Annotated in this window: 56 protein-coding genes and 5 tRNA genes (2 of these 61 cut by a window edge); 17 read left to right on the top strand and 44 right to left on the bottom strand. The window is 36.3% G+C overall.

Annotated features, from left to right (window positions below; translation table 11 throughout):
• The 27 genes from rpoB to AC3RVF_RS10330 all read right to left on the bottom strand — a co-directional run.
• A protein-coding gene (gene rpoB, locus AC3RVF_RS10460; protein ID WP_489691586.1) for a DNA-directed RNA polymerase subunit beta crosses the window boundary here: on the bottom strand, positions 1-124 show its start. 3689 nt of this gene lie to the left of the window's left edge; 124 of the gene's 3813 nt are visible here — the first part of the coding sequence; the start codon lies at positions 122-124; its stop codon lies off the left edge, out of view.
• Positions 125-261: 137 nt separating this feature from the next.
• Positions 262-636: a 50S ribosomal protein L7/L12 gene (gene rplL / locus AC3RVF_RS10455; protein ID WP_489691585.1), complete on the bottom strand. Its 375-nt coding sequence runs from the start codon at positions 634-636 to the stop codon at positions 262-264.
• Between the two features lie 58 nt (positions 637-694).
• Entirely contained in the window at positions 695-1216 is a 522-nt protein-coding gene (gene rplJ, locus AC3RVF_RS10450; protein ID WP_489691584.1) for a 50S ribosomal protein L10, read from the bottom strand.
• Between the two features lie 12 nt (positions 1217-1228).
• Positions 1229-1924: a 50S ribosomal protein L1 gene (rplA, locus tag AC3RVF_RS10445; RefSeq protein WP_489691583.1), complete on the bottom strand. Its 696-nt coding sequence runs from the start codon at positions 1922-1924 to the stop codon at positions 1229-1231.
• Positions 1925-1944: 20 nt separating this feature from the next.
• A complete protein-coding gene (gene rplK, locus AC3RVF_RS10440; protein ID WP_489693335.1) occupies positions 1945-2382 on the bottom strand; it encodes a 50S ribosomal protein L11 in 438 nt (145 codons plus the stop codon).
• Between the two features lie 64 nt (positions 2383-2446).
• The gene (nusG, locus tag AC3RVF_RS10435) at positions 2447-3001 is read right to left on the bottom strand and encodes a transcription termination/antitermination protein NusG (RefSeq protein WP_489693334.1); all 555 of its coding nucleotides are present in this window, start codon (positions 2999-3001) and stop codon (positions 2447-2449) included.
• Between the two features lie 3 nt (positions 3002-3004).
• Positions 3005-3193 carry a preprotein translocase subunit SecE gene (gene secE / locus AC3RVF_RS10430; protein WP_489691580.1) on the bottom strand — a complete coding sequence of 63 codons (189 nt, stop codon included), beginning with the start codon at positions 3191-3193 and terminating at the stop codon, positions 3005-3007.
• Positions 3194-3270: 77 nt separating this feature from the next.
• Positions 3271-3343: transfer RNA gene (locus AC3RVF_RS10425), tRNA-Trp, on the bottom strand.
• 104 nt (positions 3344-3447) lie between these two features.
• Positions 3448-4635 carry an elongation factor Tu gene (gene tuf / locus AC3RVF_RS10420; protein ID WP_489691579.1) on the bottom strand — a complete coding sequence of 396 codons (1188 nt, stop codon included), beginning with the start codon at positions 4633-4635 and terminating at the stop codon, positions 3448-3450.
• A gap of 56 nt (positions 4636-4691) precedes the next feature.
• Positions 4692-4763: transfer RNA gene (locus AC3RVF_RS10415), tRNA-Thr, on the bottom strand.
• 62 nt (positions 4764-4825) lie between these two features.
• Positions 4826-4898: transfer RNA gene (locus AC3RVF_RS10410), tRNA-Gly, on the bottom strand.
• A gap of 77 nt (positions 4899-4975) precedes the next feature.
• Positions 4976-5057 (bottom strand) — tRNA-Tyr (locus AC3RVF_RS10405).
• 69 nt (positions 5058-5126) lie between these two features.
• A tRNA-Thr gene (locus tag AC3RVF_RS10400) sits at positions 5127-5200 on the bottom strand.
• Between the two features lie 113 nt (positions 5201-5313).
• A complete protein-coding gene (gene hpf, locus AC3RVF_RS10395; RefSeq protein WP_489691578.1) occupies positions 5314-5616 on the bottom strand; it encodes a ribosome hibernation-promoting factor, HPF/YfiA family in 303 nt (100 codons plus the stop codon).
• 64 nt (positions 5617-5680) lie between these two features.
• Positions 5681-6565 carry a tyrosine-type recombinase/integrase gene (locus tag AC3RVF_RS10390; RefSeq protein ID WP_489691577.1) on the bottom strand — a complete coding sequence of 295 codons (885 nt, stop codon included), beginning with the start codon at positions 6563-6565 and terminating at the stop codon, positions 5681-5683.
• A gap of 141 nt (positions 6566-6706) precedes the next feature.
• Entirely contained in the window at positions 6707-6901 is a 195-nt protein-coding gene (rpsU, locus tag AC3RVF_RS10385) for a 30S ribosomal protein S21 (protein WP_489691576.1), read from the bottom strand.
• A gap of 88 nt (positions 6902-6989) precedes the next feature.
• On the bottom strand, positions 6990-8408 hold the full coding sequence (locus AC3RVF_RS10380; RefSeq protein ID WP_489691575.1) for a carboxypeptidase-like regulatory domain-containing protein: 1419 nt from the start codon (positions 8406-8408) through the stop codon (positions 6990-6992).
• A gap of 39 nt (positions 8409-8447) precedes the next feature.
• Positions 8448-9614 (bottom strand): acyl-CoA dehydrogenase family protein, encoded by a 1167-nt coding sequence (locus AC3RVF_RS10375; RefSeq protein ID WP_489693333.1) that lies wholly within the window; start codon positions 9612-9614, stop codon positions 8448-8450.
• Positions 9615-9661: 47 nt separating this feature from the next.
• Entirely contained in the window at positions 9662-10546 is an 885-nt protein-coding gene (locus AC3RVF_RS10370) for a ComEA family DNA-binding protein (RefSeq protein WP_489691573.1), read from the bottom strand.
• A 12-nt stretch (positions 10547-10558) separates the two neighbouring features.
• Entirely contained in the window at positions 10559-12184 is a 1626-nt protein-coding gene (locus AC3RVF_RS10365; RefSeq protein WP_489691572.1) for an alanine/glycine:cation symporter family protein, read from the bottom strand.
• A gap of 292 nt (positions 12185-12476) precedes the next feature.
• Positions 12477-14138 (bottom strand): alanine/glycine:cation symporter family protein, encoded by a 1662-nt coding sequence (locus AC3RVF_RS10360; protein ID WP_489691571.1) that lies wholly within the window; start codon positions 14136-14138, stop codon positions 12477-12479.
• Positions 14139-14237: 99 nt separating this feature from the next.
• The gene (locus AC3RVF_RS10355) at positions 14238-15245 is read right to left on the bottom strand and encodes a potassium channel family protein (RefSeq protein ID WP_489691570.1); all 1008 of its coding nucleotides are present in this window, start codon (positions 15243-15245) and stop codon (positions 14238-14240) included.
• Entirely contained in the window at positions 15242-15472 is a 231-nt protein-coding gene (locus AC3RVF_RS10350; protein WP_489691569.1) for a PspC domain-containing protein, read from the bottom strand. Before AC3RVF_RS10350 ends, AC3RVF_RS10355 begins: the two co-directional genes overlap by 4 nt.
• Before the next feature lie 56 nt (positions 15473-15528).
• Complete coding sequence (locus tag AC3RVF_RS10345) at positions 15529-16836, bottom strand: DUF2851 family protein (protein WP_489691568.1); 1308 nt, start codon at positions 16834-16836, stop codon at positions 15529-15531.
• A 51-nt stretch (positions 16837-16887) separates the two neighbouring features.
• Positions 16888-17268 carry a DUF202 domain-containing protein gene (locus AC3RVF_RS10340; protein WP_489691567.1) on the bottom strand — a complete coding sequence of 127 codons (381 nt, stop codon included), beginning with the start codon at positions 17266-17268 and terminating at the stop codon, positions 16888-16890.
• A gap of 94 nt (positions 17269-17362) precedes the next feature.
• Positions 17363-18721 carry a pyridoxal-phosphate dependent enzyme gene (locus AC3RVF_RS10335; protein ID WP_489691566.1) on the bottom strand — a complete coding sequence of 453 codons (1359 nt, stop codon included), beginning with the start codon at positions 18719-18721 and terminating at the stop codon, positions 17363-17365.
• A gap of 65 nt (positions 18722-18786) precedes the next feature.
• A complete protein-coding gene (locus AC3RVF_RS10330) occupies positions 18787-20022 on the bottom strand; it encodes an ABC transporter permease (RefSeq protein WP_489691565.1) in 1236 nt (411 codons plus the stop codon).
• 9 nt (positions 20023-20031) lie between these two features.
• On the opposite strand from AC3RVF_RS10330, the gene AC3RVF_RS10325 reads away from it, so the two are divergent.
• Entirely contained in the window at positions 20032-21366 is a 1335-nt protein-coding gene (locus tag AC3RVF_RS10325) for an exo-beta-N-acetylmuramidase NamZ family protein (RefSeq protein WP_489691564.1), read from the top strand.
• A 75-nt stretch (positions 21367-21441) separates the two neighbouring features.
• On the opposite strand, the gene AC3RVF_RS10320 is transcribed toward AC3RVF_RS10325, so the two are convergent.
• The 4 genes from AC3RVF_RS10320 to AC3RVF_RS10305 all read right to left on the bottom strand — a co-directional run bounded on the left by AC3RVF_RS10320 (position 21442) and on the right by AC3RVF_RS10305 (position 28584).
• Entirely contained in the window at positions 21442-21942 is a 501-nt protein-coding gene (locus AC3RVF_RS10320) for a YkgJ family cysteine cluster protein (RefSeq protein ID WP_489691563.1), read from the bottom strand.
• 74 nt (positions 21943-22016) lie between these two features.
• Entirely contained in the window at positions 22017-23654 is a 1638-nt protein-coding gene (locus tag AC3RVF_RS10315; RefSeq protein ID WP_489691562.1) for an amidohydrolase, read from the bottom strand.
• An 81-nt stretch (positions 23655-23735) separates the two neighbouring features.
• Positions 23736-25472: a porin family protein gene (locus AC3RVF_RS10310; RefSeq protein WP_489691561.1), complete on the bottom strand. Its 1737-nt coding sequence runs from the start codon at positions 25470-25472 to the stop codon at positions 23736-23738.
• A gap of 97 nt (positions 25473-25569) precedes the next feature.
• Entirely contained in the window at positions 25570-28584 is a 3015-nt protein-coding gene (locus AC3RVF_RS10305) for a tetratricopeptide repeat protein (protein ID WP_489693332.1), read from the bottom strand.
• A gap of 216 nt (positions 28585-28800) precedes the next feature.
• On the opposite strand from AC3RVF_RS10305, the gene AC3RVF_RS10300 reads away from it, so the two are divergent.
• From AC3RVF_RS10300 to AC3RVF_RS10285, 4 genes are all read left to right on the top strand, one after another.
• On the top strand, positions 28801-29352 hold the full coding sequence (locus AC3RVF_RS10300) for a transposase (protein ID WP_489693331.1): 552 nt from the start codon (positions 28801-28803) through the stop codon (positions 29350-29352).
• A 70-nt stretch (positions 29353-29422) separates the two neighbouring features.
• Positions 29423-29899: a hypothetical protein gene (locus AC3RVF_RS10295; RefSeq protein ID WP_489691558.1), complete on the top strand. Its 477-nt coding sequence runs from the start codon at positions 29423-29425 to the stop codon at positions 29897-29899.
• The gene (locus AC3RVF_RS10290; protein ID WP_489693330.1) at positions 29896-31263 is read left to right on the top strand and encodes a hypothetical protein; all 1368 of its coding nucleotides are present in this window, start codon (positions 29896-29898) and stop codon (positions 31261-31263) included. Before AC3RVF_RS10295 ends, AC3RVF_RS10290 begins: the two co-directional genes overlap by 4 nt.
• Positions 31214-31897 carry a cell division ATP-binding protein FtsE gene (locus tag AC3RVF_RS10285; protein ID WP_489691556.1) on the top strand — a complete coding sequence of 228 codons (684 nt, stop codon included), beginning with the start codon at positions 31214-31216 and terminating at the stop codon, positions 31895-31897. The genes AC3RVF_RS10290 and AC3RVF_RS10285 overlap by 50 nt, the downstream gene beginning before the upstream one ends.
• Before the next feature lie 46 nt (positions 31898-31943).
• Here the strand turns inward: AC3RVF_RS10285 and AC3RVF_RS10280 are convergent, their stop codons facing one another.
• Complete coding sequence (locus AC3RVF_RS10280; protein WP_489693329.1) at positions 31944-33578, bottom strand: S8 family peptidase; 1635 nt, start codon at positions 33576-33578, stop codon at positions 31944-31946.
• A 121-nt stretch (positions 33579-33699) separates the two neighbouring features.
• On the opposite strand from AC3RVF_RS10280, the gene AC3RVF_RS10275 reads away from it, so the two are divergent.
• Genes AC3RVF_RS10275 through AC3RVF_RS10265 form a run of 3 tightly spaced genes read left to right on the top strand, consistent with a single transcriptional unit; the run spans position 33700 to position 36239 of the window.
• The gene (locus tag AC3RVF_RS10275) at positions 33700-34425 is read left to right on the top strand and encodes a class I SAM-dependent methyltransferase (RefSeq protein ID WP_489693328.1); all 726 of its coding nucleotides are present in this window, start codon (positions 33700-33702) and stop codon (positions 34423-34425) included.
• Positions 34422-35300 carry a glycosyltransferase gene (locus AC3RVF_RS10270; protein ID WP_489693327.1) on the top strand — a complete coding sequence of 293 codons (879 nt, stop codon included), beginning with the start codon at positions 34422-34424 and terminating at the stop codon, positions 35298-35300. Before AC3RVF_RS10275 ends, AC3RVF_RS10270 begins: the two co-directional genes overlap by 4 nt.
• Positions 35301-35312: 12 nt before the next feature.
• Positions 35313-36239, top strand: coding sequence for a glycosyltransferase family 2 protein (locus AC3RVF_RS10265; RefSeq protein ID WP_489693326.1), 927 nt, complete (start codon positions 35313-35315; stop codon positions 36237-36239).
• Here AC3RVF_RS10265 and AC3RVF_RS10260 read toward each other — a convergent pair.
• Positions 36222-36641 (bottom strand): sugar 3,4-ketoisomerase, encoded by a 420-nt coding sequence (locus tag AC3RVF_RS10260; RefSeq protein WP_489693325.1) that lies wholly within the window; start codon positions 36639-36641, stop codon positions 36222-36224. The two genes, AC3RVF_RS10265 and AC3RVF_RS10260, sit on opposite strands and share 18 nt — an antisense overlap.
• A complete protein-coding gene (locus tag AC3RVF_RS10255; RefSeq protein ID WP_489693324.1) occupies positions 36628-37737 on the bottom strand; it encodes a glycosyltransferase in 1110 nt (369 codons plus the stop codon). The genes AC3RVF_RS10260 and AC3RVF_RS10255 overlap by 14 nt, the downstream gene beginning before the upstream one ends.
• Before the next feature lie 181 nt (positions 37738-37918).
• Between AC3RVF_RS10255 and AC3RVF_RS10250 the strand changes: the two genes are divergently transcribed.
• On the top strand, positions 37919-39058 hold the full coding sequence (locus tag AC3RVF_RS10250) for a glycosyltransferase (RefSeq protein WP_489693323.1): 1140 nt from the start codon (positions 37919-37921) through the stop codon (positions 39056-39058).
• Between the two features lie 8 nt (positions 39059-39066).
• On the opposite strand, the gene AC3RVF_RS10245 is transcribed toward AC3RVF_RS10250, so the two are convergent.
• The 9 genes from AC3RVF_RS10245 to typA all read right to left on the bottom strand — a co-directional run bounded on the left by AC3RVF_RS10245 (position 39067) and on the right by typA (position 50077).
• Positions 39067-40050, bottom strand: a complete 984-nt coding sequence (locus tag AC3RVF_RS10245) for a hypothetical protein (RefSeq protein WP_489691548.1) — start codon at positions 40048-40050, stop codon at positions 39067-39069.
• Between the two features lie 129 nt (positions 40051-40179).
• Positions 40180-41469, bottom strand: coding sequence for an O-antigen translocase (locus tag AC3RVF_RS10240; RefSeq protein WP_489691547.1), 1290 nt, complete (start codon positions 41467-41469; stop codon positions 40180-40182).
• Entirely contained in the window at positions 41470-42570 is a 1101-nt protein-coding gene (locus AC3RVF_RS10235) for a DegT/DnrJ/EryC1/StrS family aminotransferase (protein WP_489691546.1), read from the bottom strand.
• Positions 42567-43571 carry a GNAT family N-acetyltransferase gene (locus tag AC3RVF_RS10230; protein ID WP_489693322.1) on the bottom strand — a complete coding sequence of 335 codons (1005 nt, stop codon included), beginning with the start codon at positions 43569-43571 and terminating at the stop codon, positions 42567-42569. Before AC3RVF_RS10230 ends, AC3RVF_RS10235 begins: the two co-directional genes overlap by 4 nt.
• A complete protein-coding gene (locus AC3RVF_RS10225) occupies positions 43561-45012 on the bottom strand; it encodes a sulfatase-like hydrolase/transferase (protein ID WP_489693321.1) in 1452 nt (483 codons plus the stop codon). Before AC3RVF_RS10225 ends, AC3RVF_RS10230 begins: the two co-directional genes overlap by 11 nt.
• Before the next feature lie 15 nt (positions 45013-45027).
• The gene (locus AC3RVF_RS10220; RefSeq protein ID WP_489691543.1) at positions 45028-46509 is read right to left on the bottom strand and encodes a sulfatase-like hydrolase/transferase; all 1482 of its coding nucleotides are present in this window, start codon (positions 46507-46509) and stop codon (positions 45028-45030) included.
• A complete protein-coding gene (locus tag AC3RVF_RS10215; RefSeq protein ID WP_489693320.1) occupies positions 46499-47893 on the bottom strand; it encodes a class I SAM-dependent methyltransferase in 1395 nt (464 codons plus the stop codon). Before AC3RVF_RS10215 ends, AC3RVF_RS10220 begins: the two co-directional genes overlap by 11 nt.
• Entirely contained in the window at positions 47877-48044 is a 168-nt protein-coding gene (locus tag AC3RVF_RS10210; RefSeq protein WP_489693319.1) for a hypothetical protein, read from the bottom strand. Before AC3RVF_RS10210 ends, AC3RVF_RS10215 begins: the two co-directional genes overlap by 17 nt.
• A gap of 239 nt (positions 48045-48283) precedes the next feature.
• The gene (typA, locus tag AC3RVF_RS10205) at positions 48284-50077 is read right to left on the bottom strand and encodes a translational GTPase TypA (protein WP_489691540.1); all 1794 of its coding nucleotides are present in this window, start codon (positions 50075-50077) and stop codon (positions 48284-48286) included.
• A gap of 116 nt (positions 50078-50193) precedes the next feature.
• On the opposite strand from typA, the gene AC3RVF_RS10200 reads away from it, so the two are divergent.
• Together AC3RVF_RS10200 and kdsA are read left to right on the top strand one after the other, a co-directional pair.
• A complete protein-coding gene (locus tag AC3RVF_RS10200; protein WP_489693318.1) occupies positions 50194-51585 on the top strand; it encodes a T9SS type A sorting domain-containing protein in 1392 nt (463 codons plus the stop codon).
• An 82-nt stretch (positions 51586-51667) separates the two neighbouring features.
• Positions 51668-52486 carry a 3-deoxy-8-phosphooctulonate synthase gene (kdsA, locus tag AC3RVF_RS10195; protein ID WP_489693317.1) on the top strand — a complete coding sequence of 273 codons (819 nt, stop codon included), beginning with the start codon at positions 51668-51670 and terminating at the stop codon, positions 52484-52486.
• On the opposite strand, the gene AC3RVF_RS10190 is transcribed toward kdsA, so the two are convergent.
• Complete coding sequence (locus tag AC3RVF_RS10190) at positions 52477-52836, bottom strand: DUF1801 domain-containing protein (RefSeq protein ID WP_489693316.1); 360 nt, start codon at positions 52834-52836, stop codon at positions 52477-52479. The two genes, kdsA and AC3RVF_RS10190, sit on opposite strands and share 10 nt — an antisense overlap.
• Positions 52837-53373: 537 nt before the next feature.
• Between AC3RVF_RS10190 and AC3RVF_RS10185 the strand changes: the two genes are divergently transcribed.
• From AC3RVF_RS10185 to AC3RVF_RS10160, 6 genes are all read left to right on the top strand, one after another.
• Positions 53374-53982: a hypothetical protein gene (locus tag AC3RVF_RS10185; protein WP_489691536.1), complete on the top strand. Its 609-nt coding sequence runs from the start codon at positions 53374-53376 to the stop codon at positions 53980-53982.
• On the top strand, positions 53983-54282 hold the full coding sequence (locus tag AC3RVF_RS10180; RefSeq protein WP_489691535.1) for a winged helix-turn-helix domain-containing protein: 300 nt from the start codon (positions 53983-53985) through the stop codon (positions 54280-54282). It begins immediately after the preceding gene.
• Between the two features lie 94 nt (positions 54283-54376).
• Positions 54377-55726, top strand: a complete 1350-nt coding sequence (creD, locus tag AC3RVF_RS10175; protein WP_489691534.1) for a cell envelope integrity protein CreD — start codon at positions 54377-54379, stop codon at positions 55724-55726.
• Positions 55727-55793: 67 nt separating this feature from the next.
• Entirely contained in the window at positions 55794-56186 is a 393-nt protein-coding gene (locus tag AC3RVF_RS10170) for a ribosomal maturation YjgA family protein (RefSeq protein ID WP_489691533.1), read from the top strand.
• Positions 56158-56817 (top strand): DUF1361 domain-containing protein, encoded by a 660-nt coding sequence (locus AC3RVF_RS10165; protein WP_489693315.1) that lies wholly within the window; start codon positions 56158-56160, stop codon positions 56815-56817. The genes AC3RVF_RS10170 and AC3RVF_RS10165 overlap by 29 nt, the downstream gene beginning before the upstream one ends.
• Before the next feature lie 67 nt (positions 56818-56884).
• On the top strand, positions 56885-57671 hold the 5' end (the start) of the coding sequence (locus AC3RVF_RS10160; RefSeq protein ID WP_489691531.1) for a DUF3858 domain-containing protein. The gene runs 1187 nt beyond the window's last position; 787 of the gene's 1974 nt are visible here — the first part of the coding sequence; the start codon lies at positions 56885-56887; the stop codon falls past the right edge of the window.

Raw genomic sequence — 57671 nt, 5'->3', positions numbered from 1 at the left:
CTGATTTGGTTTCCAACTGGAAAAAATCCTGAAAGGATTTAATCTGAATGTCCAAAAAGTCGGGATAATCCGGCTTATTTTTTACAGAGGAAAAATTCAATCTTTCAGTTTGCGTTGCTGACATCTATGGACGGAATTTTAATTAAAATAATAATGAAAATCGTATAAAAAAGGTGTTAACCATTATATACGCAAAATGGTTTAGGTCTTTCCGAAGTAAATTCGGAAGACCTAAACCTAAGGGTTTGGAACGTAGTGAGCTTACTTAAGCTCAACCTCAGCTCCAGCTTCTTCTAATTGTGCTTTTAAAGCCTCAGCTTCATCTTTAGATACACCTTCTTTTATTGGAGAAGGAGCACTATCAACCAATTCTTTTGCTTCTTTAAGACCAGCACCAGTTAATTCCTTAACTAGTTTTACAACTGCAAGTTTAGATGCACCAGCAGCTTTCAACATTACTGTGAATTCTGATTGCTCTTCAACTGCTTCTGCACCAGCACCACCACCAGCAGCAACAGCTACAGCTGCAGCAGCAGGCTCAATACCGTACTCGTCTTTTAATATTGTAGCTAACTCATTAACTTCTTTTACTGTTAGGTTAACCAATTTTTCTGCGAAATCTTTCAAATCTGCCATTTCTATCGTTTTTAAAAATAATTGTGTTTATATAAAATAATTAGTGCTAAATGAAATTTTATCCTTCTCTTTCGGATAAGGTTTTAACAAGTCCTGCGATTGTGTTACCACCACTCTTAAGAGCAGAAATAACGTTTTTAGCAGGTGATTGTAACAACCCGATAATTTCTCCAACAAGTTCGTCTTTAGATTTAAGTTCAACCAAGTTATCCAATTGATCGTCGCCAACGTAAATTGACTCTTGGATATAGGCTCCTTTTAAAAGCGGCTTATCAGATTTTTTTCTGAATTCTTTAATTACTTTGGCAGGTCCATTACCTGTTTCAGAGAACATTAAAGAAGTGTTTCCTTTAAGTATATCTGCTAATTCACCAAAGTCTTTATCAGAACTCTCCATTGCTTTTTTAAGCAATGTGTTCTTAACAACTGCTAACTGAATTCCTGCTTTGAAACAAGCACGACGAAGGTTAGTAGTACTCCCTGCATTAAGGCCTGAAATGTCTGCCAAATAAATGTTGGCATTATCAGACAACTGCGCAGTTAACGTTTCAATTACTTGTGATTTTTCTTCTCTTGTCATAATTTCCAGTTTTTACTGCTCAGAAAACCTTTTTGTGTCAATTTCAACACCTGGGCTCATGGTACTAGACATATAGATACTCTTTATGTATATTCCTTTTGCGGCCTGTGGCTTAAGTTTAACGAGGGTTGTTAATAATTCTCTTGCGTTTCCTGCAATTTTATCTGCATCAAAAGATGCTTTACCGATTGCTGCGTGTACAATACCAGTTTTATCCACTTTAAAGTCGATTTTACCAGCTTTTACATCAGAAACTGCTTTAGCAACGTCCATAGTTACTGTACCTGTTTTTGGGTTTGGCATAAGGCCACGTGGACCTAATATGCGTCCTAAAGGACCTAATTTACCCATTACACTTGGCATAGTTACAATTACGTCAACATCTGTCCATCCTCCTTTAATTTTGTCGAGGTACTCATCAAGACCTACGTAGTCTGCTCCTGCTTCTTTAGCTTCGGCCTCCTTATCTGGAGTAACCAATGCTAATACTTTAACGTCTTTACCTGTTCCGTGTGGAAGGGTTACAACGCCTCTAACCATTTGGTTCGCTTTACGTGGATCCACGTTAAGACGAATTGCAAGGTCAACTGAAGCATCAAACTTTACGCTGGTGATTTCTTTTATTAAAGCAGAAGCTTCAGCTACGGTATAGGTTCTATCCTCTACCTTAAGTTTAGCTTCCTTTTGCTTTTTAGTTAATTGTGCCATTTTATAGATTCTTTTTTAGATTAAAAAGGTGCATCACCTTTTAATTTAACTCCCATAGAACGTGCAGTACCAGCTACCATTTTCATAGCAGACTCAATAGTAAATGCATTAAGATCGGGCATTTTATCTTCCGCGATTGTCTTAATTTGATCCCAAGAGATTGTGGCTATTTTTTTTGCGTGTGGTTCACCGGAGCCTTTTTTTACTTTAGCAGCTTCTAGTATTTGTACCGCAGCGGGTGGAGTTTTAATAACAAAATCAAAAGATTTGTCTTTAAAAACTGTGATCGCTACTGGCAATACTTTTCCTTGCTTATCTTGAGTTCTAGCATTAAACTGCTTACAGAACTCCATGATGTTAACACCGGCAGCACCAAGAGCAGGTCCAACTGGTGGTGATGGATTAGCAGCACCTCCACGAACTTGCAACTTAACTACTTTACTGATTTCTTTTGCCATTTCTAATTTTTAATGTGGTCTATCAAAAGTGGAAGCCTCTGAAAAAACCTATTAAGCGTAACAATTAAACTTTTTCTACTTGCATATAACTTAATTCTAACGGTGTCTTTCTTCCGAAAATTTTCACCATTACCTCAAGCTTGCGTTTTTCTTCATTTATTTTTTCAACAGTACCGTTAAATCCATTAAATGGACCATCAATAACTTTTACTGTTTCGCCAGTAACGAAAGGTATATTAACGTTATCATCTTTTACTGACAACTCATCAACTTTACCTAACATTCTGTTTACTTCAGATTGTCTAAGTGGCACAGGATCTCCTCCTTTTACTTCACCTAAAAATCCAATAACACCGTTAATGGATTTTATGATGTGTGGAATTTCACCACCCAAATTAGCTTGAACCATGATATAACCAGGAAAGTAAACGCGTTCTTTGTTTACTTTTTTTCCGTTACGGATCTGTATTACTTTTTCAGTGGGTACGAGTACCTGATCAATATAATCTTCAAGCTCCAATCGTTTTATCTCAGATTCGATATACGATTTGATCTTGTTCTCCTGTCCACTAACTGAACGGACTACATACCACTTTTTTGTACTTATTGTTTCGGACATTTCTTACGACTTGATCCAGATGAAATATTGATCTACCACCCAGTGGAATACTGTATCTACTCCCCAAACTGCTAAGGCTAATAGAACTGAAAACACTGCTACAATAACTGTTAGCTTCTGTGCTTCTGCCCATGGAGTCCAGGTAACGTGATTTTTAAGTTCTTTATACGATTCTGTAATATAGTTTACCATTTTGTCGCAGTATTAATTTTGGGTTTTTCTGAAATTTTTGGCTCGTGCTAAGCTTTTCAGAAAAAATATGTTTTTTGCACGGGTTGGGAGACTCGAACTCACGACACCTGGTTTTGGAGACCAGTGCTCTACCAACTGAGCTAAACCCGTATATAAGGATTAGCACAATTAATTGCAGTACGCTAAACCCGTTATAAAAGCCAAGGTATCCCGAAGTAAATTCGGGACACCCAGTGCTTTTAATTATATGATAATTAGTCTAAAATTTCAGTAACCTGACCTGCACCTACAGTACGTCCACCTTCACGAATCGCGAAACGAAGACCTACGTTCATTGCAATAGCTTGAAGCAACTCAACGTGAATAGTTAAGTTATCACCAGGCATAACCATTTCAACACCATCAGGAAGCATAATTGTTCCAGTTACGTCAGTTGTACGAACGTAAAACTGTGGACGGTAGTTATTATGGAATGGAGTGTGACGTCCACCTTCTTCTTTCTTAAGGATATAAACCTCAGCTTTGAATTTAGCGTGTGGAGTTACAGATCCTTTTTTACAGATAACCATACCACGACTGATATCAGATTTCTCTATACCTCTTAGTAGGATACCTACGTTATCTCCTGCTTCACCTCTATCAAGAATTTTACGGAACATTTCAACTCCAGTAATTGTAGAAGTTAATTTTTCAGCACCCATACCAATGATGTCAACAACATCACCTGTGTTTGCTATACCGGTTTCAATACGGCCTGTTGCAACAGTACCACGACCAGTAATAGAGAATACATCTTCAATAGGCATTAGGAAAGGCTTATCAACATCACGAACAGGAAGTTCGATCCATACATCTACCTCAGCCATTAATTTCAATACAGTATCAACCCATTTTTGCTCACCGTTAAGTGCGCCAAGAGCTGAACCTTGTACTACAGGTCCATTATCACCATCATACTCGTAAAAGTTAAGAAGGTCACGAATTTCCATTTCTACTAGCTCAAGTAATTCCTCATCATCAACCATATCCACTTTATTCATGAATACAACGATACGTGGAATACCTACCTGGCGACCAAGAAGGATGTGTTCGCGTGTTTGTGGCATTGGTCCATCTGTTGAAGCAACAACAAGAATAGCACCGTCCATTTGGGCAGCACCAGTAACCATGTTTTTTACGTAATCCGCGTGACCAGGACAGTCAACGTGTGCGTAATGACGATTAGCAGTTTGGTACTCAACGTGTGAAGAGTTAATTGTAATACCTCTTTCTTTTTCTTCTGGAGCGTTATCAATTTGATCAAATGATCTGGCTTCTGAAAAACCAGCATCAGCCATTACTTTGGTAATAGCTGCGGTTAAAGTTGTTTTACCGTGATCTACGTGTCCAATTGTACCTATGTTTAAGTGAGGTTTTGACCGATCGAATGTTTCTTTTGCCATTTTGTATTAATTTTAATCTTAGTTATATATTAGTGTTCAATTGCTTTCACAACTCGAGCCAATGATGGGAATTGAACCCATGACCTCTTCCTTACCAAGGAAACGCTCTACCCCTGAGCTACACCGGCGTAAAGTATTTAATCTTTTCCTTTTAGAAAAGGACGAGATCCCTGCCTTCGCAGGAATTTAGAGCGGGAGACCGGGTTCGAACCGGCGACATTCAGCTTGGAAGGCTGACGCTCTACCAACTGAGCTACTCCCGCATTTTTAATTCTGAAAAATCAGAATCTTGGATTTCATTATTTCAATTACTCCGTTTTCTCTGTTGAGAAAATTGATGTGGGGAGAGCAGGATTCGAACCTGCGAAGACGTAGTCAGCAGATTTACAGTCTGCCCTCGTTGGCCGCTTGAGTATCTCCCCGATTAGGAATCTCCAAAAAAGAAATTCCAAATTTTCAATATTTCAAAAATCCTTATTCAGAATCTTTAGAGCCGATAGAGGGACTCGAACCCACGACCTGCTGATTACAAATCAGCTGCTCTAGCCAGCTGAGCTACATCGGCTTTTTGATCTCTTTTTCGGGCTATATTTTAGCCATAAAAAAGTCCGCTATTTCTAACGGACTGCAAATGTAGAGAATTTATTTTTTCTACAAAACTTTTTCTAAAAAATATTACTATAAATATGCTTTTTCTTTTTGTTTCCTTTTTTTAAGTTGGCGCTCCAAAGTCTTAACAACTTCATCTGTAGCTTCTTCAAAAGTTCTGGCTTCTTTCTTAACCATCACCTCATCTCCTGGAATACTTAGCAATACTTCAACAATTTTATTTTCTTTCTCGCGTGTTTTCTGCACTTTTAAAAACACATCCGCAAAAACTATCCTATCGTAGAAGTGTTCCAGTTTCAATAATTTCTTTTCAACAAATACCAAAAGTTCATCCTTGGCAGCAAAATTGGGGGTTTGCACGTTTACTCTCATATTATATAATTTTAAAAGTTTAAATACTAAGTATTTTTATACCATACACCTCTTTTTGTTAGTTTTAGTTTCTAGGGTGAGCGTTTTTATAAACCTCTTTCAATTTAGCTATGCTATTTTGTGTGTAAACTTGTGTGGAAGCAAGACTGGAATGTCCCAACAACTCCTTTACCGCATTTATATCTGCTCCTTCATTTAAAAGATGTGTTGCAAAAGAATGCCGCAAAATATGCGGACTTTTCTTCACCTTTTCTGAAGTTTTACTAAAGTATGAATTAATAATCCGATAGACAAGATTTTCGTAGATTTTAACCCCCTTTTGGGTAAGAAACAAATATTCTGAATCTTTACTATTTTCAAGTTCATTCCTAAAAGGAAGATATTCTGTAATAGTTGCCAAAACCGTAGGCAAAAGTGGAATAATGCGCTCTTTGCTTCTTTTTCCTAAAACCTTGATTGTTTTTTGAGCGAAAGATACATCGTTCAATTTTACATTAATCAGCTCTGCCCTACGCACGCCAGTAGAATAAAACAATTCTACTATTAAGCGGTCGCGTAATCCTTCAAAATCTTTTTCCGTTGAAAGCAACTCCATAACATTTCCTATTTCATTTTCTGAAAATGGAACTTGAATTTTTTTGGAGGTTTTCAACGCTTTGTGTTTCGCCAAAGGATTCACTTCAATCTGTGCCGTTTTCAGCAGAAATTTATAATAGGTTTTAAGTGAAGAAATTTTTCGGTTTACCGTGCGGTTAGAAATGCCCGAATCTACGAGTGAAACAACCCAACTACGAACAATGGAATAATTTACAGTTACAATATTAGCATATTGAAATTCTTCCGAAGCAAACGTTTCAAAATCCTGCAAATCTCTTAAATAAGCAGTCACCGTATGTGGCGAATACTTTTTTTCAAGTTGCAAATAGTCTATGAAGGCTTGGAAGGACATTTTTTCGGTTATCTGTTATCTGTTATCTGGAACATTACAAAATAACTCAATAACCCATTAACGCAATAATTTTTACCCATAAAAAAATCCGTTGGAATAAATTCCAACGGATTTTTAGTTTCTATTTTCAAAAAAGAAATACTAGATTTCTTCCTGATCTCTTAAGTTCTGAATGTATTGAGCTTTTTGCATTTGTGCTCTTTTCTTAACAGATGGCTTCGAAAAAGCTTGTCTAGAACGCAACTGGCGCATAGTTCCTGTACGATCAAATTTACGTTTGAAACGCTTCAGGGCTCTGTCGATATTTTCTCCGTCTTTAACTGGTATAATTAACATAGTGTCATCACCTCCTCTCTTTAGGACGGCAAAAGTATAAAAAAGTATTTAGTTTTCAGTAATCAGTATTCAATTTTTTTAATAAAAATTATTCTTTATATAAAGAAGCACGTTTACTCAAGTCCTGAATTAGCTTCTCCTCTTCTTTACTCTCCAGCAATACGTTGTAATTCTTCCAAAACGACTCATTGTATGGTTTGCTAGAAAATATATCTGCAGACCAATCATTTTGTTGTAATTCTTGGTTTATTAATTCCGGATCTTGAATTATATCACTGAATAATATTTCCTGAATGGTGTAATAATATTGTTCGTCTTTATCAAATCCTGGCTCTGCTTCAGTTTTCACTCTTTCTGAAGATCGATCACCCGTGTTTACAAGCTTTGGAGTTTCGTAGTAAATATAGTTGGGATACATCTTTCCGTCGTATTCCATATACGTTATAACGAGTTTGTGGATAGTTTGAGAATCAAACAGGCTTTTACTGCGCTTTTTCTGAACATCAGAAGCCGCTACAAGTTCGTATTCCACCTTTTTAATAGCGTAGTTGTCGTAATAAATATAAATCCACCCTTTTGGCTCAAAACCTTCATTGTAGATGTTTGGAGTATTTAATCCTACAAAATCTGCACCTTTAGAAATTTTAATTTTATAAAGCTTTCTTCCGTTATCCACCAAGATAGTGTCTAAAGTAAACTGTTGCTTTTCAAAAATATTTTTCCCTAATAAGGCACCCGTAACATTCGAATTTCGAACTAAATTAAGTTTTCCTTTAAAAAGATTTTCCAAGCCGTTAACTCTGCTATCATTCCATTTTATGGCATCTACCAACGATTTCGTTTTTACTGAATTTCTACTTACCGTTCCAGTTTTCATCCCTTTACTTTTAAGAAATGCCGAATAGGTAAACAAACTATCCACATCTCTTAAATCGTAGCTTTTGCGGTTTTCGTCAACGTTAATCTTTAGGTTATTTTTCGCGCCAGCGGCATAACTAGAATCATACAAAGTGATGGCGCTTTCAACAAGCCACTTGTATTCTTTTTTATTGCGCTCTTTGTGACGTAAAAAACCTTTTTGAAGATAAGCTTGCTCGGGCAAATTACTTGGTAGTTTTTCAATGGCTTTCGCTACAATGCCGTTACCAGTAGTAGGTCGTGGATCTGCAATTATCACTACTTCATCTAAGGAGGCTACATCTTCTTCTAAAAAAATATCGGAGCCGTTTTCAAATTCACTAATTAATACATTGAAGCTTTTATAACCAATAGACGAAATTACCAACGTATCATTCAAATATTGCTGCGGAACTTTTAAAACGAAGTTTCCATCTGCATTTGTTATTGAACCCGTGGTAGTATTTTTTATGTAAACACTTGCGCTTTCAATGGGTTGATACGTTAAGAAATCTGCAACCTTTCCTTTTAGTTCGCTTTGGGCGAAGGTGGTGGCACCGATAAAAAAAATAACTAATGTGAGTAATTGGCTTTTATTGAAATACTTCATTTTTAAAGTTAGGTTTAAATTTTAGGTGAATATAAACAACTAAGTCGCAGGCTTATATTCTTTGCCTTCAATAACCATTTTCGAAATGATTTCTCGTAAAATTTCTGAAGTTCCACCGCCAATTGGCCCTAACCTACTATCGCGCATTAAACGCGCCAATGGATACTCTTCCATATAACCGTAACCACCTAAAAATTGCAGACATTCAGTCATAACCTCATCGGCAACTTTGGTAGAAATAAGTTTACTCATGGTTGCTTCCTTTACCACATATTCGCCATCATTCAAGCGTTTTGCGGTAACGTAATTAAATGTTTTACAAACTTCAATTTCGCTCGCAATCTGTGCAACGCGGTGACGCAAGGCCTGAAATTTTGAAATACTCTTTCCAAAAGCCGTGCGCTCTTTCATATATTGAATTGTATATTCTAAAGCAAACTCGCTACGCGCATGGGCATTAACCCCCATAATTAGCCTTTCTAAAGCGAAATGCTGCATTATATACGGAAAGCCAGCATTCTCATCGCCCATTAAATTTGTAAGCGGAATTTCAACATTATCGAAAGCTATTTCTGCTGTGTCGCTTGCACGCCAACCCAATTTGTCGAGTTTAGTTGCAGAAACGCCTTTTGTATCGCGGTCTACCACAAAAATGCTAATCCCTTTATTCCCCAATTCTGGTGAAGTCTTTGCAGCAACAATAAGATAGTCGCTATAAATTCCGTTGGTAATAAATGTTTTTGAACCGTTTAAAATATAGCTATCGCCTTTTTTTACAGCCGTCGTTCGCATACCAGAAACATCGCTTCCGCCAAATGGTTCGGTAATGCAAAGACAACCTATTTTTTCACCTGTTATACTTGGTGCTAAATATTTTTCTTTTTGTTCGTGATTTGCTTCTTTTTTAAGGTGCGTCATCGCCAAATAAGCGTGTGCCCACATCGCTGCAGCAAATCCGCCACTATTTACTTTCTGAAGTTCTTCTAAGAAAATTATGGTGTAAAAAAGATCTAAATCTAACCCTCCGTATTCTTCGGGCTGAAAAATCCCAAAGTAACCCATTTCTCCAAATTTCTCCCAAATAAAGCGCTCAATGTGCCCCGTTTTTTCCCACTTTTCAATATGTGGTACTACTTCCTTTTGTAGAAAATCTTGAAAACTTTTTCTGAAAAATTCGTGCTCCTCTGTAAAATACATCTTATTCATACTGGTCTAAAACTATTATTTATAAGCCTTTTGGCGATTTATAAAATTTACTCAACGGACAAATATAACTGAATTAGCTGTAACTTTCTTACCGTCATTCCTTCAATTTTTTCCAGTTCTTGAATGCTGTTTATTTTTTCGCGTAGTCGTCTGTATTCCCAGATTTTCTTTGCCATTTCAAATGAAACTCCGGGAATGGTGGAAATATCGGAAGCGGAGGCTGTATTTATATTTATTTGTGAAATTACTTTTGGAGATTTTACGGTGAAAAGATTAAGCGTTCGTTGCACAACGGCAGCATCCAATCCATAAACACTGTTTAGTTGAATATCATTAGAAAATCCACCCATTTTTTCCCGATAAGAAACGATACGTTTACTCAGCGCTGCCCCAATACCACTAACTTGTTGTAGCTCTTCTTCTGTCGCTTTATTGAGATCGCCTTTCTGCGCGAAAGTCTTTTCACTAAATCCCTTTTCACTTTTATAATCATTAAAATCGCGTTTGGGTTTTGGATTTGTAACCCAATCTGGGAATTTAAAATAGGGACTCAACTCATTTAACAAAGAATCTGAAACGCCAGTTATATTTTTAAAATCTGCGGCGGAATTAATCCATTTCCCTTCGCTTCGAAATTGAAGAAGCCTATCAATTTCTTCGTTAGACATGCCTAAAACGTAGCCTTTATAATCGGTAATAAAATTAGGGTTGAACGGATATCTTTTCGGTTTTCTATTTTCAATTTCAACTATACGAAGCGAATCCAATTCCTTTTGAAGCGAAACAATTTCAGCGGATGTAGCGTCGAAACTATCTTCTTCAGAAAAATCGACAAACCAATAAACGCACAGTATCGAAACGATGAGTAGTAACAAAAGCAAAATCCCACTCCGTTGCTGTTTGCTGAACGTGAAGTGGGATTTTAATTCCATATAAATTAGTTTTTACATATGCTTCTGCAAATCTTCCAAACCGTCGTCGATTGCATCATGTTTGGTTTTGATGGCTTTCATATAGCGGTTTAATTCTTTTCTAACAACTGGTGTTAATAGCACTACCCCGATAATATTCGGCACTACCATTGCAAAAATCATTGCATCAGAGAAGTTGATTACGGAACCAAGACTGATTACCGATCCAACCCATATAAAGATACAAAATAACAGTTTATAAATAAGTTCGGTAACTTTTCCTCTCCCGAAAAGGTAGATCCAACCTTGCATTCCGTAGTACGACCAAGAAATCATAGTTGAAAAAGCGAAGAGAATTACGGCTATTGTAAGTACAATTGAAAAGTGTGGAATAACACTATCAAAAGCAGTCGCAGTTAGCTCAACTCCTTCTTTCACTTCAACACCGTATTGGATAATATTGTTGTCGAAATTTGTAATTACAATTACCAAAGCAGTCATTGTACAGATTACTACGGTATCAATAAAAGGCTCCAAAAGAGCTACAATTCCTTCAGAAGCAGGATATTTTGTGCGCACTGCAGAGTGGGCAATGGCGGCAGAACCAACCCCCGCTTCGTTTGAAAATGCACCACGACGAATTCCTTGAATCATAACACCTACCAATCCACCAGCAATTCCAAGACCGGAGAATGCACCTTCAAAAATTAATGCGAACGCATCGCCAATGTGGTGATAGTTTACAACCAGAACCACAAGTGCGCCCAAGACATAAAGTCCCGCCATAAATGGTACAACTTTCTCAGTTACTTTCGCGATACGCTTAATACCACCAATAATTACCACGGCAACAACTATTGCCATTACAATTCCAAACCAGATTGCTGCACTGGTTCCCTGTAAATCAAAAAGTTGAACAAATTGGGCAGCCGCTTGGTTTGCTTGGAACATATTTCCACCACCAAAAGAACCCCCAATTACAAATATTGCGAAAACTACTGCAAGTACTTTACCTAAACCGGCCATTCCTTTTTGAGCCAAACCTTTTTTAAGATAATACATAGGGCCACCGTAAACTGTGCCATCCGGACCTACATCTCGATATTTAACACCCAAAGTACATTCGGCGAATTTTGAAGCCATACCCAGCAAACCCGCCACTATCATCCAGAAAGTTGCACCCGGCCCACCAATGGAAAGCGCCACAGCAACACCTGCAATATTTCCTAAACCTACCGTAGCAGAAAGTGCTGCAGTTAAAGCTTGAAAGTGCGAAACCTCGCCTTCGGCACTGTCATCGCGAATGGTTTCAATTAAGTTTTCTTGTTCATTGGCAGTTACATCTCCATAGAGTGTGTCTGCTCCGTGTTTTTCAATGTCTTCATATTTTCCACGTACCACTTTTATAGCAGTTCCAAAACCCGTGAAATTTATTAACTTAAAATAAATAGTGAAATAAGTAGCTCCACCAATCAATACAATTAAAACCCAGGGTATCTGAAAAGATTCAGAAAATGGTATTTCATAAAAAATAAGATCTACAAACCAGCCGGTATAATTAGCAAAAGCCTCGTCGATATACTGAGAGGCGGTGGTTTCTTGAGCAAAGGTGATAATAGGAAGTAAAAAAGCAATTAGCGAAATAAGATATTTCTTCATAGTTTATTTTTAAGATGAAACGCTTTTTGAAATAAAACGAAGCAAGATGCTTAAAAAAAACCACAATTTCAATAAAATGTAGGAAAATTTGTTAACGGTTTCTTAAACCCCGAATTCATTAATAACTCCTTCAGCTTGTTGAGAAATCTCTAAGTAATTATGGATACAACTTCTTCATAAAAATGTAGTACAACAGAATTTCAAAAATGAAATAACTAATTGCAACAAAAAAAAATCCCACTTCGTGTTTCTTAATGAACATGAAGTGGGATTATATTTTCAGAAATAAAATTTAAATTTCTCTCTCTTCTTTACTTTCTTTATGAATAGTAGCATCCATTTTATCTATTTTAATAGCATTTAAGTATTTTTTCAATTCCTTTTTCACTTTAGGCGATAGCAATACTAAACCAATAATATTCGGGAAAACCATAGCAAAAATCATAGCATCAGAAAAACCGATTACAGCTCCTAAACTTGAAGAGGCTCCAATAACTAAAAATATTAAAAACAAGACTTTGTAAGTTGTATCGGAAACTTTTCCTTTTCCAAAAAGAAACTTCCAAGATTGAAGTCCGTAATAAGACCAAGATATCATTGTAGAAATTGCAAAAAGAACAACAGCAATAGTAAGTACAATTGAAAAGTGTGGAATTGCAGAATCGAAAGCTACCGAGGTTAAATCAACTCCGTTAATTGGTTCGTTCGTTGCATTAAGCATTACATTACTCGACTCATCAAGATTACCGTATGTAAATAAATTGTGCTTGGCATTTGTAATTACAATCACGATAGCTGTCATTGTACAAATAATAACGGTATCCACAAAAGGTCCAAGTAAAGCAGTTAATCCTTCACTAGCTGGATATCGGGTTTTTACTGCAGAGTGTGCAATGGCAGCAGAACCTACACCAGCTTCATTAGAAAATGCTGCACGTTGAAACCCTACTATTAATACTCCCATTACACCACCAAAAGCAGCATTAGGATTTATTGCTCCTTGCCAAATTTGTGTCGCAGCATAAGGAATCATATCATAATTTATTCCTAGAATTATCATTCCGGCACCTACATAAATTATAGCCATAAAAGGAACAACCTTTTCGGTAACAGAACCAATTCTTTTAATTCCACCAATAATTACAAGACCCACAATAACAGCCATAACCAGACCTACATAGAGTCCTGCATTTGGGCCATCCCAATCCATTAATTGCGTTAACTGTGCGGCTGCTTGATTAGATTGAAACATATTTCCACCTCCAAAGGATCCTCCTATACACATAACGGCAAAAAATACGGCCAAGACTTTTCCGAATCCAGCCATACCCATTTCTTTTAGACCACTTGAAAGGTAATACATCGGTCCACCGTAAGTTTTTCCATCGCCATCTACTTCTCTATATTTTACTCCTAAAGTACATTCCACAAACTTTGACGCCATTCCTAATAATCCAGCTACAATCATCCATATTGTTGCTCCTGGACCACCAATGGCGATTGCAACAGCAACACCAGCAATGTTTCCTAATCCCACCGTGGCGGACAAGGAAGCTGTTAGTGCCTGAAAGTGTGAAACTTCTCCTGGAACATCGCCCGTTAATTGAACGGTATCGTGAATTTCACCGTCTTTTACTACAATTTCTTTATCTGCTGGAACGTGATGATCTAGTTTATCATACTTTCCTGAGGCTGTTTTTATACAAATTTTGATGTATCTAAAATTGACTCCATTAAAGTATAGCGTAAAAAAGAGTGCTCCCAACAGTAATATAATAATTACAATTGGCATATCCTTTCCCGCTATTGTTACGGGATAGAAAATTAAATCTACGATTGGTGTTGTATATTTAGCGAAAAGGCCGTCGATTTTTTCACCGAAACTTTTTTGCTCTTGGGCGAATGTGATAAATGGTAAGAAAAATACAATTAGCGAAAGAAGAAATTTCTTCATAATGGATTTTTAAGATTTGTTTTAGAAATGTAAAAAAAGCAAGATGCCTAAATTTTATTACAATTTCAATGAATCCACTATAAATTTGTTAACGAATCGTTAAACTCCGTATTCTTTTTTAAGGCTTTCTATCTGATCAGGACGCCCTATCAGTATTAATTTTGAGTTTTTCTGAAGAACCAAAGACGGTTCTGGATTTACAATATATTCTCCCGTAGGAGAACGATACCCAATAATAGAACAACCTGTTTTTTTACGAACATCCAAATCTTTAATGGCTTGCTCCCTGCCTTGCGGGCACATTTTTTCAAAAGGTATTTGTTCTACATTAATGCTATCCTGCTCTCCGGCAACGGTTAAATTGTCTAAAAACTCTACAAGATCTGGCACAACGACCAAAGAGGCCATGTGATCGCCCCCTATTTTGTCTGGCATAATTACATTATCTGCGCCGCCAAGTTTCAGTTTTTTATAGCTAGTCTCTTCGCTGGCGCGACTTATTATTTTAAGGTTTTTATTCATTTGCCGCGCTGAAAGCACGATAAACAAATTGTCTGCATCATTAGGAGTAGCGCATATTAAAGTGGAAGCTCTTTCTATTCCAGCTTTTATTAAAATTTCATCTTCTATTGCATTACCTAAAACGAAGAGATATCCATCGCTTGAAAAACGATCTATTATTTCTTCATCCTTTTCAATAATAACGAAGGGACGATTATAGGCTGACAGCTTCTGGGCTGCTTGTTTTCCGTTTCTTCCATAACCGCAAACGATGATGTGATTATGCATGGAGTCCAATTTTTTCTGCACTTTTTTCTGTCTTAAAATACCTATGTTTTTACTTAAAATATATTCTGTTATAACCGAAATAGCATAACCAACGATAAAGATACTCGAAATGATTAGAAGCGAAACAAAAATTTTTTCACTGGGACTCAGCGGCATTACTTCGCCATAACCCACCGTAGTTACAGTAATAACCGTCATATAAAATGCATCGATCCAACTGTAATCTGAAAAATAATGAAAGCCAATTACACCCGTCATAAATACTACAATTAAGAGTATTATGGCGACTGTTATTTTAGAACTGAAGAATTGCTTCATAAATCAAAAACCGAGGTTCGTTTGGTATTCACCAAATCTTTCAACCTTAAAACGAAGGCTAAAGTAAGATAGATTGCAAAGCCTGCGCCCAAAGTGGCAAAGGAAACATATATAAAAAAAAGACGCACACTTTTAGCGCGCATACCTAACCTATCTGCCAAACGAGTAGATACGTAGAATCCACGTTTTTCAAGGTAATGCCGTAATGAATAAACCGCTTGCAACATACCTGCAAATTACGCTTTTTCACGATAAACTTGTAAACTGTAATGAAGAAAAAAAATCAGTTTTCAATCTTTGCATCTGTACTCCCTTTATCTTGGGAGCCAAGAAAAACATTTCCAATAGCACATTGCAAACATTTGTTTTTATCGCAATATTCATTTTTTAGTTGAAGCAGCGCTTGGCTTTGCCATGCTTTAATTGCAATGTTTTGTAGTGAGTTGTATTTATTTACAACGGTGTTTTTTTCGGAAGAAATTTCAGAAGCCAGTTGCATTATTTCGTCGGAAGCGTCCTTGCCGTGTTGTATTGCATAGCAGAACTTCAACGGAATAATGGTATTGATTATTAATAAATCGACAAAACTTTTGGTAATCCGCTTTTTACGTCCTAAAGAACCAATGCCAAAATTGTAATGAGTATCCCAATATTCGCTGCCAGATACATTAAAAAGCGAATAAAAATCTTTTAAATTATTGGTGTCAATTACCTGAGAAAACAAGTTTTCCCGCTCAGAATAAAGCGTTGCAAATTGTGCTAAACGTACGGTGGGAAAGTTTGGAGGCCGCAACCTAAAAAATTTGGGAGCAATGACAGTTTCATTTTCCAACCCAAATTTATGTTTTAAATATTTGTAGGTTGTTTTAAGTGTTTTAAAATACCAATCTTCGGTTTCACCTTCCAGCAAACCTGCTTGACCAATGAGCAATGCTTCAAGATCTTGCCGTTCTTGGCTACATTTTTTTATCACAGAAAAATCTATAGACTTCGCTATGCTGAAAAAGGAGTCGCTATTTACCTTTAACCCAAAATTTTTACACAGCATTCTAAAAAGCAAAGATTCCCAGTGATTCTGAGTGTCTTTCAATTCTTTTAAAAGCAACTCTTCCTTTTTTTGAAGCCTTTCAAAATAAAGTCGTTCCAACCAATTCTGAAAAGTAAAAGAATCCACAGACGCAAATTCGTTTTCACAATTAATCCACTTTTTTTCTCCTGAAAATAATTTTTGGTATTGTACAAGTGAAGTTTTCGGAATGTGTTTTTGTACTACAAAAGTAGGAATGACGCTCCCGTCTTTTCTATAAATTTCGGCGTCATGTTCCCAAACAACGTGCAGTATTACATTGTCATAAGCAGCATCAGTTTCGTGGCCGTGCGCGTACCAGTCTGAAGATTTTATGTGTATTTCAATATTGCCTGCCCAAAGTTGCCCGTCTAGCTCTATCTGGGCATTGAAAAAATCAGGACCCGAATTTAAGTTGTGGCTCCCTGGTTTTTTTATGTGGAGATTTTCATCATTCGAAGTGTAAAAACTGCTCACATCAAATTTCTGAAATTTCCACACATAGTGCAGAAAATCTTCTTTCATTTGAATAATATTTAAGTGAGGAGCTCTAGAAAGTAAAGGTAGGTAAAAATGTTAGGCCTCAGCCTCCTCCTTTTGCTTTTTATTGCGCGTATCAGCTTGTTTTTCAACTTTTTCTGTGATAGTATCCACATACAGAATGCGGTTCCACTTGTATAATCTTCGTGAAAGTAAAACATATCTGAAAATGCCAATTGCTAAAAAAATTACACAAACAACCAATGCAACATAGCCCAACCATTGTATTCTTTCAAAATCTTTTAATTGTAAAATACCGATGCCGCCCAAAAGGAGATAGAGTGAAGAACGTATGTAGGAAAGCAGCGTGCGTTCATTTGCCAATTTGGTTCGCTCCAACGCCAGAATTTCATTGGTATTGGCAGGAACAGGCCTGGTGCGCAGAAAGCGGAATAATTTTTTAGCTTCATTTTTCATAGAAGTCTAAAATTACGAATTATTTTGATGAAAGTTTAACCACGAATTCACGAATTATAATTTTTACTTTATTCGCGAATTCGTGGTGGTAAACTTAAAGCGCGCGTATAATATCGTGCTTTGTAATTATATTGAATTTCCCTTCTCCTAAATCTACCAAGACAGCGTTGTTGTCTTTATGTATTAATTTTGAAACTTCTTCAATAGTTGTGGTTTTCTTCACTATTGGGAAGGGTTTGTGCATCACTTCTCTAATTGGAAGATCTGCCACATTTTTGTTTTCAAGATATTTTCTAAGTAAATCAGTTTCATCCACAGCGCCCACAAAACCTGTTGTGTCTTCCACTGGAATTTGGCTGATGTTGTATTTTTTCATGCGCTCAATGGCGTGACCAACTAATTCTTCGGTTCTTACCGTAATCAAAGGTTTGTCTGCGTGCTCCTGTATTAAATCGGAAGCATTTTTAGCTTCGTCTTCTACAAAACCGCGTTCGCGCATCCACTCGTCGTTGTACATTTTACCCACATATCTACTTCCGTGATCGTGGAAAAGAATGACTACCACATCATCTTTCGTGAAATGGTCTTTTAGTTGGAGTAAGCCTTTTATTGCTGCTCCAGCAGAATTCCCCAAAAAGAAGCCTTCCATTTTAGCGAGCTTTTGGGTGTAGATTGCAGCGTCTTTATCGGTTACTTTCGTAAAACCATCAATTACACTAAAATCTACATTCTTCGGAAGAATATCTTCACCAATTCCTTCGGTTATGTATGGGTAAATTTCGTTTTCATCAAAAATCCCAGTTTCGTGATATTTTTTGAAAACACTTCCGTAGGTATCAATTCCCCAAACTTTTACATTTGGGTTTTGTTCCTTTAAGTATTTACCAACACCGCTAATAGTTCCGCCAGTTCCAACGCCTACAACAAAATGTGTTACTTTTCCATCGGTCTGTTTCCAGATTTCTGGGCCAGTGCTTTCGTAATGTGCTTTTGCATTGCTAGGGTTATCGTACTGATTTACGTACCAACTATTTGGAGTTTCTTCAGCAAGTCTTTTTGAAGTAGAATAATAACTACGCGGATCTTCGGGCGCAACGTTTGTAGGACAGACAACTACTTTGCTCCCTACAGCCTTTAAAATATCAATCTTTTCTTTACTTTGTTTGTCGCTGATTACGCAAATCATTTTGTAACCTTTAATAATGGCAACCAAAGCTAAGCCCATCCCAGTATTTCCAGATGTGCCTTCAATGATTGTTCCGCCCGGTTTTAAACTGCCATTGGCTTCTGCATCTTCAATCATTTTTACCGCCATTCGGTCTTTTACCGAGTTGCCGGGATTAAAAGTTTCGTATTTGGCAAGCACCAAAGCGGGAATGTCTCCAATTATTTTATTGATTTTCACCATTGGCGTGTTGCCGATGGTTCCTAATATATTTTCTGCGTATTCCATAATAAATTTTAGAATGGCAAAGGTACAAAAGAGAATTAGGATAGATTGCTTCGTTCCTTGCAATGTTATTCAAAACGAATCGCCTTCACCGGAGAAATCTTCGCAATAATAAATGAAGGAATTAAAAGCATTATAAGACACAGTAGAAAAGTGCCCGCATTCAATATTAAAATGTAATCCCAATTTAAATAAATAGGAGCTTCATTTACATAATAGGTGTCTGGATTTAGTTTGAAAACTTTGCCGTATTTCTGAACCAAAAGCAGTCCAATGCCAATCACATTTCCCCAAAAAAGACCGACGCCAATTAAATACATCGCATTGTAAAGAAATACTTTGCGCACGCTCCAATCGCTACTTCCCAAAGCTTTTAGAATCCCGATCATTTGGGTGCGCTCCAAAATTAAGACCAAAAGCGCAGTAATCATATTAATCCCCGCAACCAAAATCATAATCCCAATAATCATTATAATGTTGAAGTCGAAAAGATCCAGCCATTCAAAAATGGAGGCGTATTTTTGGCGGATGGTTTGGGTGTCTAGCGTGCTGCTGGTTTCGTTGTAAACGTCGTTACCGATTGGTATAATCTGATCAAAATCGTTTACAAAAACTTCAAAAGCACCAATCTGATCGTCTTCCCATTTGTTTAATCGCTGAACGTGGCGAATGTCTGTAATTATAAATTGCTCGTCAAATTGTTGAAAACCGCTATTGTAAATACCCACAATATTAAAACCACGACTGCGTGGTGTTTTAGAAACCTCGTCGTTTAAAAAGAAAGTGGTTATTCTATCGCCAAGTTTTAAGTTTAGCCTGTTCACCAAATATTCCGAAATCAAAATATCGCCGTTCAAATCACCTTTAAAATCAGGGATTTTTCCTTCAATTAAATAGTCTTCAAAATATTCCCAAGAATAATCGTCACCTACGCCTTTTACAACCACGCCTTCAAAATCGGTTTCTGTGCGGATTACGCCACCTTTAGAAGCGGTAATCTGTACGTGTTTTATGCCTTCAATGTTTTTGAACGTTGGATAAAAATCTTGGTTTTTTGAAATTGGGTTTTGGGAATCGTTGGAAAAATTGGTGTCGAAATTCGTAATAATAATATCACCATTGAAAGCAGAAACCTTTTCGCGTATCTTTTTTTGAAGTCCGACGCCAGTTGCTATTGAGATTAGCATCATAATAATACCGAGCGCGATTGCAGTGATTGCAATTTTTATTATCGGTGCCGAAATACTACTTTTATAGTCCTTGGAAGCAATGATGCGCCGGGCGATGAAAAATTCGAAATTCACTGAAGTTTTATGGCTTTAACTTTTTTCAAAAATACAGTTTTATTGGTTGTTTTGACCATTTTTTCCTGCGGAAGTTCGGTGGAGAAAAAAGAACAAAGAGAAAAGAACAAAGACAAAAATCAGGACCAGAAAACAAGACTCATTACTCAAGACGACACTTCGACTTCGCTCAGTGACCAAGAAATTATTGTTGGTGCAGAGAAATTTTATCTTTATGCTGAACTTTTGAAAGGTAAAAATGTTGGCGTTGTTGCCAATCAAACTTCAATTGTATATCAAGAATCTAACCGACCCGATATTTACCCTGAACGAAATACACCAATTACAAATGTGCATTTGGTAGATTTTCTAATTTCGAAAAAAGTTTCCGTAAAAAAAGTTTTTGCCCCAGAACACGGTTTCCGTGGCACTGCCGATGCGGGGGAACATGTAAAAGATGGCATTGATTCAAAAACGGGCGTTCCCTTAATTTCACTTTACGGAAGCAACAAAAAACCGTCGCAGGAACAATTAAAAGGAATTGATGTTGTGGTTTTCGATATTCAAGATGTTGGCGCACGGTTTTACACTTATATTTCTACGCTGCATTATGTTATGGAAGCTTGCGCAGAGTTGGGAATTCCTGTGATAGTTTTAGACCGTCCGAACCCGAACGGGCACTTTATTGACGGACCAATTTTAGAAAAAGAGCATCAAAGTTTTGTGGGAATGCACCCAGTGCCTATCGTTCATGGAATGACTATTGGCGAATACGCCGCTATGATAAATGGTGAAGGGTGGTTAGATAATTTAGGAAGCGATTGGTCTAAAAAAAGAACGTATTGCGACCTTACCATTATAAAAATGAAAAACTACACGCACCAAAAACCATATTCCTTACCCATAAAACCGTCACCAAATTTGCCGAACGATCAATCCATAAACCTCTACCCTAGCCTCTGTTTTTTTGAAGGTACATTTATAAATGCTGGTCGTGGCACGGATATGCAATTTCAAGTTTTTGGGGCACCGAGTCTGCCTGCTTCAAAATATACTTTTGCATATACACCGCAATCCAACGATGGCGCGAAAGACCCAAAATTTAAAGGCCAACTTTGCCACGGAAAAGATCTTCGGAAGGAACCGCGATTGAGTAAAATTAATTTGGAATGGTTGATTGACGCATTCAACGCCAACGGGAAAAAGAAAGATTTTTTCAATTCGTTTTTCGTGAAATTAGCTGGAACAAAAACATTGCAGCAACAGATTGAACAAGGATTATCTGCGGAAGAAATTCGGGATTCTTGGAAGGAAGGACTTGTAGATTTTGAGAAGGTACGGAGCAAGTATTTGCTTTACCCTTGAATAAGTAGCAGAGGCAGTTGCAGTTGGCAGTCTGAGTGAATACTGCGCAATGCAACTGCCTACTGCTACTTTTTTTCACTGATACTTACTTAAAAGTCGTTTCATTTCCTCCACAATATTAAATGCCGCCGGACAAATAGCAACATTCTGCATCGTTAAGTTTGAAATCTGCTGAAACTTTTTTCGATCTGTATGTGGGAATTCGCGGCAAGCTTTCGGGCGCACATCGTAAATACTACAATAATTATCGGCTCCCAAAAAAGTGCAGGGAACACTTTTTAAAACATAATCTTTGTCTTCATCAACCCGTAGATAGGCTTCAATAAACTGCTGCGGTTTCATCCTAAAATGTTTTGAAATACGCTCTACATCTTTATCTGTAAAAAGCGGCCCCGTGGTTTTGCAGCAATTGGCGCAGGTAAGGCAATCGGTTCTTTTAAACTCTTCCTCGTGCAATTCCTGCATTAAAGTGTCCAAATGTTTGGGCGGCTTTTTCTTCAGCTTTGCGAAAAACTTTTTGTTTTCAGGCTCAGCTTCCTTTGCTTTCTTCGGAAGTTGTTTCAGAATATTTTCCATTATAATCCTTCTTTACGACTTAACGGCTTGGCGTGCAAAAATTTCTCGCAAAGGCGCAAAGACGCAAAGTCTTATTATTTCGCTTTGTAAACCAAATCGCCATTAATGAAAGTGGCAATTACTTTTGTATTCGGAAGTTCTTTTTCGTCAACCTTCATAATATCTCTATCGAGCACAGTGAAATCTGCAAATTTCCCTACTTCTATACTTCCTTTTTCATCTTCTTCAAAATTGGCAAATGCAGCCCAAATGGTCATTCCGCGTAAGGCTTCTTCGCGCGTTAAAGCATTATTCATTTGAAAACCATTTTCTGGATAGTTTTTCAAATCTTTTCGCGCCACAGCTGCAAAAAAAGTGTACATCGGGTTAACGTGCTCAACTGGAAAATCTGTTCCCAAAGCAATACTTCCAGCTTTTTCCAACAATTCTTTATAAGCATAAGCACCTTTCATTCGCTCTGCTCCTATTCTATCTTCAGCCCAATACATATCGCTGGTGCCGTGAGTAGGCTGTACGGAAGGAAGTATATTGTTTTTGTCATCAAAATAATTGAAATCCTGTGGCGAAATAATCTGCGCATGCTCTACGCGCCAACGTCTATCTGTTTTACCTTCCAACGCTTTTTTGTAAGCTCGTAGAACCGCAATATTTGCAGAATCGCCAATTGCGTGGGTATTCATTTGGAAATCTGACGCTGCAATTTTCTCGGCTAAATAATTCAAACTATCGGCTGTGGTAATCATAGCTCCAAAATGTCCGGGCATATCGCTGTACGGCTCGCGCATTGCGGCACCTCGCGAACCTAATGCGCCATCAGAATAAACTTTAAAAGAACGTACATTCAGCCTATCGGTTTTATAAACTCCTTTGTTTAAATAATAGTCACGATTTTCCCGACTATGACTAATCATAGCATACATTCTGAGTTTGAACTTTCCTTCTTTTTGAAGCGCATCTATTAATTCAATAATATTTCTATCTAAACCAGCATCATCAACAGTTGTTAGGCCGTATTGAAGACTGATTTTTTCAGCTTCCAAAAGCGCTTCTGTTGAAACTTCACTTGTAATTTCGGGAAAAGTTTTTCTAATCAAAGCCATCGGGGCATCGATGATTATTCCGCTGGGTTCGCCATTTTCTAAAACCACTTCGCCTCCAGCTACCTTTGTTTTTTTAGTTATTCCCGCAAGTTCCAATGCTTTTGAATTCACCAAATAAGCATGCCCATCTACACGTTGCAGCGCAACAGGAGTATTTGGAAATAAGGAATCCAATTCTTTTTTAGATGGAAAATTTTTATCGTCCCAATCATTTTGATCCCACCCGCGACCAATAATATAAGACACATCTTTTTCTTGTTGAAAAGCCACTACTCGCCCTAAAACTTCTTTATAACTGGCAGTGCCAATTAAATCTACGTTAAGCAAACCAAGTCCGAGTCCGTACAAATGTGCGTGTGCATCAATCAAACCGGGAACCACTGTGTTACCTTTGGCATCGTAGGTTTCCTTTATATTATATTTCAACTCAAGTTCGGGTTTTAGTCCTATTTCGAGGATTTTTCCGTCTTTTACAACCAAAGCGTTTGCCGTGCTGAAATCTTTGTCAACCGTATAAATAGTGGCATTTTTTATAAGTAAATCTGCAGCTATTTTATCGGGGGCGCAGGAAAAAAGTGAAACTGCGAATAATAGGGAAAGTAGTTTTTTCATCAATGGTAATATTTAAGGTGTAAAAATAAAAAAACATCCGCCACAGACGGATGTTTTATGAAATTATAATTTATTGGGTTTTTACCAGTCAAACTTATAGGTAGCCCCTGCCAAACCTTGAATTCCCTGCACAGGATAATTCATCCATTTTTCGTAATTATCGCCAAATAGATTACTTCCTTTTACAAAAACAGAGAGCCTATCGGTAAATCTATACCCAAAATTCACATTGGCGTCTACGTAACCATCCAGCGTTACTTCCTCAGCGAATGAACTGTTGAAAGGACTGTTATTATAAATTAAATCTTTTCTTTCGCCAACATAAAACAATGAAGCCCCACCGTATAATTTTTCAGTAATGTTGAAATTTGAAAATATTGAAGCCTTTAAATCTGGCAAGTTCCAAGCTTCAGTTTGCAAATCTGTGCTATAACTGTAATAATTTGCATTAATTCCTAAGGAGAATTTATCTGAAATTTCCACTTTCAATTCCCCGAAAAAAGCCAAGGTATTTATGTCGTCATAAACTACGTTGAAAGAATTTCTGTATTCATAACCTTCTAAATTCGGATTCGGATTTAGATTATTCATTGCATTGGCTTGAAAAAGCGCTCTGTTTTCATCTTTTCCGTAGGAAGCTCTTACGTTATAACCAACGGAATTGGACAATTTTCCTTTAATTCCTCCAAAACCTTCATAGAGATTTTTGGTTGGAAGAATATATAAAGTAGGCGATACAAAAGGATTTTCTTCCTTGAAATTATAATACGTATTTTGCTGAAGTCCGCCTTCGGCACCTCCGTATAAAATTACCATTTCGTCCATTAATCGGTACGATAGATTAAGTTTTGGATACAGTGAAAATTCAGAATCGCTATTCTCAGAATCTACACTTATAAATCCTGCAACACCCAACGAAACGGTTAAATCATCATTTACAAATACAATTGACGGAGCTATTCCAGCATTTAAATAACTGTATTTAATATCGGAATTGTTTGCATAATTTCTATCAAAACTTCCGCTTAAATAGTCAACATCGCCATCAATTTTTAAAGTCAAACTTTCTAAAGGAAACGAAAACTCGGGTTTAAATGTGGCGTTAAATTCCGAAGAAGAAAAAGCATCGCTCAAATAGCGAATATTTGCAGTCCCTTTTTCGAAAAACGAATCATCAATTGCAATACTACCGCCAACATAACCACTTATATAAGTTTGTTGCGGATCAATATCCACATTTGGGTTTTGTGCAAAAATAACATCCGGCACCCCGTACCAATTATATAGCTGATGCTCCACACCCGCGTCAAGCCTATAAGTTGCTTCTCGCTGGCGACTTGTATAATTTGCGTCAAGACTTGTATCGTAATATTTATTATCCAACTTTACGTCTTTAATATCGCCCTGTGACGAATTGTGACGAAAGAAAAACCCAGCATTATCCGTTCTGCTTATTTCGAAATTGCTATACAATTCACCTAAAATAGATGTGTAATTTCCGAAGCCAAGCGTGGCGTAATTATCGTACAATTTTATTGCTTTTGCCTTTTCTACAGTAGTTGCTTTTCCTTTTGCAGGCGTAAAAGTTGAAGCTACTGGCACAGAGAAAATACTGTATTTCACAGCTTTTTTTGTTGTGGAAATAGAATCGTTCAACGATGGCGTTTCCTTCACTTTAAAAGCGTCAGAAATTGAGGGAGTGTATGGTTTAACAATGTTCACCACTTCAGGGTCCAGTTCTTTTTCTTGTGAAAAAGCCGAAAAATGAAATAGAAATAAGGCTGGAATTGAAAATAAAACTATTTGTTTTATGGACATATTTTCAAATTTTTATAGATTTTTTTTATAGTTTGCTCTGCGTTCTTTGCGCCTCTGCGGTGGAATAATTACCGCAAAAACGCAGAGGAAGTTGAGATTAGTTTCCGGTTTCTACCGATGAATTAGTTTTTGCTTCTGCGTTTTTAATTATCGCTAGTTCCGCTTTTGCTTCTGCGACCACCTCTGGGAAATAGGTGAAATTTTTAGTTACACTTTCCAAAATATACGAAGCTTGGTATGCATCTTTTAAAGCGTAAAAATTCTTCGCCATTAGCACCAAACCTTTAGCACCGTATAATTTGTAACCAGAATAATCCTTCGCCAATTTCTGTACTGAAGCATTTGAAGCTTCATACTTTCCTTCCTTATTTTTGAAATAGGCATCAAAATAAAGCGATTCCGCAGCAAGTTGGCCGGTTGCAATTTTTTGCACTTCGGCGTAGGCGGTTTTAGCTTTGGATTCGTTATTGGTTTTCATTGCAGAACGGGCAATAATTACCTGCGCATCACTTTTTATTGAATTGTCAATTTTAGAATTCTGAAGTACTTTTTCGGCATAGTTTACAGCTTCACCATATCTTTTCAATTCATACGAAGCTTTCATACTATTGGTCTGTGCAAAAATAATGTTCTGCGGAAAATCTGCTTCGGCCTCTAAACGCGTTAAGTATTTTAATGCGTTCTGATAATCCTTTTTGCCTAAATACAATTCTGAAACACGAGCTAAAGCTTGCTCGGTAAATTCGCTTCTTTCGCGTTTAACTACAGTTTCAAAATGTGGGATGGCTTGATCACTTTTTCCGTCAGCGAAATAAATCTGACCTAAATAGAAGTGCGCATTTAAGGCGTGTTGTCCATTCGGGAATTGTCTTAAATAATCTTCAAAACGGCTCTGCGCTTGTTTTTGATTGTTTTCTAAATATGGCTGCTCTGCTGCGGAATAAGCTGCATCATCGAGTTCCGTATCGCCCATTTGCACGTAATCTAAAGTTTTTACCCAACGTGCATATTCGTCAACATTTCCTTGATCTATATAAATAAGTTTAGCTGAAGAAACGGCCTGCAAAGCTTCTGCCGTTGACGGGAAATCTTTCGCAACTCGTTTAAAAATAGCTAACGCCTCATTACTTTTTCCTGTATTTTCATAAATCAATGCTTTTTTCAGCAATGCTTTTGAAACAAAACTGCTGTTTGGAATATCGCGAACCAATTGGTCGTAGCTCGAGATTGCTTCATTATTTCTATTTTTTGCAACGTATGTATTTCCCAATTCATACAAAGCATCATCGCGGTAAACAGAATTTGGATATTTTTTTATGAATGCAATTAATTCTTCAATTTTGGTGTCGCTTCTATCCACAAAACCATAACTAATGGCTTTTTGAAATTGCGCATAATCGTTGTCGCCGCCCATTTCCATAGCGGTATTGTAGTTTTCCATTGCTGGCCAATACTGGCTAGTAACAAAATAACTATCGCCCAAACGCAAATACGCGTCCTTTTTACGCACTTTTTCTGCGGAAGAAGAATTCACATAACTTTTAAAATTGGTTATGGCGTCCGTGTAATTTTTCTGTTTAAATTGATTGTAAGCTAAGTTGTACTTCAAATTTTTATTTTCTGAAGTATTTTGTGCACCAGGCATCTGCGCAAACTTTTTATAACCAGCCAACGATTTGTCGAAATTTGAAAGCTGAAAATCACTTTCTGCTTTCCAATATGTAGCGCGAGCAGTAAAATTAGCGTCTTGAGGTTCCTTTAAACTTTTATCGAAAAAAGTAATTGCTAGGTTGTAATCTGCTTCATTATAAAGTTCAATCCCGCGATAAAAAGCAACTTTCTGATACGCCGTTTTATCTGCGAAATTTTTGTTGTTTTCTAACAAATCCAACGCTTCCTTATAATTTTTTGAAGTGATGTAACTATCAATCAACAATTTTTTAAGTTCGTCGTTATTGGCATTATTCGGATATTTTTCAATAAACGAAAGCAAAACCTGAGGCGTGCTTTTGTAGCTGTTACCAATTTCGTAACTCAACTTTGCATAGTTTAAAAATGCGTCCTCTTGAATTTCGAGACTGAAATCCATTTCCGAAGCATTTTTAAAAGCGTTTAAAGCTTCCTGTTTTTTATCTAATTTTAAATAGCTTTCCGCCAAATGGTAATAGGCGTTTTGGGCAACGGCATTCTTTCCGTCTACAATTTTATTGAACTCGCCAATTGCACTTTCAAAATCCCCTTCTTTATAATAAGCGTACCCCAATAGATAATAATCTGTGTTATTCCATTTGCCGCGAGTGCCTTTGTAATCTTTCAAATACGGAATTGCTGCTGAATATTGACTGAGATTAAAATAGCTTTCGCCAATAATTTTTGAAAGCTGACTTTGTTCCTGCGGATTGCTTTTGCTGTACTGCTCCTTCCCCATATCAATAGCTTTTTGGAAGTTACCGAGTTTAAAATTCATATCGGCTTGGTAATAACTAAGATCTTCGGAATAGCGCTCTTCGCCTTTTACTTCTTCGAAATTTTTGTTCGCTTCTTCATAATCATCGCCTTCGTAAGCAATAAAACCTAAATAATATTTTGCTTGTGAACCGTATTTCTGAGAATTTGAAACCTTATTAAAATAGCTTTTAGCGTCGTCGTATCTTTTCGCTTTAAAGTAAGCGTAGCCGTTGTTAAAATTGAAACGTTCCTGCTCGCTTCGGCTTAAACTACTGGCATCAACTTTATCGTACCATTTTTGAGCGTGCGAATATTTTCCGTTTTCAAAATAAAAATTCGCCACATCTATATATGCCGAATTTCGTTTTAAACTCGTCGGGTATTTTTCTACAAAACTTTCCATCAGTTTGTCAGCATTTTGCTGATTCAACCGCACGGCAGCATTGGCGATGTAATAAGCGCAATCGCTTTCCACAGTTTCATCGTTGCTACTGCTTTTTATTTTGTCGAAAAGACTTTGGGCAGCTAAATATTGACCATTATTATAAAGTTCTAGCGCCTGATTAAAGTCCGCTAGGTCGTTTGTATAGGCCGCAGTTTGCTGCGAAAAAGATGAAAATGAAAGGAATAGAAAAAGCGATAAGACAAGGAAATTCTTAACCATTTGTTACAGTTTTTTTGTGGTGTAAAGGTATTTAACTTTAAAGGTAGCTTTATACGATACTGTAATTTTTTAAGGTTTTATTAACGAATGATTTTTCGGTGAATTTCTCGGTATCATAACGGCACAATTAGCAATAAATTACATTTCAAATTTATATAGGAATATTATTTATTTTTAATAATTAAATTTTTTTTTCAATGATTTGAAAATCAATTGATGATGAAAAAATTCAAAGGAAAATATAGAATTGAATCCATTCGTGCACAATGGTGGGATTACGGATGGAACGGCGCCTATTTTATAACAATTTGCACCAAAAATAGAAATCATTTTTTTGGCGAAATAAACAATGGGAAGAGGGTAATTTCACCGTTAGGGATTATTGTGGATATGTTATGGCTCGAAATTACAAATCATTCAACCCACATTTCATTGGGTGAATTTGTTGTTATGCCCAACCATATCCACGGTATTTTATTGATTGATAAACCTGATGACGATGATGCTGCAGAGGCAAGGCATGCCTTGCCTCTACGGGGCACAACGGGCAAAAATCGATTCCAAAATCAGGGGAAAAATACCATTTCATCAATCGTGGGTTCCTATAAATCGGCGGTCACGCGACATGCCAATCGTTTACAAATAGAAAATGGTTGGCAGGCAGGGTTTTATGATGTTATTATTCGGAACCATGGGCAATATAACCGTATTGAAAATTATATTAAAAAAAATCCACAAAATTGGAAAGAGGATAAATTCCATAATTAATACCCTAACTGAAAAATCAAAAATGTCCTAATCCATAAATATCACCTATTTTTATAAAAATTTAATTGTCATGAAAAGAATCATAACTACAGTCTTTATAATAACTGTCCTGCTATTTTGTTTTTCCGCAACGGCCCAGCGTAACCCATTTAATAACCTTACCGAAAAAGACGGAAAAATTGGTATCGGAACCAATTTTCCCGACGAACTTTTAACCGTAAAAGGAAAAATACACACGCAGGAAGTTTTGGTAGATTTGAATGGTGTATTAGCACCCGATTTTGTTTTTGAAAGCTATTTCAATGGTTTTTCGGAAGCCATGCCTGAATACAACTTAATTTCGTTGGAAGAATTGGAAGTATTTTTAAAAGAAAACAATCATTTACCAAATATACCTTCCGCCGAAGAAATGCAACAGCAAGGAATTTCGTTAAAAGAAATGAATCTCCTTTTACTTCAAAAAATTGAAGAATTGACGCTTTATACACTTCAGCAGCAAAAGGAAATTGACGCGCTGAAAAAATTCGTTCAAACTTCAAATAAATGATTTTAAAAAAAACGTGGGAATGGGCTAAAAACCATCCCTATACTTTTCTTTTCGTTTTTGGAGTATTGGCGCGGGTTTTAGTGTACGTACTTTATAATGGGCACATAAGTATTTTTAATGATTCTGGCGGTTATATAACCATCGCCGAAATGATTAAAAACTGTGATTTCACCAACTATAATGGCACGCGTACTCCTGGATATCCGTTCTTAATATTTTTAGCAAATCTCTCTGTACCAATTACCGCCTTTTATCAAAACATACTGGGGATACTGACTTCTTTTATGCTTTTTTATATTTTTTATAAGAATAGCAGAAACATAAATTTTTCACTTTTTGTTGGACTTATTCCTTCTGTTTTTATGCATCTTCTTTTTTACGAACGTGCAATTCTTACAGAATACCTCACCCTGTTTAGTTTGGTGTTTTGCGTTTGGGTTTTGTTTAAAACTGGTTTTTTCGCGCAGCGGCTAAGTTACCTCAATATTTTACTGATAGGTTTAGCGGCAACATTGGCACTTATTGTGCGACCTATGTTTGTAATTCTTCCACCGTTTATTGCCTTTTATTATTTGGTTTTAAACTTCCGAAGAGGAATATTTCACAATGCTATTAGTGTAATTCTTTTATGTCTTCCAGCTTTCCTTTTTTATATATCCTGGAGTTCTTTCAACGAAAAACATACCGGATACAAAGCCATTACAGCATACTCAGGGATAACTATAGCCCAAACAACTGTGTTCTTTGCCGAAAATGCAGATGCTAAATACGCCGATCTTAGAGATTTACACGTTCGGAAAAGAGATTCACTGATTATTATTGGCAAAGATCCTGCAATGGCTATTTGGCATGTTTTTGCAGAATTGGAAAGAAAAGACTCTATTTCAGTGGCAGATTTTTCTCAGCTACTTAAACCAATGAACGACGATTTATTAAAAAATAATAAGCTAGCATACATAAAAAGAGTCTCATTATCTTGGATAGACTTTTGGGGAACAGGCATAATGTGGGATTACGATTCATTCTCAATCAAAGAAATTAAGTGGGTTTTAGCAGGATTTTGGCTGTTTATAATGACGCCAATCATTATTTTACTGAAAATACTTTTTTTAATAATATGTGCATTTCATTTTTATGAAAGAATACGTAATAGAAAATGGCTATTTACTTTTGAATTCTTCTGTGTTTTACTAATTTTGGGGGCATCGCTCGGTCAAGCTTTGGTTGTCTTTGGAGGTAACTCCCGCTTTTCAATGCCATTTTTCCCATTAATACTTATAGTTGTAGTTCAATTTTACCTAAACAATAAAAAATATGTCCCAGACAGTTTTAGAATTAAAAAACGCAGCCATTTATCAAACTGATAACTTGGTGCTCTCCGACGTTAGCGTGCGGGTTGATAAAGGTGAATTTGTTTACCTAATCGGGAAAACAGGAACTGGGAAAAGTAGTTTTATGAAAACCCTCTATGGCGATTTGCCGCTTCGAGAAGGCGAAGGAAATATTGTGGGTTATGATCTTGCAACCTTAAAAGAAAAAGACATCCCGTTTTTACGTAGAAAATTAGGCGTAGTCTTTCAGGATTTTAAATTACTGAATGATCGCACCGTTCACAACAACTTACTTTTTGTACTTACTGCAACTGGCTGGAAAGATAAGCCCGCAATGGAAAGTAAAATTAACGACGTTTTGTCTAAGGTAGATATGAAAACAAAAGCGTTTAAATATCCCTACCAACTTTCGGGTGGCGAACAACAACGCGTGGCAATTGCTCGAGCACTTTTAAATGACCCAGAATTGATTCTTGCAGATGAGCCAACTGGTAACCTCGATCCGCAAACAAGTGTAGAAGTAATGGAGGTTTTGCGCGAAATAAATAAAAATGGAAACACTATTTTAATGGCAACGCACGATTACGCTTTACTATTGAAATATCCTTCCAAAACATTAAAATGCGACGAAAACCAAATTTTTGAAGTAGTTCAAAAAACAGTTTAGCTCTTTAATTGAAAAAAGTCGTGAGCCAAAAAGTCCAATCAAAGAACTAATCTTCCAAAATACTCGGATCCCGAAGTTGTAATTCGCAATCTTTTGTTAGTGAAGGGTCTATTTTCAGATGAATTTTACCCAAAGCATTGGGTTTTAAAACCGTATTTTTTGAAATAATTATTCTCTTTTTCGAAGTTAAATTCAAAGTAGCGTTTTCCGTAAATTCTTGATTTTGGATCATTACTTCCGAAATAGCATTTAGTTTAAAATCCCAGCGGCTAAAACGCTGATTTTCGATTCTAACTGGTTCTTTTTCAGCAAACATATCAAACACCATTTTCACTGCACGACCTGTATTTAGCATTCCCGCGCCGTACATTCCTGCGTAAGGTTTATTGGGCTCTACATCGTCAATGTTCGTAGAAGTTAGTTTTATGATGCTCTCCACTTGTTCGGCAGGAAGACACGGATAAAGTGAAAACATAAGTGCTACACTTCCCGTTACCAATGGAGCCACCCCCGAAGTTTGATTAAATTCACTCACGTCTATTTTATCCCGCAGTGAGAGTTCACTGTATCTAAATATTCCACTTGAAGGCGCTACAATATCAATTGCACTGTTCAAGTTTCGGATACTAATAGGATACATATGCGGAACTTGTGTAGTATCATTATTTTTAAAACCTGCAGTAAGCCCAACATAATTGCGGATGTTTTTCACATAATACAATCCTTTGTCTTCTTCTATTTGTATGTTTTCCTCAAAATTCTCATAACGGTGCGAAGCTGAACTAACCGCGATTACTCCATCATAAGATGCGGGATAGTAAAATTTCTTTCCGTGGGTTTTAATATAAGATGGGTTATGGCCGATGGCAACCACTACAGTTCCATTTTCCAGCATTTCATAAATGGCTTGTTGTGCTGTTTCATAATAGTGTGTAAGTCCCCAACTGCAATTAATTACTTTCACGCCCAATTTAGAAAGCTCCACCAACTGTTCTAAACTATCAAAATGGCGGTAATTTGTAGAATAAATACTGCAATCGTAACAAACTCCTGCAATTCCGTAAGCGTTATTCCCTTGTCCTGCAGCAGATTCAGCTACCGAAATACCGTGACCTTTTGCCAAATATGACTCTTGAATAACCTTGCTTTTTCCTGCAAATTCTTTGTCGTCAGGGGGCACGGAACCGTCTGAAATCCCAACAATAACATCGCGAGAACCTGTTGTATAATACCAAGCTTTTGGCACGCCCATCACATCCAGATAGTCGAGGTTTACTTGCGCGCCTAAATTTTCACCTATCGTACTAGTCAAGCCATAATCATTTGGCTCAAATATTTTTTTGTCTTCCTCGGCTATCAATTCGCCAAATTCAAAAAGATGAGAAGCATTTTGCAGCAAATCTGTCATCATTGCTTCATTATTGGCAATTACAAAAAATGTCTTTTTCAGATTTTCCTTCTTGGCGTGCTTCCACGTTTTTTTGAAACTCTTGATTTTATAATTTCGTAAAGCGGCTTTTAACCTGGCATCGTTGCCTTTATAAATTAAAAACTCATCTTCTTTTTCAAACTTTGGCACGAATGCCGTATCGCGTGCACGCAGATAAAACCAAGCATCAGGCTGCGCATTTGCTGAAAATGCAATGAGAAAAATTAGAGAAAATAGGAGAGTTATACGCACTTAAAATTCTTTTCACACAAGATACTTCTTTTTTAGAAAATTGAAGAAATATTGAAACTTTACGAGGCATTTCTAATAAGAAATATTCCGCATCCAAAAAAGTTTGCTGTATTTTAGCGGCATGTATCAAACACTTAAAAAAGTAGCACTTTCGTTAGTTCCGAAGAAAATTCTTTTTAAACACGATGTGTTTTTTCGCTCCATTTTTGCATTTCACTTACGCGGAAAAACCCACGAGTGTCCCGTATGCGGAAAGGGTGTTAAAAGCTTTATTGAAATACCTGCCGATCTACTCTGCCCCTTTTGCGGAAGCCGTTCGCGAACCCGAAGACTTTATTCACTCCTAATTGAAAAGAACTTACTTCACGGAAAAGTGCTTCATTTTTCGCCTTCGCGAAGTGTTTACAGATTACTAAAGAAAAACCCAAACATAAATTATTTCAGCACCGATTACGAAGATGAATTTATTGCTGAATACAATTACGATATCACCAAAATTCCGTTGGAAGATAATTTTTTCGACTTGATAATATGCTATCATATTTTAGAGCATATCGAGGACGATAAAAAAGCCATGGAAGAATTGTTTCGAGTTTTGAAAGTGGATGGAACTTGTATTATCCAAACCCCTTTTAAAGAAGGTACTATTTACGAAGATTTTTCAAAAAAGTCACCAATAGAGCGGCTGGAAGCTTTCGGGCAAGAAGACCATGTGCGCGTTTATTCTGTGGATGGATTACAAAAAAGACTTAAAGAAAACGGTTTCCAAAATGTTGAAATCAAAACTTTTTCTGCAAACGAGCGTTACGGGTTTATGGAAGAAACTATACTAATTGCAAAAAAATGATTTCAATCCTAATTCCCACATATAATTACAATGTATTTCCGTTGGTTGAATCATTGCATAGTCAGGCTATAAAACTGGCGATCGACTTTGAAATCAATGTTTACGACGACTGTTCGCCAAACCCCGTTGCGGCTAACGAAAATATAAATAGCTTAAAAAATGCCTCTTTCCAAATATTGAAGAACAATATTGGCAGAAGTGCAATTCGGAATCTTTTGGCGAAAAACGCGAAATACGAAAATCTACTTTTTCTAGATGCAGATACCGAAGTGATAAAAGAAGATTTTCTTCAAAATTATATTGCCGCAATTCAAAAAGATACTGAGATAATATATGGCGGAATCCTTTACCAAGCCGATCCTCCCGCAAAATCAGAAACATTGCGCTGGCACTACGGCCAAAAGCGAGAAGCTTTGCCTGTTTTGGAAAGACAAAAACAGCCACATTTACGATTTCTGACTTTAAATTTTCTGATAAAAAAATCAGTTTTTTCCAAATTAGCATTCAACGAAGAAATACCTAATTTAAGACACGAAGACACACTTTTCGCTTTAGACGCTAAAGCAAAAAATGTAAATGTTACACACATTGATAATCCCGTAATCCATCTTGGATTGGAGAGCAGCGAGATATTTCTTAGAAAATCAAGAGAATCTGTTGAAAGTCTACATAGCTTTGTTTCTCAAGGTCTCATAAACTTTGATCAAACAGCACTTTCTAAAAAAGCTCAAACGCTAAAAAATTATAAATTGAAAAGTGTGTCGGCTGTATTTTACAAAACTTTTCGCGGCATTATGGAGCAAAACCTTTTGTCGTCTCAACCATCATTAATTATCTTCGACATCTATAGATTGGGATATTACCTCAGTTTGTAAAAAATTAAAAAAATGAAGTTTTCTGTAGTCATATCGGTATTTAACAAAGAAAAGTACATTGGTGATACTTTAAAAAGTGTCTTGGCTCAAACAATTACTAATTTTGAAATCGTTATTATAAACGACGGCTCCACAGATAATAGTGAAGCCGAAATCTTAAAATTCAAAGATCCGCGGATTTGTTATTTTTCACAAAAAAACCAAGGCGCTGCCGCAGCCCGAAACGCAGCAATTGAAAAAGCAAAGCACGAAAACATAGCCCTTTTAGACGCAGACGATTATTGGTATCCATTCTATTTGGAAGAACAAAATAGGTTGTTAACAGAGTTTCCGAACGAATCCGTTTTTGCCACCGCCGCCGAAATTAAGCGTAACGGAAAAACTTTTCAAAATAGTTATTCCATCAAAACCATTGGCAAAGATGCCGTGCTCGTAGATTATTTTGAAGCAAGCCAAATAGACTCGGTTTTGCACAGTTCGTCAACTGTTATAAAAAAAGAAGTGTTCGAGAAAGTAGGTTGGTACGACTCAACAATAAAAAGCGGCGAAGACACAGATTTGTATGTGCGAATAGGCCTGAAATATAAAGTTGTTTTTAGCCCGAAAGTTTGCGCTACATACGCAGTTAGAGAAAACGGTTTATTTAAAAGCGTACGAAAACTTGACGAAAAAGCAAATTTTGAATCGTACGAACCATTCGAAGAGTACAACCCTGCTCTTAAAAAGTTTCTGGATTTAAATAGATATTCGCTTTGTATTTTTGCGAAAATGGAAGGTGATGAAGAAGCATTTCAGAAAAATTTCAGAAAAATAGATCAGAGCAATCTCGGTAAAAAGCAACAGTTCTTATTGAAGCAAAATAAAACTATTTTGAAATATATGTTGAAAACCAAAAACGGACTCGAGAAATTAGGGCTGCGATTAGGTACTTTTAAATAGCTTGAATTCGTCGTATTCGCGGATATAATCATCTTCGTTATATTCTGCGCTAACCAACGATAAACAAACAGCTCCGGAAGAGAAAGTTTCTAACTCTCGCCAAACGCCATTCGGAATTAACAATCCTCTGTCTGGTCTATTCAAAATTATAGTTCTTCGCTTTATTCCATTGTCCAAAACCACGTCGAAACTCCCACTTAACGCAATTAAAAATTGCTGTAGCTCCTTGTGAGCGTGACCTCCGCGGGTAGAAGAACTTGGAACATCGTACAAATAATAAACCCGTTTTATAACAAATGGAAGAAAATTCTTTTCAACCACCGAAAGGTTTCCACGACCGTCCGGATCGCTTATTTTGGGGATTTCTTTAAGTTCAATTTTATCTAAATCAACGTATTGCATGCTGTAAAGTTTGATTCCATTTTTCGGAAATGTGTTGCATTGAAAATTTTTCTACGGAAGGTTTTGTATTCTTCTTTAATTTTTTATAAAGTGTTTCATCAAAACAAATGCTTTGGAGCGCTTCAGAAAATAAAGGTAAACTTCTTTCGGCAATCAACAAGCCGTTTTTTTGGTGTTGTATTATTTCCGAAGGCCCTGAAATTATATCCAACGAAACCACCGGAGTCCCTAAAGAAAGTGATTCTACAAGCACCATCGGGAAACCTTCGTATTTGCTCGTTAAGGTTACGCAATGCGCATTTTTTATTATTTGAAAAGGAGTTTTTGTGAATGGTAAAAAGATAATTTGATTTGAACATTCTTTAGAATTCACCAACTTTTGAAGCATTTTCTTATCCTCCCCATCGCCCAAAATAACAAGATTTACGCCCTTTTGCCAAACTTTGGATTGCGAAAAAGCCTCAATTAAAAACGAGAAATCTTTTATAGAATCATCCAACCTTCCGTAAGAAAGTATGTATTTTTTATTTTGAAGTATTTCGGGTAATTCGCTGCTATCATTTTCCCAAGATGGGTCAAATGCGTTATGGATTGTTGCGGAATTTTCGATTCCTTCTTTTCTTAAAATTTCCCTTTCAATGTATTCAGATACAGCAACATTCAAAATATTTTTTCGACAGATTTTTGAAAATGCGCTAGGATTTTCAGTTAAGTATTCTGTCTTTTTAGAGCTGTGAACGACATATATTTTATTGATTTCACGATAAATAAATTTGGAATAAAATAATTCGCGCTCCAGATTATTCTTTGGTCGGTGATCGATAACAACATCAAAATTTTCGGTTTTCAGATAATTGCGAAATTTTCGAAATCTGAGCAACCGTTTTACCAACGTATCTTTTTCAGTTTTCAGCTTACCCAAATTGAGCAATTTTCCGCTAAATGGATAATCAATTTCATCATTTAAAACTACCAAATGCACTTCGTGACCTTGCGTTTCCAACATTTGAGAAAGCATTGCGCAAGACCGCTCCAACCCGCCTTTTGCAAGCGAAATTGAAACTAGGCACACTTTGAATTTCTTTTCAGTTGCCATCGTTTTTATTTGTGTATTTTTGGTTGCACAGGGCAAATATAGGTTTATAAGAATACTTTTAATCTGGTGCACGAAAAAATTAACGACAAACTTTTCACCGCAAAAGTGCGGAGCTCGCAAAGAAATCTTTGTGAACTTTGCGTAAAGTCTTGGTGCCGTTTGTGGTAAAATAAAGCGAACAATGAAAATACTTTTGGTAGGCGAATACAGCAGACTCCACAATTCCTTAAAAGAAGGATTATTGGCGCTGGGCCACGAAGTAACGTTAGTTTCCACAGGCGATGAATTTAAAAGTTTTCCGTCAGACGTACTACTAAAACGAAATTACGATTCTGGAATCTTCAAAAAAGTGAAAGTTGGATTGTACAGACTTTTCGGGTTGGATATTACTTCGCTTTCTTTGAAAAACCAATTTTTTCAGCAAAAAGAAAAATTTAAAGGTTTTGATGCCGTGCAATTAATAAACGAAAGTCCGTTCGGAATTTTGCCGAAATACGAAAAGGAAATCATTTCATATTTAAAAACTAACAACAAAAAACTATTTCTACTTTCCTGCGGCACGGATTATACGAGCGTAAAATATGCTTTTGAAAAGAAGTTTCGTTACTCTATTTTCAATCCACTTTTTGAAGGGAAAATTTCAGAAAAAGACTATTTCCCAGCCTTAAAATATTTAAAACCCGAATACGAAGATTTACACAAATTTGTTCTTAAAAATGTAAGTGGTGTAGCAGCTTCAGATTTTGATTATGACATTCCACTTTTGGGAACTGAAAAGTATTTCGGACTAATTCCGAACCCTGTAAATACTGAGAAATTAAAATTTCAATCTATTTCATCACAGGGGAAAATCATCATTTTTCACGGCATAAATAGAGAAAATTATTTCAAAAAAGGAAATGATTATTTTGAAGCTGCGCTTGAAAAAATACTAAAAAAACACCCTTCAAAAGTTGAAGTAATTACCGTTGAAAATGTACCGTATACAGAATATATCGAAAAATATAACTCGGCACATATTCTCTTAGACCAAGTGTTTGCGTACGACCAAGGTTATAACGCGTTGGAGGCAATGGCAAAAGGAAAAGTGGTTTTTACTGGAGCCGAAACCGAGTTTTTAGAATGGTTTAATTTGAAGGAAGACGAAGTGTGCATTAACACGCTTCCCGATGTAGATTATTTAGTCGAAAAGCTAGAAGACTTGATTTTAAATCCTGAAAAACTGAGTGCCATTTCAACCAATGCCCGAAAGTTTATAGAACGGGAACACCACTATATTTCCATCGCCAAAAAATATTTGGAGTTTTGGAATGCGGATTAATTTCGACGTTAAAAAGGCAATTCAATAGATTCGGGATCGATAAAATCTTTTGAATATGGATTCTCAAGAAAGCTAAGTGGCGGCTTTTGAAACTTTAAAATATCTTCTCTTTCAATACCATAAACCTGCCAATAATTGGAAAGTAATTGGGCAAATATATCTTCATCCCAAAACCCGAAAAGCGGCTTGCTACCCACAGCTTTAACGGGCAAAGATTCAACGATAATTTTATCTTCTCGTGTTTCAATTTTGTACTCAGGTTTATATTGATATATATAATCTGAATAGTGAAAACGCGCGTATAATTCCTCAAATTGAATAGGATGTAAAACGTGGCCTTTCATTTTTTCAACGATATCATTTTGCTTCTCTCCTATTACACCATTATCCTGCAAACACGCAATAATTCCAAAACCATTAACGCCCATTGAAAACATTAAATTCACAGTGTCATCGCGGTAACTAAAAATATCTGATGAATATTTAAGTGGGAAAACGATAATGCTCCAAGGCTTTTTGCCAACAAATGAAACTGGGTTTATTAATGATTGAAGCATTAAATGAAAGTTTCCAAATCGTTCCCGAAGCATCGGAGAAAGTTTAAATTCCTCACCTTGCCTTAGCAGCCTGTCTTTTTCATAAACCATCTCGTAATACAAAAGTCCATATACAATTCTACCTGTCCATTGAAAAAGTACTTCTTCATCAAGAGCTGCTACGCCTTCAAAGCCTTTATTATATGCTGTTTGAACTTTTAAATCGAGTTCTGCGAAAGCTTTTTTTACCTCAGGAGAGCAGGGCAATTCAAGATCGGAATATTTGTAAGATTTGGTTTTATCCATCATCTCAATTTTCTCTTCACCAAATTTAAAATGATCCATCAGCCATTCCGGAAAAACCGAGATGCGCTCATTCGTTAATGCCCCCGAAAGGAAGCAAAAGTGTTCGTCAAAAATTAAATCGTCAAATGGATTGAAAAGAGTAAAAGACATAAAAATTAAGCTTCAAAATTTTGCTGCAAAGATAACCATATTGAATTGTTTGCGCCGCCCAATTTCCAAAGAGATTACTACAGAATTACAATAAAGAAATCCCTAAATAAAAGAATCAAGTTTTACTTACTATTCAACTACTTTGGGTTGTTTTTTGAAATAACGGAACACTAGGAAGAATACCACAAAAAAGTAAATTACATATCGTATAAAGTGCGCCATTACTACGCCTTCAATGCCGTAAATTCCAGCTAAATAATAGGCAAAACCATAAAAAACTGCAAGTGAAAGTAATTCTGAAAATATGAAATTTCGCACCATTTTTTTAGCTAAAAATTGATACCCTAAAACCAGAGCTGCCAAACGCACAAAATCGCCCAACAATTGCCATTTGAAAAGGGGCGCCATTGCCACAAAATCTGGATAAATAATTTGGATTACGTAATCTCGTAAAAAGAAAAGCAGCAACATCCCAACAGCAAAAAGTGGTAGTAATGTTTTGTAGATATTGAAAAGTTCTGCTTTAAAATCAGTTTTATTGTGAATTCCTGCAAACTTTGGAAGCACATACAGCGTAAAAATGGCACTCGAAAAAACCATGTAATTTTTTGAAATATTGGTCATCGCGGTCCAAATTCCCGCATCGGACATTGTGATGCGATTTTGAATCATAACACGAATATCAATTTCAACATAGTTCAACAAAACCGTAGAGAAAAAAGACATTAATGAAAAAGCCAACAACCCTTTGGCCATCGGCATTTTAAAAGAAAGTTTGGAAAACTGAACGTATTCCCGAAGTACTTTTATAAAAATGAAAAGCAATACAAAAAACTGTAATGCGGGAGTAATAGCGATGGCAACAAGTGCGCCATCAATATTGTTGTTAAGCAATAAAACCACTGTTAAAACAGCACTCAAAATATAACTGAAAAGATCTATTCCAGCCAATTTTTTATAACGCGAAAGCCCGTTGACTATCCCATTAAAGATGCGATACATACTTATAAATGGCACAATTACGGCCAAAAGTTTTATAAGGTATATATAATCTGGAGAGTCGAAAATAGTAGTGCTTAAATAGCTTGAACCAAAAAACAGGACTGTGGAAACTACAATTGTACCTACAGTGGTAAAAACAAAAGTGGTAGAAAACAATTTTTGAAGCTGCTCTTTATCATCTTTATATTCGGCAACGTATTTTACAACGCCACTGAAAATACCCACAGATGCAAATGAGCTAAGCATTTCCAAAAGGTTACGGAGGGAACCGATTTTTGCGATTCCAGCTTCTCCAACCATTTCAGCCAATAATCGCTGAATAAAAAGGGAAATAAACAACCTAACGCCAATAACACCGGCGTTTAAAGAAGTCATCTTTAAGAGTAAATTTCCTTTTATGAATTGTGGAACTTTCAATTAGTAAAGATTTAAAATTGAAATCACTTTTGTTACTTCTTCTTTTGTCATTATCGGACTCATAGGAATACTTATTACCTCGTTGTGTATTATTTCGGTAGTTGGAAAACTTAACTGTGAAAACTCTGAAAGTGCCTGTTGTCTGTGCGGTGGAATTGGGTAATGTATTAAATGACCGATTCCATTTCTGTCCAAATAATCTATAAAAGCATTCCTATTTTTTACGCGAACCACAAAAAGATGAAACACGTGATTTTCACTGCTATCGTACTTCGGAAGTACGATTTTTTCATTCTTTATTTCAGAAATGTACCTTTTCGCAATTTCTCTTCGGTTTTCGTTATCAGCATCCAACGTTGGCAATTTTACATTCAAAAATGCTGCTTGCAACTCATCCAGTCTAGAGTTAAAACCTAAATATTCGTTGACGTATTTTGTTGAAGTGCCGTAATTTCTAAGCTTGTGAATTACTTCGGCTAAAGCCTTGTCATTAGTAGTTACTGCTCCCCCATCTCCCATAGCTCCGAGGTTTTTAGAGGGATAAAAACTAAAACCCGCAGCATCGCTTAAATTTCCTGCGCTTTTGCCAACTTCATTTTTTGCTCCGTGCGCTTGTGCCGCATCTTCAATAACTAACAAATTCTTTTCACTGGAAAATTTCAAAATCTCCTCCATTGGCGAAAGCTGGCCGTATAAATGAACGGGCATTATCGCTTTTGTTTTTTTGGAAATAGAATTTTTAAGTGAAGTTATATCGAAATTATAATTATCGAAATCTGCTTCTACCAAAACTGGTTTTAAACCCGCCTGTTTTATTGCTAAAATTGTTGCAATATATGTATTTGAAGCCACCAGCACTTCATCATTTTCTTCTAGCTTCCCAAGTATTTTATAACCCTCTAAAATCAACCGCAGTGCGTCCAAACCGTTTCCAAGGCCTATGCAATAAGTTGTTCCGCAATAGCGCGCAAAATTGGCTTCAAATAGCTTAACCTGATTTCCTAAAATATAATAACCAGAATCCAAAAATTGTTGGAATTCATTTTGAAATTTCGCTTCAAAACGCTGGTTGATTGCTTTCAAATCTAAAAAGGGAATCATATAAATACGTCGTTTAAAAGGTGATGGTTCTCCGTTCTAATTTCATAAAAGTCGTGAACAATACTTCTCCCGCCGAAGCTTTCTTTCCAGTTTAAAAGCCCTTTGTTCACTTGCATTCCCTGCGCTTCGTTACTGATGCCAAAGTCGAAATATCTTTTATGCGAAAAATGCTCCAATAAATGATTAAAGAGAAAATCTAAACCACCTGTTTGTTTCCCAATTTCGTTTGCCGAAATATATTGGGCGTGTGCTACAGTAGCCGATTCAAAAATGGTGGTTCCGGCTACAATTTTTTCGCCTTTATAAACATTGAATTGTTTGATGTTTTCAGGAAAGCGAGATTGCAGTAACACAATTTCTTCTAAAGAATGAACAGGTTTTTGATTGTGAATTTGTTCTAAATTAGGCTCCAAAACTTCGTTCCAAAAAGGTGCGAAATTTGCTTCTTCCCTAATCTCCAATTCATTTTTGACTCCTTTTTTTATTCCGCGTAAGCGATTTGAAGATTTAATTTTCAAACGGTTTTCGAAATCAACACAGCTGGTTAAATCGCTACGTGTTAATGTGGCTTTGATTAAAAAAAGTAGATATTGAATTTCGTCACTTGGTAATTGATGATAAATTTTTGGAAGCATTTTCAGCCTTAATACATCTATTCCCTCATTATTCAGAAAAGTAAGTATGTTTTTGAAAATCGGCAAAATTTCTTCGAAAGTGGCTTTCTTACTTAAAACTAGTCCGCCATAACTTAAACCTTGATGCGAAAGTAGCTCGGCACCCGAGATATTTGCAGGAAGTATCGCAACCAACTTTTCGCCTTTAAAAACCAACAACGAATGGTCTGTAAACCTTTCGGAATGATAGTCCATAAAATCCCGCTGAAACAAAAACGTAGCATTCTTTGCTTCTTTTACAAAGCTGTCCCACACAGTTTTTTGCGATGGTTGATATTTTTCTATGTTGTAATTATCCAATTCGCTAGTTTCGGTTTTAATTTGCAATCACTTTTCCACTGTCGTCAATTACTGCCCTCACAGATTTTGAAACAGTGCCATTCTGTAGGTTATAACTCGAATCATCTTCCAAATATTTCAAATACTCAGAATTTTCGCTCAAAATTGAAAATAGCACTCGAAATACATTTACGTTGCTTTTCAATTCAGCATCCATTCCTTCTACCAAATTTCCGTTCCATTTTATGGCTGCCAAAGTAGAATAAGTGGAATGTATTTGATTTGCATCTGTGGTTGAAAACATTTCTGGGTAACTTCCTAAACCAACCCAACCACCGTGATCAGCTAAAATTACAATAATTGCATTCGGGTCTTTCTCAGAAATATAATTTACCGTGTTTTCCAACCAGCTATTAACCTCTTTAATTTTTTCAATATACGTATCGCGCTCCTCCTCTTTTGAAGCTGCAAAATGTATGTGATGCGGCAACAATTTTTCCACAAAGAAAGACTTGGGACCGTCGATTTCTACCGTATCCATTGCAGCTTTTAGATCGTCAAAAACTACTTTTTTCACATTATTATCGTTGCTAAAATATGGTATTTCATCAGTATTTAAATTGTAATAATCGTAGTTCGCTTTTGGGCGATTTTGCTGAAAATATTCGTCTTGAACGATGAAGAAATTTTTATACCCATTGTTCCGTAAAGTTGCAATGGCGGAGTTGTCTCCAGCAATTAGATCGCGCGAATTCGGCATATCAATCGATGGAAAAAGCACCTGTCCAAAACGGTGTTGCTTCATTGAAAAAAGCGATGAATTGGAGGTTAAACTAGCTGGATAATTACTTCGGAAATTATTATAAATCTTAAAACCATTATTTTCCAACCAACCGTAAAATGGATTGTCAAAATGATACAATTCACTTTCCATCATATCTCGCCCTACGTAGCCGTCTGGCTGAATCATATAAATATTTGGAGTAGTTTTAAATGTAGTTTCTGTAATAGAATCTGGTAACTGCGTCCACTTCATTTGCTGCTCGTGCTCCACAATTTTTATAATGCAAGTGATCGTTGGGAGAATACTCATCAACAGAATTATAACAAGTAATTTTTTAAAATGTGCGTGTAATTTCCAAGCTGCCAAAATTGAAACAATCAGCAGTCCCAAAAGCATTTTCTTTTTAATTGTAAGATACATTGCTTGCGACATAAGCGTAGCCACAGTCATAATTATCAGTACAAAAAGTATATGAGTTTTATATTTTGAAAGTGTTTCAGAATATTTGAAGACTAACGAAGCGATCGAAAAAACAACGACTGGAATACCAATAAAAAACAGTAGAAAAAATCCTAAATGCTCCCACGAATTAATAGCCGAAAAGTTATTCGAAAAATAAAAAACTAGCGGATAAAATCCACAAATTAGACCCGTGAGCAACGGATTAAAATTTCCTTTGAAGTATTTTACCAAGAAATTACTCATTAAGTTTTTATGAATTTATACTTTTTTAGACACTATATTTCCGCTATCGTCAATGCATTTATATACGCCCGGCTTGACTCCTTCCTTTAAAATAAGGTAGCTGCCATCCGCTTCTAAATGCTGCAAATATTTTTGATCATTGCTTAAATAGGAGAACAAAATCCTGAAAACGTTCACACAACTTTTTAAATGTGAATCTATTTCGGGTGCTTCACCATCGGGCCATTTTATAGCCAGCATAGCTCCAAAAGTAGTATAAATTATCTCGGGATTTGTGGTTTTCGTGTAAACTTGGCGGGTATAATCTAAGCCCACGAAACCACCGTGGTCGGCCATAATCATGATCAAAGCTTCCGGGTCTTTTTCGGAAATAAGAGTTACCATTTTTTCAATTTTGCTATTGGCCACTTGTAGCTTTTCAATCCACTGCTCCCGCTCTGCTTCTTTTCCTTTCGACGCTTCCTTTGTTGTGGAAATATGACTGGGCTCAAAGATTTCAATAAAGAAGAAATTTCCACCGTCCTTTTTAGCGGCAATTGCATTTTCTAAATCTGGATAAACTTCTCTTTTAACATTGAAACCAGTGGTGATATACGGTATTTCGCCATAATTAAAATTGACAAAATCGAACCCCACTTTTGGGCGATTCACCAATAAATAGGGATGCTCCGTAATAAAGTGCGTTTTGTAACCATTGTTTTTAAAAATAGAAAGCACCGGGTTTTCTGTGATAATATTTTTCCGGGCGTTTAGCATTTCAGAATAGTCCTTTCCATTATTGTAGTAATGGTGCTTCATCATAAGCGTAGCGCTGTTTGATGTAATAGTTGTAATATAATTACTTCGAAAATCGGGGTAATTATTAAAGCTGTTTTTAGCCAATAATGCATTGAAATCTGAATTATCTACTTTATAATAATCACTTTTCATTTCAGAAAAACTAGCGTAACCATCGGGCTGAATATAGTAAATGTTTGGCTTTTTCTGAAAAACAACTTCTTCAATATTGTCGGGTTGCTGCATCCAATCTGAAGAATAATTAAGATATTTAAACAGCATTGGTATTAAACCTACAAACCCAATAACCGCTAAAATTAACTGAAGCAAAATCCACTTTTTGAAATGTTTGTACAGAAAATAGGCTATCAGTGCGGAAACAATAAAAATTCCCAATATAATTTTACGCTCAATAGCGGCGTACAAAATGATTTTGATGTAAAATAGAAATATGAAAATACTGAAAAACGGAAGCATAAATTTACCCCATTTTGAAGTAAATGTGAACGATGAAAACCACTTCAACACGGAAAAGAAAACAATTGGAAGTACTATAAAAAGAAGCAAAAAATACCCGAATTGTTCCCAAGAATTAATCATTCCGAAGTTGCGGGAATAGTAAAAAACTAAAGGATACAAACCAACCCCAAGTGCGATTAAAACAGGGTTTTGCGAAATATTTTGAAAATGCTTTCCTAGAATACTTTTTTTAGGCTTCAAGATTCTTGTTTTTCAACAAATATAGCAAACGTTTTGTGCCTTTTACCGTTTCCTTTTTTTCAAGGGTGAAGTATTGTAAATAGCCTTTTTCAAACTCCATTTCATTGTAAAAATCGAAATGGTTTATAAATTCACGCTTGCGAACTAACAACGATTGCGCCCAAGAATCGTCGCGAGTTGGAAATTCAATGATTAAATTCTTCGAAAAAGACGCGAAAAATTCAGCCGATTTTTCAAAAGGCACATTTCCAGAAAGTGTAATATGATGAATCAATGCCAAGGCCATAGTAACGTCTGGCGCATATTCTGCCAAGCGTTCTATTAAAGAGTTGCGTTCTGTATTATTGAAGCCAATACCGGGCGCTGGTTGCAAAACATCGCACACAAAAGGCAACATATTAGTTTCCTTGTTTTGCTGCACTTGCTTGTAATTATAATCGACGGCGTTACTATCAATATCGGTAACAATTATATGCGGAACACTGTCAATAACTGTGCGTGCAAAAGTGCCGTCGTTACCGCCAACATCAATCAATTTTTGTGGTGCCAATGGCTTTATCCACTCTTTTATCAGCGTTTTTTTGGCTTCAAAAGCAGTTTCGTCGTAATTTGTTTTATCGTAGTAATCACCCCATTCGCTGGCTTCTTTCAGCGTTAAACCTTTAATATAATCGTAAAGGCTTTCAATAATATTTTCTTGTGATTTTTTGGAAAGTATCGCAATTTTAGTTTCGGCTTTGTAGTCTTCGCTGTGCTTACTTTCCATTTTTGCAAGCAAGTGAATGTTTGGATAAATTACCGAACTCAATTTAGTTCTGGAAGGCAATAAAGAAGAAATCAATTTCACCGGAATTCCGTCAATGTGCGTTTGCATCATTTTAAAAATTTCGGTGCCGTGATATTTCGCCAAAACTAGCGGTCCTAAAAAATGCGTGATGAATTGTTTGTATGCGCGCCAAGGCGTACCTTCTTCGTAAAAATCGAAAGAAAGTGTATCTATAAAAATAGGTTTCCCGTTGTGAAAAGTAATATTGTATGCAGAAGCATCTTTCAAAATAAAACCTTTTGAAAGCGCGTATTTTTGAATTTTTAAGGTGTGAAGTGCCGCGTGTTTATACTGCTCAAAGCTCCATTCGTATGGGTTTGTAATAAAAGGAATTTCTTGAGGAGTAATAATAATTTCTTCTGAAGAAGCGGACGTTTCTTCATGAGGAATAAGCAAGTTATTAGCAATAAGGTTTTTGAAGAAACCACTGTCTTTCAACTTATTGTACTGCGGAAAATAAATAGGTTTGATGGCCCTTCTCAGGGTTTTTCCATCATAAAACATGTATCCGGAAGGATCGCGGAATGAGGCTTGGTGTGCGTTAGCTTTTTTCGTCATCTTTATCAGTGTCTTGCTCTTCAACATCAATTGAATCGTAAGTATCTTCCTCTTCTTTTACCATTCCGAAGAAAGATTTCACCTTATACATAACACCTTTTGAGAAAAGCAAAATGCCAGCTGCTGCTGCCACTACTGCTTGTACTATCATGGCTCCTAACCCTGGATCGAAATAAAGAAAATTCATACCTATTATTTTTTACTATTTTGCCGTTAAGCGACCACAAATAAACTAAAAAACGCCGAGTTTAATGGATTGAAAGCCGAGTTTCTTTTTGAAAAAAGACTTAAGACTAAAGGACGTAAGACACAAGACCAAAAAAATGAAACCTAATTTTAATCATTTTTTTTTAGTCCTACGTCTTACGTCTAAAAGTCCTACATCGTTAATTATATCTTGTTACGCTTACGGTCTGCTTCCTTCAAATGTATTTTTCGAAGTCTTAAGAAATGTGGCGTTACCTCTACGTATTCATCTTTTTGAATGTATTCCAATGCTTCTTCCAAAGAAAACTTAACAGCTGGAATAATTTTTGCCTTATCGTCAGCTCCCGAAGAACGTACATTCGACATTTTTTTGGTTTTAGTTATATTCACCGCCATATCATCCTGACGTGTGTTTTCACCAATAACCTGACCTTCATAAATATCCTCGTTCGGATTTACAAAGAAACGGCCTCTGTCTTGCAATTTATCAATAGAATAAGGAATTGCAGAACCTAGCTCCATAGAAACCAAACTTCCATTTTGTCTTTCTGGAATTCCACCTTTCATAGGTTGGTATTCAAGAAAACGGTGTGTCATAATTGCTTCACCAGCAGTTGCAGTCAATAGTTGATTACGCATACCGATAATTCCACGAGAAGGGATAAGGAATTTGCAAATCATTCTATCGCCTTTTCCTTCCATACTTATCATTTCACCTTTACGGATAGTCACCATATTAATAGCGGTTCCACTTACATCTTCAGGTAAATCGATAGTCATTTCTTCAACAGGCTCACATTTAACACCATCAATTTCCTTGATGATAACTTGTGGCTGTCCAATTTGCAATTCGTAACCTTCGCGACGCATCGTTTCGATTAAAACAGAAAGGTGCAAAACCCCACGACCGAATACCAAAAACTTATCGGCACTATCGGTTGATTGCATACGCAATGCAAGGTTTTTCTCCAATTCTCTTTCAAGACGTTCTCTAATGTGGCGTGATGTAACAAACTTTCCGTCTTTTCCGAAGAAAGGCGAATCGTTAATAGTGAAAAGCATACTCATTGTAGGCTCATCAATAGCGATGGTTTGCAATGCTTCTGGGTTTTCTACATCGGCAACAGTATCACCAATTTCAAAACCTTCCAAGCCAACCAAAGCGCAAATATCTCCTGCTTGTACTTCAGTAACTTTTTTACGGCCTAAACCTTCAAAAATATGAAGTTCTTTTATTTTAGATTTTACTATTTTTCCGTCGCGCTTAACAAGTGCAATCTGCATACCTTCTTTCAAAGTTCCACGTTGCAAACGACCGATAGCGATACGTCCTGTAAATGATGAAAAGTCTAATGAAGTAATTAGCATTTGCACAGTTCCATCTTCAAATACTGGAGTTGGAACGTGTTCCAAAACCATATCTAATAAAGGTTCAATGTTATCTGTTGGTTTTTTCCAATCGTCGCTCATCCAGTTATGCTTTGCAGAACCGTATACGGTTGGGAAATCTAGTTGCCATTCTTCGGCACCTAATTCAAACATTAAATCGAAAACAGCTTCGTGCACCTCTTCTGGTGTACAGTTTTCTTTATCTACTTTATTAATAACCACACAAGGTTTCAAGCCAAGTGAGATTGCTTTTTGAAGCACAAAGCGTGTTTGTGGCATTGGCCCCTCAAAGGCATCTACCAACAAACAAACACCATCTGCCATATTCAATACACGCTCTACTTCTCCACCAAAATCGGCGTGACCAGGGGTATCGATAATATTAATTTTAGTGTCCTTATATATTACTGAAACGTTTTTTGAAGTAATAGTAATACCGCGTTCACGCTCCAAGTCATTGTTATCCAAGATAAGATCTCCAGTATTTTCGTTTTCACGAAAAATACTACAGTGGTGCATGATTTTATCAACCAAGGTGGTTTTACCGTGATCAACGTGTGCAATAATTGCGATGTTTTTGATTTTCATAAAGCTACTCCTTTTTTAAGAGGGTGCAAAAGTAGTGTTTCTAAGTGGATTAGAAGTAAAAGTTGTGATTTAATTTTATCAAATAAAAACGATATATTTATTCTAAATCTATTAATATGAAAATATTTCTACTTTTCACACTTTCAATCTTTTGGACTATTTCTGGGTTTGCGCAGCGGTTTGGCCAACAACAGATTATTTCTACAGTTACTGAAAAACCATATTTATCCATTCCCTTTGATATTGACAATGATGGGTTTGTTGATATTTTAACCGCTTCGGGTGAAACATACGAACTTAGTTGGTATAGAAATCTTGATGGTGCTGGAAACTTCGGAAGCGAAAATGTGATTGAAGGAACAAGTGCCTCATATCTTTCCGTAGACTTTGTGGATTTAGATAGTGACGGAGATAAAGATATTCTTTACTTAAGAAATAATCCTCGGCAGGTGGTGTGGGTTGAAAACCTTGATGGAGCGGGTAATTTTGGAGCAGTACAAATATTAATGGAAGAAGATTTTATAGGTACTGTAAATTCAATCGATATGGACAATGATGGCGATTTAGATTTATTGGCGACGCTAACAGATACTTTTACAGGATGGGTAGTTTGGTATGAAAATATAGATGGACAAGGCACCTTTGGCCCAGAAAATTTATTGATAGACAACCCAAATGAATTTGCGAAAATTGCATTGGAAGATATAGATAACGATGGGCTTTTAGATATTCTTGCCACAGAATTTATCTATAGTCAAGGAAAAATTTTTTGGTATAAAAATATGGGTAATGCAAGCCTTGGCCCAATGCAAATTATTCACCAATTTAATTGGGTACAGTCTGGCGGAACTAATATTGTTGAATTTCAATATGCCGATATAAATACTGACGGTAAAAAAGATGTAATAATTACCTGGATAGATGACAACTCAAGTTATGGGACGGACTGGCTCGAAAATTTGGATGATTCGGGAAGTTTTGGCCCTCTACAATTTCTGATGAATGATATAGGCTTGTATGAATTTTACGATTTTGATAACGATGGCGATAATGATATGCTTCTTTGGAACAGTAACATAAACTTCGTTGCTTGGAAAAAAAACGAGGACGGATTAGGCACCTTTAGCGCTCGACAATCCGTTAACACAGAGGTGGATTTTCCAAAGGATGCCGCAGCGGCAGATTTTAACGGCGATGGCTGGCTAGATATTACCACCGCTTCCATTGGCGACAACAAGTTAGCTTGGTATACAAATAGTACCTTGGGCATTTCAGAAAACGAAGTTTCCAACTACCAGGTTTATCCAAATCCAACAAATGGTGTGCTTTATATAAAAGCAAAACAACCTATTTCAAAAGTTTCAGTATTTAATATTTTGGGGCAATTGGTTGAAATAACTTCAGAGAACAACCAAATCGACATTTCCAAAGCAGAATCGGGAGTTTACTTTTTAAGGATTGAAGGTGAAAATGGAAATTCACAAACAATTAAAATTTTAAAAGATTAATTCTTCTTAAACACTCTATTGGTTTTTCAAAGTTGAGTGAATGATGCTTTTAACTACCTTTGTATTAAAATAAGCTTTTACGATGCAACTAAACCTAATCCCAAAAATAAAACACACAACCTCCAATAACTTTTTTCTCCTCGCTGGCCCCTGCGCTATTGAAAGCGAAGAAATGGCAATGCAGATTGCTGAAAAGATCTTGAAAATTACCGATAAGCTCGAAATCCCCTTTATTTTCAAGGGAAGTTTTAAAAAAGCAAACCGAAGCCGGATTGATAGCTTTACAGGAATTGGCGATGAAAAAGCCTTAAAAATATTACGAAAGGTTTCTGAAACTTTTGATGTTCCCACTGTAACAGATATTCACGAAGTAAGCGATGCCGCAATGGCTGCAGAATATGTAGATGTTTTGCAAATCCCAGCGTTTTTAGTGCGTCAAACAGATTTAGTGGTTGCCGCTGCGAATACCGGAAAAGTGGTGAATTTGAAAAAAGGGCAATTCATGAGTCCGGAAAGTATGAAACACGCTGTTACAAAAGTAACGGACTGCAATAACCAACAAGTGGTAATTACCGATCGTGGAACTATGTTTGGCTACCAAGATATGATTGTAGATTTTCGTGGAATTCCAACAATGAAACAATACGCTCCTGTAGTTTTAGATGTAACCCACAGTTTACAACAACCCAATCAAAGTGCAGGTGTTACTGGAGGAAGACCCGAAATGATTTCTACAATTGCGAGAGCTGGAATTGCAACTGGCGTAGATGGAATTTTTATTGAAACCCATTTCGACCCCGCAAATGCAAAAAGCGATGGCGCCAATATGCTGAATTTAAACCTGCTTGACAAACTATTGACAGATCTTGTAGCAATTCGCAAAACGATTAATCATTTATAATACTTTCTATCGCGTAAAGAATAAGCTTCCGAAAGAACATCATTTAAGACTTGTTGATCTATTCCTTCCAATGTTTTATAACGAAGGGATTTCATGTGTTTTCGTCCTTCAGAAACCAAAACTTCTGTATGCTGCGTTAAATGGGTGCCATGCCAAAAAACCAAATCAACATATTTTTTTGAAAAATTGAGATAACAAAACGGATTGTTCTCAATATAAAAGAAAGGCATTTTCCATTTGTACAAAAGTTCTGTTTCATGAATAATATTTTCTATCGTTGCCTGCAAATGCAATAATATAGCGCGGAAGGGTTCTGGTTTTTCTAAAATATATACAGCAGCTGGTTTCACAAAGTGAAGTTACAAAAAAAATAAAGCGCCCTGCCATTCGTAAATGGCAGGGCGCTTTGGCTAAAAAAAAGTCTATAAATATAAAATAGGCTAAATAATTGATAGGAAAAATAAACTTTTCAGTTAAGGGCAATATTCATTATTTCAATACTTTATAATACCATTATTTTATAAGCATATAAATATCGCTCTTAAAAAAACACTAGGCAATAGGAAATTTCCTGTTTTTCCTACAGGGTTTTCCCTCTTTTCAAAATTTACAATATCTTTAAAAGATAAAAGCTGCTTCTAAAAAGAAACAGCTTTTTACCATTATTTTAAATTAACTCCCCAATTAATTTAATAATGTAAAGATGCGAAGAAGTCCCGCATTAGTCAAGAGGAAAATGCCTGAATTTAAAAGGGGTTTTCCCCTTTTTGTTTTGTAGGATAATTCTTTCTTTTTAATAGTTCTAAAATCGTGCGTAACAATATTTTCTAAATTAATTTGGCTATGAAACATTTTTGCATTTACTTTGTTTTTCAAAGTACTTTATTATGAGTGAGCAAGATTATTTAAAAGATATCAGTGAGATTAAAAATTTAATGAACCGATCGTCACGGTTTATTTCACTGAGCGGACTCTCTGGAATTTTTGCAGGTCTCTACGCAATTGTTGGCGCTGCAATTGCTTATGTATACCTTTTCCCGGCTCCGGGCGAATATATTGCCATTAATAGTTTAGATTTTAAACTTCTTGTGGCACTTCTAGCATTGGTGGCAATACTAAGCATAGTAACGGCTTTCCTCTTAACCACCCGAAAAGCCAATAAAAACAACGAGAAAATTTGGGACGCAACAACACGCCGACTCCTATTGAACTTTCTAATTCCATCGGCAACCGGTGGGATTTATATTCTAATAAAAATCAATAGCGAACACTACGGGCTCACCGCTGCGCTGATGCTTATTTTTTACGGACTCGCGTTAGTAAATGCTTCAAAATACACCATTGGAAATGTAAAATATCTGGGGTATGCCCAAATAATTATCGGACTTTTCTGTGCCGCTCTTCCGGGTTATGGCTTTTGGTTTTGGTTATTGGGCTTTGGATTGTTCCACATTATTTACGGAAGCATTATGTATCTTAAAGAAAGAAAAAACTAAGTGGGCATAATAGACAACATAAATAAACTTTTTGACCATCGTATCCGGCTGGGTATTATGAGCATACTTGTGGTTAACGAGGATGCAGATTTTAACCGCCTTAAAGAGTTGCTGGATGTTACCGATGGTAACCTTGCCAGCCATATTAAAGCACTTGAGCAAGCCGAATATATTTTGGTTGAAAAAAGTTTTGTAGGCAGAAAACCAAATACTAGTTACAGTACCACCAAACTTGGCAAAGCAGAATTCAAAAAACATATTGAAGCACTTGAAAAACTAATTCAGCGCCCTAAACCCTGATGGGAGACTGATAAAGCAATAAATATTTTTTTACCTATTTGCTTTGAAATACAAAGTACTTTCAAATTAACTATTCACTCTACAAACAAAAATTATGGAACAGAAAAAAAGTAAATTCAACAATTGGATGCGAAACTCCATCACCGCAAGAATGTTGGTGGTTGGGTTTTTATTATTGGTATTATTAATACCGCTTGAATTTGTAAAATCTCTTATCTACGAAAGAGCCAGCAGGCAGGAAGCCGTTGTTCGCGAGATTAACGAGAAGTGGGGAAACGAGGTGCTTCTCTCCGGTCCCATCGTAAAAGTTCCCTATAAAATAATTTCCGAAGAAAAAATCTTTAACGAAAAAAGCAGTTCTTATTTCACAAAAACGAAGGAAACAATAGAATATGCCTACTTTTTACCAGACAAATTAGACATCAACTCTCAAGTTGAAACAAAACCGCTTAATAGAAGTATTTACGAATCTGTGGTTTTTACTGCTGCAATTGACGTAAAAGGGAAATTTCCAAAAGTAGATTTTTCAGACACAGACATTCTTGAGGAAAATATACTGTGGGAAAAAGCTACAGTACTTTTGAAAACTTCAAATTTAAAGGGAATAAAGACCACTCCAGTTGTGAATATAGCTTCAGAAACCCTAACGATGACCCCGCAATATTCAAAAGAACGACTTAATACTATTCAAAGTAATTACATTCCAAACGCAAAAGCCATATTTGCTGAATCGCAACCTTTTTCCTTCAACTTAAAAATTAATGGAAGCGAAAGTCTGAAGTTTTTGCCCATCGGAAAAGAAACCGACGCCACTATGAAATCTAACTGGCACTCCCCTAGTTTTGACGGCAACTTTTTACCCGAAGACACTAATAAGGAAATTAGTAAAGACGGTTTTACGGCCTCTTGGCGCGTATTGCAAATAAACCGACAGTTTGAGCAATCGTTTTTTGGACACCTCCCCAATCTTTCATCCTCTGCTTTTGGAACCAAACTCATAATTCCCGTTGACGAATACCAAAAAAGTGAACGTACCGCAAAATATGGTTTTTTGGTAATTGGTTTAACCCTGCTGGTGTTTTTGTTGATACAAATAGTTAGCAAAATATACATCCATCCGTTTCAGTATGTAATGATAGGTTTGGCCTTAGTAATGTTTTATACACTGCTTATTTCTATTTCGGAACACAGCAATTTCTTTAAGGCGTATTCTATTGCGGCTTTTGCGGTGCTCGCATTGATTACTGTTTACTCCCGCGCCATTATAAAAGGGTTTAAATTTCCCCTACTTATTTGCGGATCTTTGGTCTCGTTGTACGGTTTTATATATGTAATTATTCAGTTAGAAAATTATGCTCTGCTAGTGGGAAGTGTCGGACTTTTCTTAATCTTAGCAATAATTATGTTCGCTTCTCGAAAAATTGATTGGAGCAATGAAAGCTAATATTTAAAAACTATAACTAAACCTCACGGGCTTTTGAGACTGTGAGGTTATAATCAACATTTACAAAATGAGCATTTTTAGAAACAACTATTTATACAGTACGCTTCTACTACTCTTTATAGAAATCGGCATTGCAATTTTTCACTTCAATCCATTTATAAGAGGTTTTTTAGGAGATGTTTTGGTGATACTACTTCTGTATTCGTTTCTGAAAATTTTCATCAAAAACAATGTTCTCAAAATTGCAATTGCCGTTTTGGCGTTTGCTTATTTCGTAGAACTATTACAGCTTTTTAAGCTTGCTGAAAAACTAAATATCAAATCTGAAATAATGCTAACAATTTTGGGTTCGGTATTTGACCCTTGGGATCTTCTAGCGTATTTAATTGGCTTTCTACTTATTCTATTAATCGAAAAAACTTTTACTAAAAATGAAGACAATAAAAACATTTCTCTTTGATCGTTTTAATATGCTGTTTCCGCTTATTTCGCTAACAGTTTTGTGTGTTTTTCTGCTTGCCATTCGCTCAAAAAGCACACATTCTTTTTTCTATTTTTTTCTAGCGTGGAATTTATTTCTGGCAATGATTCCGCTTTTTATTTCTATGTATGTAAAAACTCGTGCACCGTTAAAAAAATACAAGCTCTATTCGCTGCTTTTACTGTGGCTGCTTTTTCTTCCGAATGCACCCTATTTAATAACAGACTTTATCCACTTGCGTTTAAGCCCTACAGAATGGATTGGTTTTGACGCGTTAATGATTGCCATATTTTCAATTACAGGCATTGCGTTTTACTTGTTTTCGGTGAACGATATTAAAGAAGTGCTTTCTAGACATTTCAGCAGAAAAACAATTTCAGTTTTTACAGCTATCCTTCCTTTTCTAGTTGGTTTCGGAATCTATTTAGGCCGCGTTTTACGGTGGAATTCGTGGGACATTCTTCATAAACCAGACCATCTTTTTATGGATGTTTTTGAAATATTTACGAACCCACTCATACATATTGAAGCGTGGTTGTTTACAATTTCCATCGGACTATTTCTGAAGTTGGCATATTGGGTCTTTGGAAAATTTCTTTATAGAGATTAAAAATATGATTTCACGATTCCGATAATTATTTTAATTTGCGAAAGAAACACAATTTATAATTTTAAAAATGCGAATAAAAAAGTGCATATTCCTACTTTTTATTGTTAACATTTTTTGCCTTCACGCACAAACTCCGCGTTTTGAAAGTTTTGGCCAACCCACCAAACAAGATTTGGCATTAAAAATATACAAGCCTGAACCCGATGCCTCTGGGGTGATTTTGTATGAATCTGGCAATTATTATGTTAAGTCCGTTGGTTTCGGGATTTATCTTGTGAAGGAATTCTATAGGAAAATAAAGGTGCTAGATGCAAAAAAGTTTGATTTTACCGATGTAGAGATCGCTTTTTTTGATGGAAGGAAATGGAACAATGAGGAAGTTGTAGAATATGAAGCCATAACCCATAATGGTTCAAAACAAAGCAAAGTACCAGAAAGCGGATTCTTCAAAACACAGGAAACAAGTTCCATAAAGACACTAAAATTCACCTTTCCAGATGTACAAGATGGAAGTATTTTAGAATATAGGTATACCATTGTAACACCGTATTTTTATTATTTGAATGGATGGGAATTTCAACATGAACTACCCACAATCTATAGCTTATTTCAAACCGTACTGCCCGTAAATTTCAAATATAACCGTATCCTGTACGGGCCTCAAGAATTGGCTATAAAAAACAAGTCATTAAAACAGAATGGGTTTTCGTTACCAAATTATAATGGCAAGGTTGATTCTGAGGTGCATCTATACGCCATGGAAAATACCCCCTCCTTTATCGAGGAAGATTACATGCTTGCCAAAAAAAATTACGTATCGAGACTTGTTTATGAACCATTGTCTTTCAAAAGTT

The organism is Aequorivita sp. IT1183, from assembly GCF_058068265.1.
Note: the sequence above shows the minus strand (reverse complement) of the source record. Positions and strands in the feature narration are given on the sequence as shown.

Bases quoted from the DNA above. Each gene is read 5' to 3' on its own strand.
- AC3RVF_RS10340 (WP_489691567.1), bottom strand. From the start codon at position 17,268: ATGAAAAATGAAGCTAAAAAATTATTCCGCTTTCTGCGCACCAGGCCT.
- AC3RVF_RS10355 (WP_489691570.1), bottom strand. From the start codon at position 15,245: ATGAAGCAATTCTTCAGTTCTAAAATAACAGTCGCCATAATACTCTTA.
- AC3RVF_RS10315 (WP_489691562.1), bottom strand. From the start codon at position 23,654: ATGAAAAAACTACTTTCCCTATTATTCGCAGTTTCACTTTTTTCCTGC.
- AC3RVF_RS10360 (WP_489691571.1), bottom strand. From the start codon at position 14,138: ATGAAGAAATTTCTTCTTTCGCTAATTGTATTTTTCTTACCATTTATC.
- AC3RVF_RS10320 (WP_489691563.1), bottom strand. From the start codon at position 21,942: ATGGAAAATATTCTGAAACAACTTCCGAAGAAAGCAAAGGAAGCTGAG.
- AC3RVF_RS10250 (WP_489693323.1), top strand. From the start codon at position 37,919: ATGAAAATACTTTTGGTAGGCGAATACAGCAGACTCCACAATTCCTTA.
- AC3RVF_RS10365 (WP_489691572.1), bottom strand. From the start codon at position 12,184: ATGAAGAAATATCTTATTTCGCTAATTGCTTTTTTACTTCCTATTATC.
- AC3RVF_RS10270 (WP_489693327.1), top strand. From the start codon at position 34,422: ATGATTTCAATCCTAATTCCCACATATAATTACAATGTATTTCCGTTG.
- hpf (WP_489691578.1), bottom strand. From the start codon at position 5,616: ATGAGAGTAAACGTGCAAACCCCCAATTTTGCTGCCAAGGATGAACTT.
- AC3RVF_RS10260 (WP_489693325.1), bottom strand. From the start codon at position 36,641: ATGCAATACGTTGATTTAGATAAAATTGAACTTAAAGAAATCCCCAAA.
- AC3RVF_RS10350 (WP_489691569.1), bottom strand. From the start codon at position 15,472: ATGTTGCAAGCGGTTTATTCATTACGGCATTACCTTGAAAAACGTGGA.
- creD (WP_489691534.1), top strand. From the start codon at position 54,377: ATGGAACAGAAAAAAAGTAAATTCAACAATTGGATGCGAAACTCCATC.
- AC3RVF_RS10390 (WP_489691577.1), bottom strand. From the start codon at position 6,565: ATGTCCTTCCAAGCCTTCATAGACTATTTGCAACTTGAAAAAAAGTAT.
- AC3RVF_RS10335 (WP_489691566.1), bottom strand. From the start codon at position 18,721: ATGGAATACGCAGAAAATATATTAGGAACCATCGGCAACACGCCAATG.
- rplK (WP_489693335.1), bottom strand. From the start codon at position 2,382: ATGGCAAAAGAAATCAGTAAAGTAGTTAAGTTGCAAGTTCGTGGAGGT.
- secE (WP_489691580.1), bottom strand. From the start codon at position 3,193: ATGGTAAACTATATTACAGAATCGTATAAAGAACTTAAAAATCACGTT.
- AC3RVF_RS10185 (WP_489691536.1), top strand. From the start codon at position 53,374: ATGAGTGAGCAAGATTATTTAAAAGATATCAGTGAGATTAAAAATTTA.
- AC3RVF_RS10165 (WP_489693315.1), top strand. From the start codon at position 56,158: ATGAAGACAATAAAAACATTTCTCTTTGATCGTTTTAATATGCTGTTT.
- rplL (WP_489691585.1), bottom strand. From the start codon at position 636: ATGGCAGATTTGAAAGATTTCGCAGAAAAATTGGTTAACCTAACAGTA.
- rplJ (WP_489691584.1), bottom strand. From the start codon at position 1,216: ATGACAAGAGAAGAAAAATCACAAGTAATTGAAACGTTAACTGCGCAG.
- AC3RVF_RS10245 (WP_489691548.1), bottom strand. From the start codon at position 40,050: ATGTCTTTTACTCTTTTCAATCCATTTGACGATTTAATTTTTGACGAA.
- typA (WP_489691540.1), bottom strand. From the start codon at position 50,077: ATGAAAATCAAAAACATCGCAATTATTGCACACGTTGATCACGGTAAA.
- AC3RVF_RS10265 (WP_489693326.1), top strand. From the start codon at position 35,313: ATGAAGTTTTCTGTAGTCATATCGGTATTTAACAAAGAAAAGTACATT.
- AC3RVF_RS10345 (WP_489691568.1), bottom strand. From the start codon at position 16,836: ATGAAAGAAGATTTTCTGCACTATGTGTGGAAATTTCAGAAATTTGAT.
- AC3RVF_RS10170 (WP_489691533.1), top strand. From the start codon at position 55,794: ATGAGCATTTTTAGAAACAACTATTTATACAGTACGCTTCTACTACTC.
- AC3RVF_RS10200 (WP_489693318.1), top strand. From the start codon at position 50,194: ATGAAAATATTTCTACTTTTCACACTTTCAATCTTTTGGACTATTTCT.
- tuf (WP_489691579.1), bottom strand. From the start codon at position 4,635: ATGGCAAAAGAAACATTCGATCGGTCAAAACCTCACTTAAACATAGGT.
- nusG (WP_489693334.1), bottom strand. From the start codon at position 3,001: ATGTCCGAAACAATAAGTACAAAAAAGTGGTATGTAGTCCGTTCAGTT.
- rplA (WP_489691583.1), bottom strand. From the start codon at position 1,924: ATGGCACAATTAACTAAAAAGCAAAAGGAAGCTAAACTTAAGGTAGAG.
- AC3RVF_RS10235 (WP_489691546.1), bottom strand. From the start codon at position 42,570: ATGATTCCCTTTTTAGATTTGAAAGCAATCAACCAGCGTTTTGAAGCG.
- AC3RVF_RS10225 (WP_489693321.1), bottom strand. From the start codon at position 45,012: ATGAGTAATTTCTTGGTAAAATACTTCAAAGGAAATTTTAATCCGTTG.
- AC3RVF_RS10325 (WP_489691564.1), top strand. From the start codon at position 20,032: ATGGCTTTAACTTTTTTCAAAAATACAGTTTTATTGGTTGTTTTGACC.
- AC3RVF_RS10375 (WP_489693333.1), bottom strand. From the start codon at position 9,614: ATGAATAAGATGTATTTTACAGAGGAGCACGAATTTTTCAGAAAAAGT.
- AC3RVF_RS10285 (WP_489691556.1), top strand. From the start codon at position 31,214: ATGTCCCAGACAGTTTTAGAATTAAAAAACGCAGCCATTTATCAAACT.
- AC3RVF_RS10300 (WP_489693331.1), top strand. From the start codon at position 28,801: ATGATGAAAAAATTCAAAGGAAAATATAGAATTGAATCCATTCGTGCA.
- AC3RVF_RS10255 (WP_489693324.1), bottom strand. From the start codon at position 37,737: ATGGCAACTGAAAAGAAATTCAAAGTGTGCCTAGTTTCAATTTCGCTT.
- AC3RVF_RS10295 (WP_489691558.1), top strand. From the start codon at position 29,423: ATGAAAAGAATCATAACTACAGTCTTTATAATAACTGTCCTGCTATTT.
- AC3RVF_RS10210 (WP_489693319.1), bottom strand. From the start codon at position 48,044: ATGATAGTACAAGCAGTAGTGGCAGCAGCAGCTGGCATTTTGCTTTTC.
- AC3RVF_RS10215 (WP_489693320.1), bottom strand. From the start codon at position 47,893: ATGACGAAAAAAGCTAACGCACACCAAGCCTCATTCCGCGATCCTTCC.
- rpsU (WP_489691576.1), bottom strand. From the start codon at position 6,901: ATGTTAATTATACCAGTTAAAGACGGAGAAAATATCGACAGAGCCCTG.
- AC3RVF_RS10370 (WP_489691573.1), bottom strand. From the start codon at position 10,546: ATGGAATTAAAATCCCACTTCACGTTCAGCAAACAGCAACGGAGTGGG.
- kdsA (WP_489693317.1), top strand. From the start codon at position 51,668: ATGCAACTAAACCTAATCCCAAAAATAAAACACACAACCTCCAATAAC.
- AC3RVF_RS10380 (WP_489691575.1), bottom strand. From the start codon at position 8,408: ATGAAGTATTTCAATAAAAGCCAATTACTCACATTAGTTATTTTTTTT.
- AC3RVF_RS10310 (WP_489691561.1), bottom strand. From the start codon at position 25,472: ATGTCCATAAAACAAATAGTTTTATTTTCAATTCCAGCCTTATTTCTA.
- AC3RVF_RS10275 (WP_489693328.1), top strand. From the start codon at position 33,700: ATGTATCAAACACTTAAAAAAGTAGCACTTTCGTTAGTTCCGAAGAAA.
- AC3RVF_RS10290 (WP_489693330.1), top strand. From the start codon at position 29,896: ATGATTTTAAAAAAAACGTGGGAATGGGCTAAAAACCATCCCTATACT.
- AC3RVF_RS10305 (WP_489693332.1), bottom strand. From the start codon at position 28,584: ATGGTTAAGAATTTCCTTGTCTTATCGCTTTTTCTATTCCTTTCATTT.